The sequence below is a fragment of the Pseudomonas sp. QTF5 genome, from assembly GCF_000512695.2.
In the GTDB taxonomy this organism is placed as follows: domain Bacteria; phylum Pseudomonadota; class Gammaproteobacteria; order Pseudomonadales; family Pseudomonadaceae; genus Aquipseudomonas.
Genome location: NZ_AZRW02000032.1, coordinates 1 through 57671 on the forward strand (window position 1 = coordinate 1; position 57671 = coordinate 57671).

Annotated in this window: 52 protein-coding genes (1 of these 52 running past the window's edge); all 52 read left to right on the top strand. The window is 59.6% G+C overall.

Annotation, left to right across the window (positions count from 1 at the left end; all coding sequences use genetic code 11):
- The first annotated feature begins 274 nt into the window (after positions 1-274).
- A complete protein-coding gene (locus IC37_RS21265) occupies positions 275-1015 on the top strand; it encodes a flagellar basal body rod protein FlgF (protein ID WP_030130508.1) in 741 nt (246 codons plus the stop codon).
- A gap of 45 nt (positions 1016-1060) precedes the next feature.
- Entirely contained in the window at positions 1061-1846 is a 786-nt protein-coding gene (flgG, locus tag IC37_RS21270; protein WP_008011001.1) for a flagellar basal-body rod protein FlgG, read from the top strand.
- A 52-nt stretch (positions 1847-1898) separates the two neighbouring features.
- Complete coding sequence (gene flgH, locus IC37_RS21275; protein ID WP_030130509.1) at positions 1899-2594, top strand: flagellar basal body L-ring protein FlgH; 696 nt, start codon at positions 1899-1901, stop codon at positions 2592-2594.
- An 18-nt stretch (positions 2595-2612) separates the two neighbouring features.
- Complete coding sequence (locus IC37_RS21280) at positions 2613-3722, top strand: flagellar basal body P-ring protein FlgI (protein ID WP_030130510.1); 1110 nt, start codon at positions 2613-2615, stop codon at positions 3720-3722.
- An 11-nt stretch (positions 3723-3733) separates the two neighbouring features.
- Positions 3734-5044, top strand: a complete 1311-nt coding sequence (gene flgJ / locus IC37_RS21285; protein ID WP_030130511.1) for a flagellar assembly peptidoglycan hydrolase FlgJ — start codon at positions 3734-3736, stop codon at positions 5042-5044.
- A 23-nt stretch (positions 5045-5067) separates the two neighbouring features.
- Positions 5068-7128: a flagellar hook-associated protein FlgK gene (gene flgK, locus IC37_RS21290; protein ID WP_030130512.1), complete on the top strand. Its 2061-nt coding sequence runs from the start codon at positions 5068-5070 to the stop codon at positions 7126-7128.
- Between the two features lie 13 nt (positions 7129-7141).
- Positions 7142-8707 carry a flagellar hook-associated protein 3 gene (locus IC37_RS21295; RefSeq protein ID WP_030130513.1) on the top strand — a complete coding sequence of 522 codons (1566 nt, stop codon included), beginning with the start codon at positions 7142-7144 and terminating at the stop codon, positions 8705-8707.
- Positions 8708-8802: 95 nt separating this feature from the next.
- Positions 8803-12363 carry a glycosyltransferase gene (locus IC37_RS21300; protein WP_030130514.1) on the top strand — a complete coding sequence of 1187 codons (3561 nt, stop codon included), beginning with the start codon at positions 8803-8805 and terminating at the stop codon, positions 12361-12363.
- A gap of 1105 nt (positions 12364-13468) precedes the next feature.
- A complete protein-coding gene (gene rfbF, locus IC37_RS21315) occupies positions 13469-14242 on the top strand; it encodes a glucose-1-phosphate cytidylyltransferase (protein ID WP_030130515.1) in 774 nt (257 codons plus the stop codon).
- Positions 14224-15306: a CDP-glucose 4,6-dehydratase gene (gene rfbG, locus IC37_RS21320; RefSeq protein WP_030130516.1), complete on the top strand. Its 1083-nt coding sequence runs from the start codon at positions 14224-14226 to the stop codon at positions 15304-15306. The genes rfbF and rfbG overlap by 19 nt, the downstream gene beginning before the upstream one ends.
- Entirely contained in the window at positions 15303-15863 is a 561-nt protein-coding gene (gene rfbC, locus IC37_RS21325; protein WP_030130517.1) for a dTDP-4-dehydrorhamnose 3,5-epimerase, read from the top strand. The genes rfbG and rfbC overlap by 4 nt, the downstream gene beginning before the upstream one ends.
- An 11-nt stretch (positions 15864-15874) precedes the next feature.
- Positions 15875-16732 carry an NAD(P)-dependent oxidoreductase gene (locus tag IC37_RS21330; protein WP_030130518.1) on the top strand — a complete coding sequence of 286 codons (858 nt, stop codon included), beginning with the start codon at positions 15875-15877 and terminating at the stop codon, positions 16730-16732.
- Entirely contained in the window at positions 16722-17792 is a 1071-nt protein-coding gene (locus IC37_RS21335; protein ID WP_030130519.1) for a class I SAM-dependent methyltransferase, read from the top strand. Before IC37_RS21330 ends, IC37_RS21335 begins: the two co-directional genes overlap by 11 nt.
- Before the next feature lie 16 nt (positions 17793-17808).
- The gene (locus IC37_RS21340; RefSeq protein ID WP_030130520.1) at positions 17809-18546 is read left to right on the top strand and encodes a cephalosporin hydroxylase family protein; all 738 of its coding nucleotides are present in this window, start codon (positions 17809-17811) and stop codon (positions 18544-18546) included.
- A 51-nt stretch (positions 18547-18597) separates the two neighbouring features.
- The gene (locus IC37_RS21345) at positions 18598-21537 is read left to right on the top strand and encodes a TIGR00180 family glycosyltransferase (RefSeq protein WP_030130521.1); all 2940 of its coding nucleotides are present in this window, start codon (positions 18598-18600) and stop codon (positions 21535-21537) included.
- A gap of 30 nt (positions 21538-21567) precedes the next feature.
- On the top strand, positions 21568-22569 hold the full coding sequence (pseB, locus tag IC37_RS21350; RefSeq protein ID WP_030130522.1) for a UDP-N-acetylglucosamine 4,6-dehydratase (inverting): 1002 nt from the start codon (positions 21568-21570) through the stop codon (positions 22567-22569).
- Positions 22566-23729 carry a UDP-4-amino-4,6-dideoxy-N-acetyl-beta-L-altrosamine transaminase gene (gene pseC, locus IC37_RS21355; protein WP_030130523.1) on the top strand — a complete coding sequence of 388 codons (1164 nt, stop codon included), beginning with the start codon at positions 22566-22568 and terminating at the stop codon, positions 23727-23729. The genes pseB and pseC overlap by 4 nt, the downstream gene beginning before the upstream one ends.
- A gap of 6 nt (positions 23730-23735) precedes the next feature.
- On the top strand, positions 23736-24431 hold the full coding sequence (gene pseF, locus IC37_RS21360; RefSeq protein WP_030130524.1) for a pseudaminic acid cytidylyltransferase: 696 nt from the start codon (positions 23736-23738) through the stop codon (positions 24429-24431).
- Positions 24428-25927 (top strand): UDP-2,4-diacetamido-2,4,6-trideoxy-beta-L-altropyranose hydrolase, encoded by a 1500-nt coding sequence (gene pseG, locus IC37_RS21365; protein WP_030130525.1) that lies wholly within the window; start codon positions 24428-24430, stop codon positions 25925-25927. The genes pseF and pseG overlap by 4 nt, the downstream gene beginning before the upstream one ends.
- Positions 25924-26976 (top strand): pseudaminic acid synthase, encoded by a 1053-nt coding sequence (gene pseI, locus IC37_RS21370; RefSeq protein ID WP_030130526.1) that lies wholly within the window; start codon positions 25924-25926, stop codon positions 26974-26976. The genes pseG and pseI overlap by 4 nt, the downstream gene beginning before the upstream one ends.
- A gap of 229 nt (positions 26977-27205) precedes the next feature.
- Positions 27206-28132, top strand: a complete 927-nt coding sequence (locus tag IC37_RS21375; RefSeq protein WP_030130527.1) for a ketoacyl-ACP synthase III — start codon at positions 27206-27208, stop codon at positions 28130-28132.
- A 95-nt stretch (positions 28133-28227) separates the two neighbouring features.
- Positions 28228-29520: a motility associated factor glycosyltransferase family protein gene (locus tag IC37_RS21380; RefSeq protein WP_030130528.1), complete on the top strand. Its 1293-nt coding sequence runs from the start codon at positions 28228-28230 to the stop codon at positions 29518-29520.
- Positions 29517-29786: a hypothetical protein gene (locus IC37_RS21385; RefSeq protein WP_030130529.1), complete on the top strand. Its 270-nt coding sequence runs from the start codon at positions 29517-29519 to the stop codon at positions 29784-29786. Before IC37_RS21380 ends, IC37_RS21385 begins: the two co-directional genes overlap by 4 nt.
- Before the next feature lie 255 nt (positions 29787-30041).
- Positions 30042-30893, top strand: coding sequence for a flagellin domain-containing protein (locus tag IC37_RS21390; protein WP_030130530.1), 852 nt, complete (start codon positions 30042-30044; stop codon positions 30891-30893).
- Positions 30894-30964: 71 nt separating this feature from the next.
- Positions 30965-31330, top strand: a complete 366-nt coding sequence (locus tag IC37_RS21395) for a flagellar protein FlaG (protein ID WP_030130531.1) — start codon at positions 30965-30967, stop codon at positions 31328-31330.
- Positions 31331-31412: 82 nt separating this feature from the next.
- On the top strand, positions 31413-32843 hold the full coding sequence (gene fliD, locus IC37_RS21400) for a flagellar filament capping protein FliD (RefSeq protein ID WP_030130532.1): 1431 nt from the start codon (positions 31413-31415) through the stop codon (positions 32841-32843).
- 132 nt (positions 32844-32975) lie between these two features.
- Positions 32976-33371 carry a flagellar export chaperone FliS gene (fliS, locus tag IC37_RS21405; protein ID WP_030130533.1) on the top strand — a complete coding sequence of 132 codons (396 nt, stop codon included), beginning with the start codon at positions 32976-32978 and terminating at the stop codon, positions 33369-33371.
- A 10-nt stretch (positions 33372-33381) separates the two neighbouring features.
- On the top strand, positions 33382-33678 hold the full coding sequence (locus tag IC37_RS21410) for a hypothetical protein (RefSeq protein WP_030130534.1): 297 nt from the start codon (positions 33382-33384) through the stop codon (positions 33676-33678).
- A 172-nt stretch (positions 33679-33850) separates the two neighbouring features.
- Positions 33851-35326: a sigma-54 dependent transcriptional regulator gene (locus tag IC37_RS21415; RefSeq protein ID WP_030130535.1), complete on the top strand. Its 1476-nt coding sequence runs from the start codon at positions 33851-33853 to the stop codon at positions 35324-35326.
- Between the two features lie 128 nt (positions 35327-35454).
- Positions 35455-36660: a PAS domain-containing sensor histidine kinase gene (locus IC37_RS21420; protein WP_177409422.1), complete on the top strand. Its 1206-nt coding sequence runs from the start codon at positions 35455-35457 to the stop codon at positions 36658-36660.
- A 5-nt stretch (positions 36661-36665) separates the two neighbouring features.
- Positions 36666-38051 carry a sigma-54 dependent transcriptional regulator gene (locus IC37_RS21425; protein ID WP_030130537.1) on the top strand — a complete coding sequence of 462 codons (1386 nt, stop codon included), beginning with the start codon at positions 36666-36668 and terminating at the stop codon, positions 38049-38051.
- Positions 38052-38330: 279 nt separating this feature from the next.
- On the top strand, positions 38331-38660 hold the full coding sequence (gene fliE / locus IC37_RS21430; protein WP_008072611.1) for a flagellar hook-basal body complex protein FliE: 330 nt from the start codon (positions 38331-38333) through the stop codon (positions 38658-38660).
- Between the two features lie 15 nt (positions 38661-38675).
- Complete coding sequence (fliF, locus tag IC37_RS21435; protein ID WP_030130538.1) at positions 38676-40463, top strand: flagellar basal-body MS-ring/collar protein FliF; 1788 nt, start codon at positions 38676-38678, stop codon at positions 40461-40463.
- The gene (gene fliG, locus IC37_RS21440; RefSeq protein WP_007894195.1) at positions 40456-41475 is read left to right on the top strand and encodes a flagellar motor switch protein FliG; all 1020 of its coding nucleotides are present in this window, start codon (positions 40456-40458) and stop codon (positions 41473-41475) included. Before fliF ends, fliG begins: the two co-directional genes overlap by 8 nt.
- Positions 41476-41482: 7 nt before the next feature.
- The gene (gene fliH / locus IC37_RS21445) at positions 41483-42283 is read left to right on the top strand and encodes a flagellar assembly protein FliH (RefSeq protein ID WP_030130539.1); all 801 of its coding nucleotides are present in this window, start codon (positions 41483-41485) and stop codon (positions 42281-42283) included.
- Positions 42273-43631, top strand: a complete 1359-nt coding sequence (gene fliI, locus IC37_RS21450) for a flagellar protein export ATPase FliI (protein WP_030130540.1) — start codon at positions 42273-42275, stop codon at positions 43629-43631. The genes fliH and fliI overlap by 11 nt, the downstream gene beginning before the upstream one ends.
- 6 nt (positions 43632-43637) lie before the next feature.
- Positions 43638-44087 (top strand): flagellar export protein FliJ, encoded by a 450-nt coding sequence (fliJ, locus tag IC37_RS21455; protein WP_030130541.1) that lies wholly within the window; start codon positions 43638-43640, stop codon positions 44085-44087.
- Between the two features lie 117 nt (positions 44088-44204).
- Positions 44205-44510: an STAS domain-containing protein gene (locus tag IC37_RS21460; RefSeq protein WP_030130542.1), complete on the top strand. Its 306-nt coding sequence runs from the start codon at positions 44205-44207 to the stop codon at positions 44508-44510.
- Between the two features lie 5 nt (positions 44511-44515).
- Positions 44516-46222 carry a fused response regulator/phosphatase gene (locus tag IC37_RS21465; RefSeq protein ID WP_030130543.1) on the top strand — a complete coding sequence of 569 codons (1707 nt, stop codon included), beginning with the start codon at positions 44516-44518 and terminating at the stop codon, positions 46220-46222.
- Positions 46223-46258: 36 nt separating this feature from the next.
- Positions 46259-46606: an Hpt domain-containing protein gene (locus tag IC37_RS21470; protein ID WP_030130544.1), complete on the top strand. Its 348-nt coding sequence runs from the start codon at positions 46259-46261 to the stop codon at positions 46604-46606.
- Between the two features lie 105 nt (positions 46607-46711).
- Positions 46712-48067 (top strand): flagellar hook-length control protein FliK, encoded by a 1356-nt coding sequence (locus IC37_RS21475; RefSeq protein WP_030130545.1) that lies wholly within the window; start codon positions 46712-46714, stop codon positions 48065-48067.
- Between the two features lie 171 nt (positions 48068-48238).
- The gene (gene fliL, locus IC37_RS21480; RefSeq protein ID WP_030130546.1) at positions 48239-48739 is read left to right on the top strand and encodes a flagellar basal body-associated protein FliL; all 501 of its coding nucleotides are present in this window, start codon (positions 48239-48241) and stop codon (positions 48737-48739) included.
- A 9-nt stretch (positions 48740-48748) separates the two neighbouring features.
- Positions 48749-49717, top strand: a complete 969-nt coding sequence (gene fliM, locus IC37_RS21485) for a flagellar motor switch protein FliM (protein ID WP_030130547.1) — start codon at positions 48749-48751, stop codon at positions 49715-49717.
- 64 nt (positions 49718-49781) lie between these two features.
- On the top strand, positions 49782-50240 hold the full coding sequence (gene fliN / locus IC37_RS21490; RefSeq protein ID WP_030130548.1) for a flagellar motor switch protein FliN: 459 nt from the start codon (positions 49782-49784) through the stop codon (positions 50238-50240).
- On the top strand, positions 50241-50693 hold the full coding sequence (gene fliO / locus IC37_RS21495) for a flagellar biosynthetic protein FliO (protein ID WP_030130549.1): 453 nt from the start codon (positions 50241-50243) through the stop codon (positions 50691-50693).
- A complete protein-coding gene (gene fliP / locus IC37_RS21500; RefSeq protein ID WP_030130550.1) occupies positions 50693-51451 on the top strand; it encodes a flagellar type III secretion system pore protein FliP in 759 nt (252 codons plus the stop codon). The genes fliO and fliP overlap by 1 nt, the downstream gene beginning before the upstream one ends.
- Entirely contained in the window at positions 51448-51717 is a 270-nt protein-coding gene (gene fliQ / locus IC37_RS21505) for a flagellar biosynthesis protein FliQ (protein WP_030130551.1), read from the top strand. The genes fliP and fliQ overlap by 4 nt, the downstream gene beginning before the upstream one ends.
- A gap of 3 nt (positions 51718-51720) precedes the next feature.
- A complete protein-coding gene (fliR, locus tag IC37_RS21510) occupies positions 51721-52503 on the top strand; it encodes a flagellar biosynthetic protein FliR (protein WP_030130552.1) in 783 nt (260 codons plus the stop codon).
- A gap of 3 nt (positions 52504-52506) precedes the next feature.
- Complete coding sequence (gene flhB, locus IC37_RS21515; RefSeq protein ID WP_030130553.1) at positions 52507-53646, top strand: flagellar biosynthesis protein FlhB; 1140 nt, start codon at positions 52507-52509, stop codon at positions 53644-53646.
- A 232-nt stretch (positions 53647-53878) separates the two neighbouring features.
- Complete coding sequence (gene flhA / locus IC37_RS21520; protein WP_030130554.1) at positions 53879-56008, top strand: flagellar biosynthesis protein FlhA; 2130 nt, start codon at positions 53879-53881, stop codon at positions 56006-56008.
- A gap of 11 nt (positions 56009-56019) precedes the next feature.
- Positions 56020-57345 carry a flagellar biosynthesis protein FlhF gene (gene flhF, locus IC37_RS21525; RefSeq protein ID WP_030130555.1) on the top strand — a complete coding sequence of 442 codons (1326 nt, stop codon included), beginning with the start codon at positions 56020-56022 and terminating at the stop codon, positions 57343-57345.
- 116 nt (positions 57346-57461) lie between these two features.
- Positions 57462-57671, top strand: partial view of a flagellar synthesis regulator FleN gene (gene fleN, locus IC37_RS21530; protein WP_003222917.1) — the 5' portion only. The gene runs 621 nt beyond the window's last position; the window shows 210 of its 831 coding nt (coding positions 1-210); it begins with the start codon at positions 57462-57464; its stop codon lies beyond the right edge, outside the window.

Genomic DNA, 57671 nt, shown 5'->3' on the forward strand with positions numbered 1-57671 from the left:
AAACAGTATTGCAGAAAAGGGGGTAACCATAGATGTGGGAGCGGGCTTGCTCGCGAAGGCGGTAGCTCTGTCAACTCCAGACCAGCCTTTGCCACTTACCGGCATAACACCGCCGGTTTTTCGTCTTCGATACATTCCCCCAATCCCCCTCTGAACCCCTCAAGTCCTTTGTTTGCCGGGCCCGGCGCCGCCAGAAAAAAGTTGGTCTGCAAATTGCTTATGGCTCAGCAGTACAGCGGTGGGCGGCAAACGTCCGGCATGCAGAGGAAAGAGTGTGGACAAGTACCTTTATGTGGCAATGACCGGCGCCAGCCAGAATGCACTGGCGCAGAAGGCTCATGCCAACAACCTGGCGAACATCTCTACCAACGGTTTTCAGAAGGACCTGGAACAGGCCCGTTCGATGCCGGTGTTTGGTGACAGCTTTCCGGCGCGTGCGTTTGCCATGAGTGAGCGTCCTGCCACCGACTTCTCCCCGGGTGCGCTGGTGCAAACCGGTCGCGACCTCGATGTCGCGGTGCAAGGCAACGGCTGGATCGCCGTGCAGAACCCCGATGGCGGCGAAAGCTACGTGCGCACCGGCAGCTTGAACGTTGATGCTCTGGGCGTGCTGCGCGCCGGCAACGGTATGCCGGTGATGGGTAATGGTGGGCCGATTGCCGTGCCGCCCGAGCAGCAAGTCGAAGTCGGCGAAGACGGCACCATCAGTATTCGCGCGATGGGCGAAGGCCCGCGGGTGATGGCCGAAGTCGACCGCATCAAACTGGTCAACCCGGACTTCAAGAACATGACCAAAGGTCTGGATGGTTCGATCCACACCAAGGACGGCAAGCCGGCGCAAGCCGATGCCAACGTCAAACTGGTGTCCGGGTTCCTGGAGTCGAGCAACGTCAATGCCGTGGAAGAAATGACCTCGGTGCTGGCGCTGGCCAAGCAGTTCGAGCTACACATCAAGATGATGAACACCGCCAAAGACGATGACCAGGCCATGGCTCGGGTCTTGCAGATCAGCTAATTATCAGAACGTCGCGCCGTAAAACAGGCGCACGAGGAGAATCGAATGCTTCCGGCTCTATGGGTTGCCAAAACAGGTCTGTCCGCCCAGGACACCAACCTCACCACCATTTCCAACAACCTGGCGAACGTATCGACCACGGGTTTCAAACGTGACCGCGCCGAGTTCCAGGACTTGCTGTATCAGATCAAACGCCAGCCAGGCGCCCAGTCGACCCAGGACAGCGAGTTGCCGTCGGGTCTGCAAGTGGGTACAGGTGTGCGCATTGTCGGCACCCAGAAAAACTTCACCGCCGGTAGCTTGCAAACCACCGAGCAGCCGTTGGACATGGCCATCGACGGTCGCGGTTTCTTCCAGATTCTGCAGCCGGACGGCACCACGTCCTACACCCGTGACGGTACGTTCCACCTGGATTCCAACGGCCAGATCGTGAACGCCAGCGGCTTCGCCCTGGAGCCGGCGATTGTCATTCCGAACGACGCTCAGACCTTCACCGTCGGCCGTGACGGCACCGTGTCCATCACCGTTGCCGGCAACCCGGCCTCCCAGGTGATCGGCAACCTGCAAACCGCCGACTTCATCAACCCGGCCGGTCTGCAAGCGGTGGGCAATAACCTGTTCCTGGAAACCGCTGCCAGTGGCGCGCCGCAAGTCGGCACCCCGGGCCTCGCCGGTTTCGGCACCACGCTGCAGAACACCCTGGAAACGTCCAACGTCAGCACCGTTGAAGAGATGGTCAACATGATCACCACTCAGCGCGCTTACGAGATGAACTCCAAGGTGATCTCCACCGCCGACCAGATGCTCTCGTTCGTAACGCAGAATCTGTAATCAAGTCTATGAGGCGGTCATGAGGCCGCCTGCAACACCGTGAGGTAGGGTCATGAATCGCTTTGTATCTGTTCTGGCACTGAGTGGGGCCGTTGTGCTCGCGGGCTGCGTCGCTCCGCCGCCCAAGCCCAATGACCCTTACTACGCCCCGGTGTTGCCGCGCACGCCGCTGCCGGCTGCCGCCAATAACGGCTCGATTTATCAGGCCGGTTTCGAACAGAACCTGTACAGCGACCGCAAGGCATTCCGGGTCGGTGACATCATCACCATCACCCTGAACGAGCGCACCCAGGCGAGCAAGAACGCCAACTCGCAGATCGACAAGAACAGCAAGACCGACATCGGTCTGAGCTCGTTTTTCGGGGGTGGCCTGAGCACCAGTGATCCAGTGGGCAGCGGTAGTCTGAGTCTGGACGTCGGTTATGAAGGTGACCGCGCCACCAAGGGCGACAGCAAGTCCGGCCAGAGCAACAGCCTGACCGGTTCGATCACCGTGACCGTCGCCGACGTGTTGCCCAACGGCATCATCGCCGTGCGCGGCGAGAAGTGGCTGACCCTCAACACCGGTGATGAGCTGGTGCGGATTGCCGGCCTCGTTCGCGCCGATGACATCGCCACCGACAACACCGTGTCGTCGACCCGCGTCGCCGATGCACGCATCACCTATTCGGGCACCGGTGCGTTTGCCGATGCGAGTCAGCCAGGCTGGTTCGACCGTTTCTTCCTCAGCCCGCTGTTCCCTTTCTAGGTGGCTTCTCTGGTGAGCATGTTGAACTTCAAACACCTGATAGTGGGCGCTCTGTTGCTGTCCGCGACATTCGACGCTCAAGCCGAGCGGCTGAAGGACATCGCCAGTATTTCCGGCGTGCGTTCCAACCAATTGATCGGCTACGGCCTGGTGGTCGGGCTTAACGGCACCGGTGACCAGACGACCCAGACCCCGTTCACCCTGCAGACCTTCAACAACATGCTTTCGCAGTTCGGCATCAAGGTGCCGGCAGGTTCAGGCAATGTGCAGTTGAAGAACGTCGCGGCGGTATCGATCAGTGCCGACTTGCCAGCGTTCGCCAAGCCGGGTCAGCAGGTGGATATCACTGTGGCGTCCATCGGTAACTCCAAGAGCCTGCGTGGCGGCACCTTGCTGCTGACGCCGCTCAAAGGTATCGATGGCAACGTCTACGCCGTCGCTCAGGGCAACCTGGTGGTCGGCGGTTTCGATGCTGAAGGTCGTGACGGTTCGAAGATCACTGTCAACGTTCCGTCAGCCGGTCGCATCCCTGGCGGTGCATCGGTCGAGCGTGCAGTGCCAAGCGGTTTCAATCAGGGCAACAGCCTGACCCTGAACCTCAACCGTTCGGACTTCACCACCGCCAAGCGTATCGTCGACAAGATCAACAACATGCTCGGCCCTGGCGTCGCCCAGGCCATCGACGGTGGTTCGATCCGTGTGACTGCGCCACTCGATCCGAGCCAGAGGGTCGACTATTTGTCGATCCTCGAAAACCTCGAAGTCGACCCGGGTCAGGCGGTGGCGAAAGTCATCATCAACTCGCGCACCGGCACCATCGTGATCGGCCAGAACGTCAAGGTTTCCCCGGCCGCCGTGACCCACGGCAGCCTGACCGTAACCATCACCGAAGACCCGATCGTCAGCCAGCCCGGCCCTCTGTCCAACGGGCAGACGGCGGTCGTGCCGCGTTCGCGGGTCAATGCTCAGCAAGAAGCCAAGCCGATGTTCAAGTTCGGCCCGGGCACTACCCTCGACGAAATCGTCCGAGCGGTGAACCAGGTCGGCGCGGCGCCGGGTGACTTGATGGCGATTCTCGAAGCGCTGAAGCAGGCCGGTGCGTTGCAAGCCGACCTGATCGTGATCTGAGGACGGCGACCATGGATATGCGCAAAAGCGGTCTAGTCAGCAGCAGCGATTCGGGTTCCTACTCGGACTTGAACCGTCTGAACCAGCTCAAGGTCGGCGACAAGAACAGCGATGCGAACATGCGCAAAGTGGCGCAGGAATTCGAATCGCTGTTCCTCGGTGAAATGCTCAAGTCCATGCGCTCGGCCACCGAAGCGTTGGGTCAGGACAACCCGCTCAACACGCCAGCAGCCAAGCAATACCAGGAAATGTACGACCAGCAGTTGGCCGTTTCCATGTCTCGCGAAGGCGGCGGTATTGGCCTGGCTGACGTGCTGATGCGCCAGATGTCGAAGAACAAACCGATGGCACCGGGTGAGGCCGCGGCAGCGTCTGCCGCCAAGCAAGCTGCCGCGAAAGCCGCTGTGGAAACGCCGATTGCCGCTGGCACAGTCGCCACCAACGGGCCGCTGTCGCGTCTCAATGGTGAGCGCCCGTTGTGGGCTTCGCGCTCGGTGAAGACGCCGACAAGCGCGGGCGAGGGCGCTCATCGCAATGACATGGCGCTGATCAATCAGCGGCGTCTGGCGCTGCCGCCGAAACTGGCCGATCGTTTGCTCGCCGGGCTGGTGCCCTCTGCATCTGTATCGACATCGACCACGGCGGCGACCGCCACCGTGGCGTTGAACAATATCCAGGTGCCGCAGAGCACCAAGACCGGTTCCGGTCCCCTGTACAACGGCGATTGGCTGACTGCGCAAACGGATACAGCAGCCAGCGGGCGCCTGCAGATTTATGGTCGTGCCATGGCTCAAATACCCCTGGCACCGCCGAAGAAAGCCTTCAGTTCCGCTGATGAATTCGTCAACACCATGCTTCCGATGGCCAAAGAAGCCGCCGATCGTATCGGTGTCGATCCGCGTTACCTGGTAGCTCAGGCTGCGTTGGAAACCGGTTGGGGCAAATCGGTCATGCGCGCCCAGGATGGCAGTAGCAGCCACAACCTGTTCGGTATCAAGGCCAGCAGTAGCTGGAAGGGCGATTCGGCGAGGGCGATCACCAGCGAATTCAGAAACGGCGAGATGGTCAAGGAGACGGCCGAGTTCCGTTCCTACGCCTCTTACAAAGACAGCTTCCATGACCTTGTTACGCTGCTGCAAAGCAATAATCGCTATCAAGATGTGCTGAAGTCGGCCGATAACCCAGAACAGTTTGTACGCGAGTTGCAAAAAGCCGGGTATGCCACCGACCCGGATTACGCAAGCAAGATTTCGCAGATAGCCAAGCAGATGACGAGTTACCAAAACTACGCTGCGGCGGGCGCTTCCACCACGCCTTTATAGGCACAAGGTATAAGGTTTGAACCATGAGTTTGCTCAATATCGGGATGTCGGGTTTATCCGCTAGCCAAACCTCGTTGATGGTGACCGGCAATAACATTGCCAACGCCGACACCGCCGGCTACTCGCGTCAGCAAACCGTGCAGGGCAGCAAGGCCTCGAATCCGTTCGGCAATCTCTACATTGGCAGCGGTACGACCCTCGCCGATGTGCGTCGGGTGTACAACAGCTACCTCGATGCGCAACTGCAGACGACCACCTCGCTCAACAGCGACTCGGCTGCCTACGCCGGGCAGATCAGCCCGCTCGATGCGTTGCTGTCGGACAGCGGCACAGGCCTCAATGGCGCCTTGACCAAGTTCTTCGCCTCGGTACAGAACGTCAACGCCAAGCCGGGCGACGATGCTTCCCGCCAACTGCTGCTCAGCGATGCGCAAGCCTTGAGCAACCGGTTCAACTCGATCTCCAGCCAGTTGACGACGCAGAACGCCAACATTAACGGCAACCTGGAGGACATGGCTGATCAGGTCAACAAACTGGCCACCACCGTGGCCCAGTTGAACCAGAAGATCTCCGAAATTTCCAACGCCGGCGGCCAGCCCAACGACTTGCTCGATGCGCGCAATGACGCCGTACGTCAATTGTCGACCTTCACCGGCGCGCAAGTGATCGAACGTGGCGGTAACCTCGACATTTACCTGGGCAGCGGTCAGCCGCTGGTCATGGGCAGCACTGCCAGCAAGCTGGAAGTGGTGCCGAGCAAAAATGACCCGTCGCGTTCGGCCGTTCAGCTCAATCGCGGCTCGAGCACCATCGACATTACCTCGGTGATGACCGGTGGCGAGATGGGCGGTTTGCTGCGCTATCGCAGCACCGTACTGGACCCGGCCATGAACGAGCTGGGGCGTGTGGCGCTGGTCGTCGCCGATCAGATGAACACCATTCAGGCCCAAGGCATCGACAAGAACGGTGACTTCGGTTCGAACCTGTTCAGCAGCATCAACAGTGCCACGCAGATGGCCCAGCGCAGCATCGCCACGGTCGGCAACAGCACGGGCTCGGGCAATTTCGACGTGACCATCGAGGACAGCGGCGCGCTGACCCTCAACGATTACAAAGTCACGTTCACCAGCGCCACTGACTACACCTTGCAGCGTCTGCCTGAAGGCACCGCCATGGGCGCGTTCAGTACGCTGACCACGCCGCCGCCGGTGATCGATGGTTTCTCCATGACGCTCTCCGGTGGCACCGCAGCGGCGGGTGACACCTTCAAGATCACGCCGACCCGCAATGCAGCGACCGACATCGAAATTGAGATGACCGACCCCCTGCGTCTGGCCATCGCAGCACCGTTGGGCGCGGCAATCGCTTCTGGCAGCAGCGGCACATTGACGATTCCGGCCAGCGGTCAACCGACCCTGACCACGCAGTTCGATATCTACGATTCCGCCACAACCCTGGCCATTCAGAACGGCCTGAAGACTTCGACTCCGGTCAAAGTGGTGTTCGGTGCCACCGGTGGCACCACCCAGACTTACCAGTTGCTCGACGCCCAGGGTAATGAACTCAGCAACGGCACCATCGTGCCTGGCCAGAACAATACACTGAGCCTGACCATTCCACTGGTCGACGCCAGCGGTGCCGCGATCAATGATCCAGGACCGCCAATCGTGCAGCGTACTGCATCGTTCGATATGACCGTGGCCGGTTCGCCAGGTGACGGCACCGCGATCAACGTGACGCTCAGCCAGCCGGGCACTCTGGACAACCGCAACGGCACCGTACTGGCCGGCTTGCAGACCCGGAAGACCGTGGATACCGGTTCGGTCAGCAGTGGCATTTCCCTGACCGACGCCTACGGCAAGCTGGTCGAGGGCGTCGGCGCCAAAGCCGCGCAAGGCAAGCTCGACAGCGCTGCCACCGAAGCAATCCTGGCCAACGCCAAGACCGCTCGCGATTCGCTGTCGGGTGTCGACCTCGATGAGGAAACCGGCAACCTGGTCAAATATCAGCAGTACTACACCGCGTCTTCGCAGATCATCAAGGCTGCGCAGGAAATCTTCAGCACACTGATCAACAGTCTTTAAGGAGTCGTAGCCCATGCGCATTTCTACCGCCCAGTTTTACGAGTCCTCAGCTGCCAACTATCAGAAGAATTTCGCCAACGTGGTCAAGAGCAGCGAAGAGGCCAGCAGCCTGGTTCGCATCAAAACCGCTGCCGACGATCCGGTCGGTGCTTCGCGTTTGCTGCAATTGGGGCAGCAGGCTTCGATGCTCGATCAGTACGAGGCCAATACCAATACCATCAAAGCGACCCTCGGTACCGCCGAAGCGGTGATGACCAACATCAACAGCGTGCTGCAGCGCGCCAGGGAACTGGCCGTTGGCGCGGGCAACGCCGGTTATACCGACGAAGACCGCCAGGCCAACGCTTCGGAGTTGGGGCAGATCGAAGAGCAATTGCTGAGCCTGATGAACAGCAAGGACGAGAACGGCAAATACATCTTCGCCGGCTCCAAGGGCGACACCGTGCCGTTCACGCGCAACAACGATGGCACCTACAGCTACAACGGTGATCAGGTAACGCTTGACCTGGCGATCGGCGATACCATGTCGATGGCCACCAACAGCACTGGTTGGGACGCGTTCCAGAAGGCAATCAACACCAGCCGCAGCGAGGTCACCATGACCGCGCCGGCCGTGGATGACGGCCGCGTCACCCTGTCCGATGGCCAGGTGTCGTCGAACGTCACCTACAACAGCAAGTTCCGTAGCGGCGAGCCGTACACCGTAGACTTTGTCAGCGGTACGCAGTTGCTGATCACTGATTCGTCCGGTAACGACGTGACCGCCGAAGCCAGTCAGGGCGGCGCGTTCGATCCAGCCAGCAAGTCCGGTCAGGCCGTGACTTTCCGTGGCGTCGAACTGACTCTGAATATCAATCTGAGCGCCGGCGACACGGCGGCTACCGTGTTGCCGGGCCACACCTTTACTCTGGCGGCCAAACCGGACACTTTCACCGCAACCGCCAGCCCAGGCAATACTTCGACGGCGCAGATCACCGACAGCAGTATCACTGATTCAGCGGCTTACCACGCCAGCTTTCCGAGCGGTTCGGCGATCCTGAAGTTCACCAGCGCCACTGACTTTGAACTGTACGCAGCGCCTTTGACGGCCAACAGCAGCCCGGTGTCTTCCGGGACCATGGTTGGCAGCGTCGCCACCGCATCGGGTGTGAGCTTCACCGTGAGTGGTACCCCGGCTGCCGACGATCAGTTCAGCATCGCGGTCAATACTCATGAAACCCAGAACATTCTGGACACTGTGAGTCAGTTGAAAACCGCACTGAATACGCCAACCAACGGTGATGCCATCGCCACTCAGAAATTGCAGGCATCATTGGCTTCCGGCATTGCCAACCTGGCCAGCGGCATCGATCAGTTGTCCAGCGCCTTGAGTTCGGTCGGTGGTCGCGGTGCTGCCCTGGAAACCCAAAGCGATACCAACCAGAGCTTGAAGCTGGCCAATGCTCAGACCCAGTCGTCGATCCGTGATTCTGATCCGGCGGAAGTGATGACCCGTCTGACCTTGCAACAAACCATGTTGCAGGCCTCGCAACTGGCCTTCAGCAAGATTGCTCAGTTGGGCCTGTTCAACAAGGTCTGAGCCTGCGCCTGCCGAGCAGCCAACCGTCTTTTTTTAAGCGGTTCCGGGGCCTCTGCCTGAAAGGGTAGAGGCCCGCCGCTCGAGAGTTTCCCGCCGTGAATCAACGCCCCCTCGTCAGCATCGTTATCCCTGCCTTCAGCCCGCGCTTTTTCAGTCAGGCATTGGAAAGTGCGCTCACCCAGACCTACGAGCATGTCGAAATCGTCATCTGTGACGATTCGCCCGATGATGAAATCCGCACTATCGTGGAGAGTTTCGTCGAGCCGGCTCACCCGGTTCGCTACTTGCGTAACTCGCAGCGGTTGGGATTGCAGAAGAACGTATTGCGTTGCGTCGAAGAAGCCCGGGGCGAGTTCATCAAAGTGCTGTGCGATGACGATCGTCTGTTTGCGCCCAGCGTTGCCTTGCAGGCCCAGGTGTTGATCGATCACTCCGACGTCAATCTGGTTTTTGCCCTGCGCATGCTCAGCGATGCCGGCAATTTTCTGCTGCCGTCGCGGGTGGACAACTGCCGCTTTTGTCCGACCGATGCGTTGCTCAAGGGCGACGATATGCTGGCGATTTTCGAGGGCACGCCAAAGAATTTCCTCGGCAATTTCAGCGCTGCCCTGATGCGTCGCGCTGATGTGCTGGAGCTGTTGCCGACATTGATCCAGGAAGGCTCGGGGTTCGTCGCCATGCTCGATTTCGCCTTGTTCGTATGCCTGATGCGCCGCGGTAACCTGGTGTCGCTCAACACCGTGCTGAGCACCGAGCGTTTGTATACAGAGCGATTGAGCCGGACCCCGGAGATGCTCAAGGCGGCGGCGCTCGAGTGGAGCTGGCTGGCGCAGATGCTCGCGGTACGCAGTGGCGAATCGGCGCCGGCATCAGGCTGGGTTCGCTATATCGAACTGGCCAAAGTCACTGATCAGCCCCACGCCTGGGAAGAGTTGTGTGTAGCGCGCATCCTTGGCAACCGCAGCACGGTGGTCAATGGTCGAGTAGGTGGGAAGAGCGAGAGTTACGCCGACTTCTATCGCGAGTGGCTGGCGATCCGCAGGTTCTCGCAAGTCGAACAGCAGTTCATGCCTCAGCGCATCGACAGCTGGGCGTTTCGCCCGCAGATCGTGCCGATCGTCATCGACAGCGGTGCCGACAGCGCAGCGCTGAAAACTACATTGCACAGCATCAGTGCTCAGCTGTATGCGCCTCAGGCAGTGGTGGTGTTGTCCGATGCGCACTGTGATGCCGATGATCGTATCGTTCAGTTGCCGTTCCAGTCGGACTGGGCGCAACAACTCAATGCCGTGGTCCCGCAACTGGAAGGTGCTCACTGGTTTTACCTGTTGCGGGCCGGCGACACCTTGCGTGAGTCGGCGCTGCTGATTCTGGCGGAGCGCATCGCCGGGTCGCCGGGCATTCTCTGTGCTTATAGCGATGAAGGTGCTTTGATCGACGGCGAGTCGATCGACCCGGTGTTCAAGCCCGATTTCAACCTTGATCTGATGCGTGCCTACCCCTACGTCGGCCGAGCCCTGGCCTTCGAACGTCAGTGCTTCATGGTGCTGGGCGGGTTTGACCCGGCTCACGGCGAGCTGGCACCCCATGACCTGATGTGGCGTCTGGTGGAAGAGGTCGGTCCGCAGACCATCGAGCACATCGCCGAGATTCAGGTGGAGTCGAGCCTGGCCTTTGCCGACTGGCTGTCATTACCCGAAGTCATCGAAAACAACGCTGGCATGGTCGGTGCGCATCTGGACCGTATCAGCGTGGCGCATGCTGTCCGTCACGAAGAATTGCCACTGATCAATCGCATCGATTACCGGCATGAGGCGCGTCCGCTGGTGTCGATCATCATCCAGACCGGCGATTCGCTGTACGCCTTGCAACGTTGTACCGAAGGTTTGATCGAGCGCACGGCTTACACCCAGTACGAAATCCTGATCGTCGACAGCGGCACTGACGACCCGGCGATGCTCGACTGGTTGGCTGCCATGGCGCAGCTGGGTGCCGCGATGTTGCGGGTGTTGCGTTACGCCGGTGACGCCAACGACGCTGCAATCCGCAACTTCGCCGCGAGCCTGGCTCATGGCGAATACTTGCTGCTGCTCAGTCCTCAGGCAGTGATCTGCGACAGCGACTGGCTGGACGAATTGCTCAACCACGCACAGCGTCCCGAAGTGGGGGTGGTCGGTGCCCGGATTCTCAGCCCGCAGGGTTCGATCGTCAGCGCCGGGTTGATCCTCGGGTTGACGGAGTCGGTCGGTTCGCCATTTGCCGGGGAGGCTGCCGACTCTCGGGGCTATATGCAGCGGTTGCATGTGACCCAGAACTGGAGCGCGGTCAGTGACCACTGCCTGATGGTTCGCAAGGAAGTGTTCGACAGTCTGGGGCAGCTCGATGAGATGACGTTTACCCAGGGTCTGGGCGATGTCGATTTGTGCCTGCGGGCGAACCAGGACGGCTATCTGGTGGTCTGGACGCCATACGCCAGTGTGGTGCTGGCCCCGGAAGGCGAGGAGTCGACTCTGGGGGTGTGCGAGCGTGAACAGGACGCCTTCTATCGCAAATGGCTGCCGAAGATCGCCAAAGACCCGGCCTACAGCCCGGCACTGAGTCTTGGGTTTTCCAGTTTCAGCCTGGAGCCAACGCTGCGCAACAACTGGAACCCGTTCTGCACCCGTGCATTGCCGTTGATTCTCGGTCTTCCAGTCAACAGCACTGCCGTCGGTCACTATCGGGTGATCGCGCCGCTGGCGGAGCTCGAAGCCGCCGGACGAGTGATCTCACGGGTGGCCCATGAGTCGCCGTCGATCGTGGAGATCGAGCGTTTGTCCCCGGACACCATCGTCCTGCAGGGACGTTACAGCGAAGGCTCAGCTGGCGATATTCTGCGGATGAAAAAGTATTCCAGCGCCCTGCGGATTTTCGAACTCGACGACTATATCGTTAGCGCGCCGAAGAAGAACGCTCACGCCCGCAACAAACCGATCGACATCGAGCAGATGCTGCGCGCAGGCATCGGCCTGTGCGACCGATTGGTAGTCACCACCCAGCCGTTGGCCGATAGCTTGTCGAGCATGCATAACGACATTCGCGTGGTGCCGAACATGCTGCCGCCGGAACCGTGGGCGACGCTGACCAGTCGTCGTCGCACCTCCAGCAAGCCACGCGTTGGCTGGGGCGGCGGCACCAGTCACACCGGGGACCTGGAGATCATTGCCGAGGTCGTGCGTGAGCTGGCGGACGAAGTCGAGTGGGTATTTTTCGGCATGTGCCCGGACGAATTGCGTCCGTACATCCACGAGTTCCACTCGACCATCAGCTTGCAGAGTTACCCGTTCAAACTGGCGAGCCTGAACCTCGATCTGGCACTGGCTCCGCTGGAATTCCACATCTTCAACGACTGCAAAAGCAACCTGCGATTGCTGGAATACGGCGCCTGCGGATACCCGGTGATCTGTACCGACACCGAGGCCTATCGCGGCCACTTGCCGTGCACCAGGGTCTACAGCAACAGCACGGATGAATGGCTGCAAGCGATCCGTATGCACCTGGCCGACCCGGACGCGAGTTATCGCATGGGCGATGAATTGCGTGAGGCGGTGCATCGGGATTTCATGTTGCGCGGCGACAACCTCAATCATTGGTTGTGGGGTTGGTTGCCGGACTGACCGTTACTCCCTTCCAAACATCAAAAAATCGCCGGCTTCGGCAGCTCCTTGTAGGAGTTGGCTTGCCAGCGAAAACCATGGGTATCTACACAACTTTCCGAGTTTGATGGTGTACATATCCGTTTCTGCGGTAACGGCCACTTAGGGTTCCGCCCTGACGGCGGGTCACTTGGAAAAGCCCCAAGTAACCAAGGGCTCTTGCCCCTTTCGTTCGGTGCCTCGCCCAGGCTCGGCATGCCCTCGCTCCGGTCCTGCTCCGTGGGCCCGCCGCGATCGGCCATCCATGGCCGTGCGCGGCTAACCCGGCATCCATGCCGGGTTGCCCACTACGCAGAACCTCCACTCGGCCTCTCGATGGGGCGGTGCGTCAAGATCAACAGCTGCAGGCGAGCTAACGCTCGGCCTGTTGAGTGGTGAGAAGCGCAGTCGTACGCCGATCCATTGTGTGCGAGCCGTGTGGGAGCGGGCTTGCTCGCGAAGCTGTTGATCTTGCCGTTGCCGTTGCCGTTGCTTTGGCTTTTGATCCTGATCTGCTTGCCCCTTTCCCAGAGGCCGAACGCAGGTATTGCGCAGGGGGCACCGCGGCAAGGATGCCGCGGTAGCCGCCCCCGGCCATGGATGGCCGATGGCGGCGGGCCCCCGGAGCAATGCCGGAGTGAGGGCATGCCGAGCCTGGGCGAGGCACCGAATGGCGGGGCAAGAGCCCTTGGTTACTTGGGGCTTTTCCAAGTGACTCGCTGTAAAAGCGAAACCGCCAGCGGCCGTGACCGCAAAAACGGATATGTACTCCAAAAACACCAAGGCACGGCAGTAAATCTCTATAGCCCAAGAGATGTGTAGATACCCATGCAGCGATAACAGCCTCACGTCATGCAGCTCCGATGAAAACGCCTTCGCAGGCAAGCCGGGCTCCTACGAGGTCGGTGTCGCGCGATTTTTTGTCCTGCGCAATTGGCTCACTTCCTGCAAGCCCTCCCTATATCGCCATAAAACCCTCACCCCAATGGGCGTGAGTGGCTCAGTGGCTGCGGGTAAATGATGTGCATCTGACGGTTCGCCGACCCTTGAGGGGGCTGCCCGCCGTGCAAAGAGCAAGAGGACAGTGATGAAGGCAGTAATTCTGGCGGGTGGCCTGGGCACGCGCATCAGCGAAGAGTCGCACCTCAAGCCCAAGCCGATGATCGAGATCGGTGGCAAGCCAATTCTTTGGCACATCATGAAACAGTACTCCGCCCACGGAATTCATGACTTCGTGATCTGCCTTGGCTACAAGGGCTATGCGATCAAGGACTTCTTCGCCAACTACTTCCTGCACACCTCTGACGTCACCTTCGACATGCGCAATAACCGCATGGAGGTTCACCAGAACTACAGCGAGCCGTGGAGCGTCACCCTCATCGACACCGGCGAGGAAACCATGACCGGTGGCCGTCTGTTGCGGGCGGCGCCCTATCTGAAAGACGAAAAAGCCTTTTGCTTCACCTATGGCGATGGCGTCTCCGACGTCGACATCAGTGCGCTGCTTGATTTCCATGAGGCCCACGGCAAGTTGGCCACCGTCACCGCCGTGCAACCGCCAGGTCGTTATGGCGCCCTGCAACGCATTGGCGACCAGGTAATGGGGTTCACGGAAAAGCCACGTGGCGATGGCGGCTGGATCAATGGTGGGTTTTTTGTTCTATCACCGGAGGTACTGCCCTACATCGCGGGTGATACGACCAGTTGGGAGGCGGAGCCGCTGATGCGTCTGGCCGGAATTGAGCAATTGCGTGCCTTCGAGCACTCGGGCTTCTGGCAGCCGATGGATACCCTGCGCGACAAAAACCACCTCGAAGCACTGTGGCAGAGTGGGGAGGCCCCATGGAAGCAATGGGACTGAGCCCGGAGTTCTGGCACGGCAAGCGCGTTCTGCTGACCGGCCACACCGGTTTCAAGGGCAGCTGGTTGACGCTGTGGCTGCAAAGCCTCGGCGCCGAGGTCTGCGGTTTTGCCCTCGAACCGTCCACCGAGCCAAGCCTGTTCGAGCTGGCGCGGGTGCACGAAGGCATCAATGACCAACGTGGCGACCTGCGTGATCTCGGCGCCCTGCTGGAACTGATCGCCGAGACGCAGCCGCAAATCGTCCTGCACCTGGCGGCCCAGCCGCTGGTGCGCGAAGGCTATCGCGACCCGCTTGGGACTTACTCCAGCAACGTCATGGGCACCCTCAATCTGCTTGAAGCGATCCGCCAGGTCGGTGGCGTGCGTGCCTGCGTGCTGGTGACCACCGACAAGGTCTACGCCAACAAGGAATGGCTGTGGCCCTACCGCGAGGACGAAGCGCTCGGTGGGCACGATCCGTACAGCAGCAGCAAGGCTTGCTGCGAGTTGCTGGCCCAGTCTTATGCCGCGTCGTTTTTCCCCGCCGAAAAGTATGCCGAGCACGGCCTGGCCCTGGCCACTGCGCGGGCCGGCAATGTGCTGGGCGGTGGCGACTTCGCGCCTGAACGGCTGATTCCCGATGTACTCAAGGCCTGGTCGGCGGATGAGCCGGTGACCTTGCGCTACCCGCAAGCCGTGCGCCCCTGGCAACACGCCCTGGAGCCGCTGGCCGGTTACCTGCAACTCGCCGCAGGCCTCTATGAAAAAGGTCCGGAGTTTGCCGGTGCGTGGAATTTTGGCCCGAGCGAAGCGGACATGTGCAGCGTCGGCGAAGTGGTCGAATTGCTCGCCAACCGCTGGCCGCAAGCGCGTGGATTGCGCATCGAACCGAGTGATTTGCACGAAGCCGGCCTGTTGCGCCTGGACAGCAGCCGCGCCCGTCAACTGTTGGCCTGGCAACCGCGCTGGTCGTTGCAGCAGTGCCTGTCCCAAACCCTCGATTGGCACCTGGCGTGGCAGAACGGTGACGACATGCGCACGATGACCTTGAATCAATTGAATCTCTACAGGGAACGGTCATGACTGATTTCACGCTCCAGGCCCTGGAGCTGGAGGGGTTGTATCTGATCCGGCAAAAACTGTTCTGTGATGATCGTGGTCGGTTTGCCCGGCTGTTTTGCCAGACCCGTCTGACGTCGCAGGGCCGCCCGTTTGCCATCCGTCAGATCAACCATTCGCGTACGGTCGAAAAGGGCAGTGTGCGTGGCCTGCATTATCAGAAAGCCGGCTATGCAGAGTCCAAGCTGATTACCTGCGTACGTGGTGCGGTATGGGATGTGGTGGTCGATCTACGGCCGCAGTCCCCTACCTATTTGCAGTGGCACGCTGAAGAGCTGCGGGCCGACGATGGGCGCAGTTTGCTGATCCCGGCGGGTTTTGCTCATGGGTTTCAATCCCTGTCCGACGACTCTGAAGTGCTTTATCTGACGGATGCGGACTACGCTCCGAATCATGAAGCGGGTCTGTCGGTCATGGACCCTGCGTTGTCGATACCCTGGCCGTTGCCCGTCAAGAACTTGTCGGCCAAAGATGCATGCCATCCTCTGCTGGACAAAGACTTCAGCGGAGTCGAGCTGTGACAGGGCACGCCATGACAGTGCTGGTCACTGGTGCCACCGGTTTTGTCGGCAGGCATCTGATCAGCGCCTTGCTCGCTAAAGGCTTCAAGGTTCGTGCGGTTGCTCGAAATATCGAAGCCGCGCACGCCATGCCGTGGTTCGATGAAGTGGAGTTTGTCGCCGCTGATATCCACGCACCGGATCTGGACGTGGAAAGCCTGGCCGATGGCATGGATGCCATTGCGCATCTGGCATGGACCGGCCTGCCGAACTACCAGGCGCTGTTCCATTTCGAGCGGAACCTGCCACTGGATTATGCCTTTCTCAAGCGGGTGATCGAGGCCGGTGTCAGCCAGGTGCTAGTCACTGGAACCTGTTTTGAGTATGGGCTGCAAAGTGGCCCGTTAAGTGAGACGGTGGTCGCACAGCCCTGCACCCCTTATGGCTTGGCCAAGCACACGTTGCGCCTGTTCCTCGAAGCCTTGCAGCGTGAGCGTGCGTTCACATTGCAGTGGGCACGGCTGTTCTATCTGTATGGCGAGGGACAGAATCCCAGCAGCCTGTTAGCCAGTCTCGACCGGGCCATCGACGCCGGTGATACGCAGTTCAATATGTCGACGGGCGACCAGTTGCGCGACTACCTGGAAATCAGGCAGGCCGCTTCCCGGATCGCATCACTCATTGCCCGGCGCGATGTCGATGGTGTGATCAACTGTTGCAGCGGCCAACCGGTGTCCGTGCGGGCGCTGGTTGAGCAGCGTGTGCGCCAGCGTCAATCCTCCATCATCCTGAATCTTGGGCACTACGGTTACTCCGCCCATGAGCCCATGGCGTTTTGGGGCGTTGCCCAGCGGATTTCGCAACTGACGGGAGAAGAGCATGCAGCATGAACTCTATCGAGCGATCGGGCTGCCGGTTCTGCAGAACCGCACTTTCGCCAATGCCGAACAAGCGCAAGCTTCGGGCAGCGCGGATATTGTGCTGGTGCAGGACAGCCAGAACGGGCTGATCTTCAACCAGGCATTTGACGCCAGTAAACTCAGCTACGACGTCGACTATCAAAGCGAACAGGCCCATTCGGTGCAATTTCAACAGCACTTGAATGATGTCGAAGCGATCCTGGCGCATCATTTCAAGGGTAAAAGCTTGATAGAAGTCGGCTGTGGCAAAGGCTACTTCCTGGAGATGCTTCGGGGACTCGGCTATGCCATCACCGGGATCGACCCTTCCTATGAAGGGGACAATACCGAAGTGATCAAGGCCCCCTTCACTCGGGAACTGGGGCTGGCCGCCGAAGCGATCGTCCTGCGGCACGTGCTGGAACATATCAGCGATCCGGTCAGTTTCCTGGCTGAAATTGCCAGTGCGAACCATGGCGGGCAGATTTACATCGAAGTGCCATGCTTCGACTGGATTGTCGAGCACAACGCCTGGTTCGATGTTTTCTACGAACATGTGAATTACTTCCGCCTTGCGGATTTGCGCGCAATGTTCGGAACGGTGCACGAGGCGGGGCACCTTTTCGGTGGTCAGTACCTGTACATCGTTGCGGATCTGTCGACGTTGCGCCGTACGCCGGCCGAGGCACCGTCGTTGCTGACGCTGTCGGAACATTTCACCGCCAGCCTGGACCGTGCGGCGCAGATTATTCAGACGGCACCCGAGCAGGGTTCAGCGATCTGGGGCGCCTCGTCCAAAGGCGTGATTTATTCGCTGTTCCTGCAACGAGCCGGGGTGGCGGTGGATCGTGTGGTGGATATCAATCCGGTCAAACAGGGCCGCTATCTACCCCTGAGCGGTGTGCGGGTGTCCTCTCCGCAAGAGGCCATGGACGCCTTGCCCGAAGGCGCCAATCTGTTTGTGATGAACTCCAACTACCTCGAAGAAATCGAGCGGATGACCGGTGGGCGCTACGTCTATCACGCCGTCGACAGTGCTTCGTTCCAGTGACTTTTGAGATTCTAAAATGACCGACAACAGCATCAATAAAGCCTTCGAAGCCGAATGCCAGGAACAGATCGCCCAGCAGGGTGACAACCAGAAGCTCACCGGTCTGGCCCGGGATTTCTTCAACGAATCGGCCAAACACAAATACAGCTACCACTTCTCGTGGATGGGCCGTCCGATCATCCAGTTACCGCAAGACATGATGGCGATGCAGGAAATCATCTGGCAGGTCAAACCGGATCTGGTGATCGAATGCGGCATCGCCCACGGCGGCTCGATCATTTACTACGCCTCGTTGCTGGAGCTGCAAGGCCACGGAGAAGTGCTGGGCATCGACCTCGACATTCGTGCGCACAACCGCGCAGCCATCGAAAGCCACCCGATGATCAAGCGCATTTCGATGATCGAAGGTTCGAGCATCGATCCGGCGATTGCCGCGCAAGTGCGTGCCATTGCCGAAGGCAAGAAAGTCATTCTGGTGCTGGATTCCAACCACACCCACGATCACGTGTTGGAAGAGCTGCGCCTCTACGCTCCACTGGTTTCGGTGGACAGTTACTGCGTGGTCATGGACACCGTGGTCGAAGACATGCCGGCCGATTTCTTCCCGGATCGTCCATGGGGCCCGGGCGACAACCCGAAGACCGCGGTGTGGAAGTATCTGGAAGAAAACAAGAACTTCGAAATCGATCGGCAACTGCAAAACAAGTTGCTGATCACCGTAGCGCCGGATGGTTACCTGCGTCGCGTTCGTTAATCAAAAGTGGTTTCAGGTTCTTGGCGATTGGCCGATTGTGGGGATAGGAAGATGCAGGTTCAAAACAGTGCTCAAAACAACGTTGCGCCGCTGAACGAGCGGTTCACGGTTGTGGTGATTTCCCACAACCGGAACGCGTTCCTGCGGCGCACTTTGCAGTACTACAGCAGCTATCCCTGCACGGTTCTGGTTCTGGACTCGTCCGCGCAGGGCGATGAACACATGGCCCGGGATTTCCCGTCGGTCGACTATCGCCACTTGCCGCAGTACACCTACAAGGGGCTCCAGGAAAAACTCACTTACGGCGTCAATCAGGTCACCACGCCGTACATGGTGTTTGCCGCCGATGACGACTTTCTGTTGCATCGCGCACTGACCGAGTCGGTGGAGTTTCTTGAAGCCAACCCTGACTACGGCCTGTGTCATGGCTACGGGATGATGTACCTGGCCCGTGCCACTGAAGTGAACTACTACCGCCGCGACCAAAGGGTGCAAGAGGATTACAACTCGCAACAGCCTGAAGGTCGGGTCATGGATTACATGGGCCAGTTCCTGCCGCCGTTCTATGCGGTGACCCGCACCGACCTGCTGCAGCAGTGGTACAGCCTGTTGCCAGCCGGCACCAGTTTCGAGTGGCAGGAAATCGGCCATACGTTCTACCTGCTGGCGTGTGCCAAGGCGCGGATCCTGCCGATTCCCTACGCTGTGCGTGAGGCGAACTATGGCGGTTCGGACCACAACACCAACGTGTTGACCGTGTTGACGTACAAGGATGCGAAAACCGTCGCCGACCGTGAGCAGTTTGCGCAATTCCTGGCCTCGATTCCGACGCAGTTCAGCGACAGTGACAGCTACCCGGCGCAGATCAAACAGATTGCTCTGGACAGTTTTACCGCCATGGCCGACTGCCTGCTCGAAGGTCGCTCGCTCAAAGCCACCCTGATCTTCCGTTCGGCCTGGGTCGAGGCTGGGCGCGAGCCGGTTCGCTCGTTCGGCCCCCAGCAGTTCGTCGAAATGCCGTTCTACAACAAACCGATGTTCGACCTGCTGACCGAATTCGAATTTCTGTTGCACGCCATGCCGGCCGGCCGCCTGCAATTGCAGGAACTGGAAGGCATCCTGCTCAAGCAACACGAGCTGATGCGAGTTCAGCCTAACGACAACGAGCGCACCCTCCGCGCCCGTTTGTGGGAGGCATTGAGTCTTAACCGGTTCAACCGGTCGGTGGTCAAGCGTCTGGTTGAATCGCTCGAAGGCACCGAGGAGCAGGACGAGAAGCTCAAGCTTCAAGCATGGGCCGAGCGTCTGGATTCGGTCCCGGGACAAGATGACCGCACATTGCTTCAGAACATGCCGTCCGGGCGTTTGCTCGATTGGGTCGAGGCGCGCAATCCCGATACCGCTCAACTTTCAGCGATCTCCCAACATCTGGCCAGTCACAATGGCGGCCCGCAGTTCGGCATTCTGCTGCTGGACCTGGATGCGGATATGTACAAGTTGCAGGCGACCTTCGACAGTCTGGTCAACGGCCACTGCAAGGCCTTCAAAGTGGTGGTGTTCACCACTGGCGACTTACCGGCGACCACGTCCGTGCGCGACACCGTGCACTTCGTCAAAGTCACAACCGCCAACTACGTGGATCGCATCAATCAAATCGTCGCCCAGTCCACGGCCGACTGGCAGCTGCTGGTCGAGGCCGGTGACCAGTTCACCCCAAGCGGTTTGCTGCGCGCCAGCCTTGAGCTGATCGGCGCCGAGGGTGTGCGTGCGGTGGCGATGGACGAAATTCAGCGTCAGGCCAGCGGTGCTCTGGTGGATGTATTCCGTCCCGGGGTTAACCTCGATCTGCTGCAAACGGTGCCGTCGCTAATGGCGCGTCACTGGCTGATCCATCGCGATGTATTGGCTCAAGCCAAAGGTTTCTCGACCGAGTACAGCCAGGCTCTGGAGTTCGATCTGTTGCTGCGTCTGATCGAAGATGGGGGCCTCGCTGGCCTGGCGCACCTGGCCGAACCCTTGTTGATCTGCAACGCGCCAGCTGCTGAAGAAAATGCTCAGGAACGTCAAGTCTTGACCCGTCACTTGGCTAATCGTGGGTATCGCGGTCAGGTCAGCTCGACACTGCCGCAGACCTGGCAGATCGACTATCAGCACGCTCAGCGACCGATGGTGTCGATCATCCTCCAGAGTCAGGACAACCTGGAACACTTGCAAGGTGCATTGGTCAGCGTATTGCAACGCACCCGCTATCAGCGCCACGAAGTGCTGATTGTCGACAACCACAGCCAATCGCCAGAACTGGCCGAATGGCTGAGCAGTCTGGAAGGCAAAGGCGAGCGCATTCGTGTGCTGCGCACCGGCCAGCGCCTGAGCGATTCAGCGTTGTACAACGTTGCAAGCGCGCAGGCCAAGGGCGAGTACCTGGTGCTGCTGTCGGCCGAAGCCCAGGTGTTCAATGCCAATTGGCTCGACGCCATGCTCAACCAGGCTCAACGTCCGGAAGTCGGCATCGTTGGTGCCAAATTGGTGAACACTCAAGGCGTCACCACCCAGGCCGGGTTGGTCCTCGGTTTGAATGGCGATATCGGCTCGGTCTTTGTCGACGAGCGCAAGGACGCCAAGGGCTACCTGAATGGCCATCAAGTGGAACAGAACTACTCGGCGGTGTCCGGTGCGTGCCTGATGATTCGCAAGGAATTGTATGAAGCGGTCGGCGGCCTGGACGAAGAGCATTTTGACGAGGCCTTCGCCGATGTCGACCTGTGCCTGAAAGTCGCCGACGCCGGTTACCTCGTTGTCTGGACGCCACAAGCGCAATTGCTGCACCCGGGCGTACTGCCTGAAGCAACTCAGGCTCGTGCCGCCCTGCGTGACAAATGGCAGGCCCGCTTCGAACAGGACCCGGCCTATAACCAGAACCTGGCCTTGACCGGCAAGGGCTTTACTCTCAGCGAACCGACCGGTGTGAACTGGGCGCAGTTGCTCGCATAAGCCTGGCTGACAGGTAAAAGGACTCAAGGCATGTTCAACGGTAAATCGATTTTCATCTCCGGCGGCACCGGCTCGTTCGGGCGCAATTTCATCCGCCGGTTGCTGGAGCAGTACCAGCCCAAGCGCGTGGTGGTGTTTTCCCGCGATGAGCTCAAGCAGTACGAAATGCAGCAGACGTTCAATGCACCGTGCATGCGTTACTTCATTGGTGATGTGCGCGACGCCGAGCGTTTGCGTCAGGCCATGCGCGGTATCGATTACGTGGTGCATGCCGCAGCCTTGAAACAAGTGCCGGCGGCGGAGTACAACCCGACCGAATGCATCCGCACCAACGTCAACGGCGCGGAAAATATCATTGCCGCGGCCATCGACAACGGCGTGAAAAAAGTCGTCGCGCTGTCCACCGACAAGGCGGCCAGCCCGATCAACCTGTACGGCGCGACCAAACTGCTGTCGGACAAACTGTTCGTGGCCGCCAACAATATCGCCGGTGAACAGCAGACTCGCTTTGCCGTGGTGCGCTATGGCAACGTCGCGGGCTCGCGGGGGTCGGTGGTGCCGTTCTTCAGCAAACTGATTGCCGAGGGCGCCAAAGAGCTGCCGATCACCGACGAGCGCATGACGCGTTTCTGGATCACCCTCGATCACGGTGTGAAGTTTGTGCTCGACAGCTTCGCCCGCATGCACGGCGGTGAAGTGTTTGTGCCGAAGATCCCGTCGATTCGCATCGTCGATCTGGCGCGGGGCATGGCTGAGCATTTGCCGCACAAGAACGTCGGCATTCGGCCGGGGGAAAAACTCCATGAACTGATGGTGCCGCTGGACGATGCGCGCATGACCCTGGAGTTCGATGATCACTACACCATTCAGCCGTCGATTCGTTTCACCAGCGTCGATGTGGATTTTGCCGTCGACAAACTGGGCGAGCAGGGCCGGCCGGTGAGCGAAGATTTCGAGTACCGCTCCGACACTAACCCGCATTTTCTTTCGGTCGGTCAGATCGCTGATCTGCACGCGGAGCTGTCGGCATGATTCCCTACGGTCGGCAAAGCCTCGATCAGGCGGACATCGATGCGGTGGTTGCCGTGTTGCAGTCCGACTGGCTGACGCAAGGGCCGACCATCGAGCGTTTCGAACAGGCCATGGCCGAGCGTTGCCAGGCCGATTTCGCGGTGGCGGTATGCAATGCCACCGCGGCGTTGCACATTGCCTGTCTCGCTGCCGGCCTCGGGCCGGGTGATCGGTTATGGACCACGCCGAACACCTTTCTGGCCTCGGCCAACTGCGGTCGCTACTGCGGTGCCGAGGTCGATTTTGTCGATCTCGATCCGCTGACCTGGAACCTCGACGCCCACACCTTGGCGTCGAAACTTGAAATCGCCGAGCGCAACGGCACACTGCCGAAAGTGCTGGTGGCGGTGGCGTTCTCCGGGCAGAGCTGCGATATGCGCAGGATCGCCGAACTCGCCGAGCGCTATGGCTTCACGGTGATCGAGGATGCCTCCCACGCGGTCGGCGCGTCCTATGCCGGGCGCCCGGTGGGTTGCGGTGAATTCGCGGCGATGACGGTGTTCAGTTTCCATCCGGTGAAGATCATCACCAGCGCCGAAGGCGGCATGGTGCTGACCAATCGCCCGGAACTGGCCGAGCGCTTGCAGCGTCTGCGCAGCCACGGCATGACCCGTGACCCTGAGCAGATGACCGAACCCAGCCACGGCCCCTGGTACTACCAGCAAGTGGAGCTGGGCTTCAATTACCGAATCACCGACTTGCAAGCAGCCCTCGGTCTGTCGCAGCTGAACAAGCTCGATGGTTTCATCGAACGTCGGCGTGAACTGGCGGCGCGTTATGACCGGTTGCTGGCGTACTTGCCGCTGACCTTGCCCAGCGCGCAGCCCGAGGCCGAGTCGGCGTGGCATCTGTACGTGGTGCGCTTGCAGACGGAGCGGATCAACCTCAGCCATCGACAAGTATTCGAAGGCTTGCGAATGGCCGGGGTGGGTGTGAACCTGCACTATATTCCGCTGCACTTGCAGCCGTACTATCGCGACCTGGGTTTTGCCGAGGGGGATTTCCCCCAGGCCGAACGTTATTACGCCGAGGCCATCAGCCTGCCGCTGTTTCCTCTGCTGAGCGATGAACAACAGGATTATGTGGTCGAGCAATTGCGACGGCTAGTCCTTGAGGAGTAGTGACTCTTGAGCTGCATTGCGATCATTCCGGCCCGCGGGGGCAGCAAGCGAATCCCGCGCAAGAACCTCAAACCGTTCGACGGCGTGCCGATGATCGTCCGTTCGATTCGCTCGGCGCTGGAGTCGAATCTGTTCGACCAGGTGATCGTCAGCACCGACGATGAAGAGATCGCCGAGGTCGCGCGGGCCAATGGGGCTCAGGTGCCGTTCATGCGGCCCGCGGCGCTTGCCGACGATTTCACCGGGACCGCAGCGGTGATCGTGCATGCCTTGAATCAGTTGCCGCCGTTCGACTATGCCTGCTGCGTCTACGCGACGGCGCCGTTGTTGCAGGCGCGTTATCTGCGTCAGGGGCATGAGTTGTTGGTGCAGCACCCGGACAAGTCTTTCGCGTTTTCAGTCGCCGGTTTTGGCTTCCCGGTACAACGGGCCTTGACCCTCGACGAGCAGGGCGCCTTGACCTCGCTCTACCCGGAATTTCGCGAGACCCGTTCCCAGGACTTGCCCGAAGCTTTTCAAGATGCCGGCCAGTTCTACTGGGGGCGTAGCGAGGCCTGGTTGCGCGGCGATGTGCTGTTCTCGCCGGCGAGCCTGCCGGTGATCCTGCCGCGGCATCTGGTGCAGGACATCGACACGCTCGAGGACTGGACGCGTGTCGAATACCTTTATGCCGCGTTGAAGGCCGGTGGTGAGCTGCAATGAGAGTGCTGATCCGCGCTGATGCATCGCCGACCATTGGCAGTGGCCATATCGCCCGCTGCCTGACCCTGGCCAGGGTATTGCGCAAGCAGGGCGCGCACGTTGCTTTCGCGTGTCGTGTGTTGCCGGGGCATCGGCTGGACAGTCTGCAGGCCGAGGATTTCGAGACTTTCGCGCTCCCGGAGCGCTATCCCGATGAAGACCCGGAGCAGGCCATCGAGTCGATGCTGCCGTGGCAAGCGGACATCGCTGCGCTGGGGCAAGCACTGGAAAGTCATCCGGCTTTCGACTGGATCATCGTCGATCACTATGGCCTCGATCATCACTGGCAGACCGCTGCGCGTCGCTGGGCTGCGCGAATCGCGGCGGTGGACGATTTGGCCACTCGGCAATACAGCGTCGATCTGCTGCTCAATCAAAATCTGTCGGGCGTGCCGCAGGCTTACGTTTCACTGCTGACGCCCGATTGCCAGACCCTGCTCGGCCCACGATTTGCCCTGCTGCGCGATGAGTTCTGCTGCCCGGCGATCGAGATCAAACCTCGGGCCAGGCGAGTGCTGGTGAATTTCGGCGGTTTCGACGCGGCCATGCAGACCCATCACGCGATGTTGGCGCTGGCGGACTTTCATGAGTTGGAAGTCGATTTCGTGGCGGGTGCCGACAATCCGGCCTTGGAGCAGATGCAGGGTCTGGTGGACTACCGCCCGAACTGGCGCCTGCACAGTTTTGTCAGCGACTTCTACCGGCTGATGACCGAGGTCGATCTGTTCATTGGTGCCGGTGGCGGTACCAGTTGGGAGCGGGCGGCCATGGGGCTGCCGACGATCTGCATTGCGGTTTCGAATAATCAGCAGGCCAACGGCGAGGTAATGGCGACCTCGGGTGCTCATGTGTTCCTGGGCAACCGCGAGCAGGTCAGCGTCGAGCAGTTGCGCCAGGCCATCGGTTTTGTCGTGGGCAATCAGGGGATTCGTCAGAGTCTGGCCGAACGTTCGCGGCAGTTGGTCGATGGCCGTGGGGCGCTGCGGGTGGCGGCGGCGCTCGCTGGTGCAGTGCTGCAAGTTCGCCAGGCCTCTCAGGACGATGCGCAACTGTTGTTCGACGGGCGCAATGCCGAGGCGGTTCGGCGTTGGTCGCTGGACACGCACGTTATCGACTGGCAACGGCATCAGGCCTGGGTGGCCGCGAGCCTGAGCAATCCGCGGCGGCTGCTGTTGATCGCCGAGGCGGATGACGGCCCGGTCGGTGTGCTGCGTTATGACCTCGACGAGGCTCGGGCCGAAGTCTCGATTTATCTATTCGAAGGCCGATTTGGCCTGGGCTGGGGCAGGGCGCTGCTGGCGCGGGGCGAAGCCTTCGTCACCGCTCATTGGCCGCGACTGGAAGCCATCACCGCTCAGGTGCTGCCGGCCAACCAAGCGTCGCTGAAAGTTTTCCGCGAGGCAGGTTTCACTCAGAGTGCTTGTGCGTTCACACGCGTTTTAAAGGATCACCCATGACCAGTTTCAAGATCGGCAATCGCTCGATCGGTGCCGATGCGCCGCCGTTCATCATTGCCGAGATGAGTGGCAACCATAACCAGTCGCTGGACGTGGCGCTGCACATCGTCGAAGCCGCGGCCAAGGCCGGTGCGCATGCCTTGAAGCTGCAAACCTATACCGCCGACACCATGACCCTGGACCTGTCCGAAGGCGAGTTCTTCATCAAGGACCCCAACAGCCTGTGGGCCGGTTCTTCGCTGTATGCGCTGTACGAGAAGGCTCATACACCGTGGGAATGGCACGCGCCGATTTTCGCCCGGGCCAAAGAACTGGGCATGTTGGCGTTCTCCACACCGTTCGATGACACCGCGGTGGACTTCCTCGAAAGCCTGGACGTGCCGGCCTACAAGATCGCCAGTTTCGAGAACACCGATCTGCCGTTGATCCGGCGAGTCGCTGCCACCGGCAAGCCGCTGATCATCTCCACCGGCATGGCCAGCATCGCCGAGCTCGACGAAACCGTGCGTGCCGCCCGTGAGGCCGGTTGCAAGGATCTGGTGTTGCTGAAATGCACCAGCACTTACCCGGCGACGCCAGCCAACAGTAATGTGCGCACAATCCCTCATCTGCGTGAGTTGTTTGGCTGTGAAGTCGGTTTGTCCGATCATTCGATGGGCGTTGGAGTATCCGTCGCCGCGGTGGCGTTGGGGGCGACGGTGGTGGAAAAACATTTCACCCTCGACCGTGCCGCGGGTGGGGTGGACGCCAGTTTCTCCCTGGAACCGGCCGAACTCGCCAGCCTGGTGATCGAAACGGAACGCGCCTGGCAGGCCATGGGCCAGGTGCATTACGGCGTGACCGACGCCGAGCGTAAGTCTCTGGTGTACCGCCGGTCGTTATATGTCACCCAGGACATGGCCGCCGGTGAACCCTTTAGCACCGCCAATCTGCGGGCCATCCGTCCTGGCCTGGGGCTCGCCCCCAAACACGCTGAAACCCTTCTGGGCCGCCGCACCCGACAGGCCATCAAGCGCGGAACACCGCTGGATTGGTCGCTGGTCGAATAGCCGCTTGTGGGGCTGATTCGGCAAAATAGCGTGACCTGCGAGTCATAACGCGCATCTTCACTGTATTGTATAAAAAGGGGAGATGGCGCCTGGACTGTGTTTAGCCCAGTGATGGCCTTTTATTCTTCCCGCTGTCACCCCCTTGAGGGCGACGTTATTCGTTGTTTGTCGGCGCCCCTCGAATCCTTGCGAGCGGTGGTATTGGGCTGTTTATTATTGGGAAGCCGTAATGATTGGCATAAAGAGCATTGCGAGCTACGTTCCTGTAGCCGGCGTGGACAATTACGCACAAGGTGCAAAATTCGAAAAGGATGAAGAATTCATCCTGGGCAAGATCGGTTCGGCTTTCCTGCCGCGTAAAGATGCCGGGCAAGAAACTTCGGATCTGTGTGTCGAAGCAGTCAACGCGCTGTTCGCCAACAATCCCGAATTGAAGCGTGAAGCCATTGATGTGCTGATCGTCGTCACCCAGAACGGTGACGAAGAAGGCCTGCCGCACACCGCCGCGATTGTTCAGGACAAACTGGGCCTGCCGACGACCGTGGCCGCGTTCGATATCTCCCTGGGCTGCTCCGGCTACGTCTACGGCATCTACGCCATCAAGGGTTTCATGGAAGCCGCGGGCCTGAAGAATGGCTTGCTGGTGACCGCCGATCCGTACTCCAAGATCGTCGACCCGGAAGACCGCAACACCACCATGCTTTTCGGCGATGCCGCCACAGCCACCTGGATGGGCGAAGATGCGCCATGGCAGTTGGGCAAAGCCAAGTTCGGTACCGACGGTTCCGGCGCGCCACACCTGAAGGTTTCCGACGGGGTGTTCTTCATGAATGGCCGTCAGGTGTTCAACTTCGCGCTGCTGAAAGTCCCGGCGCATTTGCATGAGCTGCTCGCAGACTCGAGCCTGACGGCTGACGATATCGACGCCTTCTGCATTCACCAGGGCAGCGCAGCGATTGTCGACGCCGTGGCGCGGCGCTTCGAGGGCGAGCCCGAGAAGTTCATCAAGGACATGGTCGAGACCGGCAATACCGTGTCGTCGAGCATTCCATTGCTGCTGGAAAAACACGTGCTGGACTCGAAGTGGAAGCGCGTGGCGCTGAGTGGTTTCGGGGTAGGGTTGTCCTGGGGCTCGGCGATCATTTATCGCCCCTGAATCTCGGCTCTTTTAGTCGAAAGCCAGGCACAAAAAAAGCGTTCAAGGTGTAACCTTGAGCGCTATTTTTTTGCCCGAATGAAAAGCGAGGCTTCATGAGCGAGTTCTTTGAGCGCAACGCCGAGGTCATACAGCGCCGCTGGCCGTTGCTGTCGGCGCGCTTGCCGGTTGAAGAAGCGGGTCTTTTGCAGGCCGATCTGGTCGAGGGCCTTGGTTCGACGTTGAGCATCAATGGCATCCAGCTGACCAGTCGCCATGACCGCACCCGTGAAGCGAAACTTCAGGCCGACAGTCTGCCCATCGACAGTCCGGTGGCGCATGTCTACGGCACCGGTCTTGGCGATCTGCAGATGGAGTTGCTGCAGTGCGACGGGCTTGAACGTTTGTATGTGCACATTCTCAACGGCGCGGTATTTGCGCTGGTGCTGCAACTGCTCGATCAGCAGCAGTGGCTCAACGATCCGCGAGTCGAGCTGCTGTATGCCGGTGATCTGGAAGAAATACAGCTGCCGTTCTTCGCGTTGCCGTCAGAGCTGGTGCTGGCCGATGACTTCAATGCCAAGATTCGCGATCGTCTGATCAGCGAAACCCACCTGACTTTCAATAACCGTGAATTCGACCCTCAGGCCCCGGACATCGTCGAGCGTTTGCAGGCGAGTCTGGAGCTGGTGCAAGCCGATCGCGATGTAGCGCAGTTGTTCGATTCGCACAAAGGGCAGGAGGTATTCGTCATTGCCACGGGGCCGAGTCTTGAGCAGCACTTCGAGGCCTTGAACGCGATTCGCAATCAGGTCGAGCGACCGCTGTTTATCTGCGTCGATACGGCCTACCGACCGTTGCTCGATCACGGCATTCGCCCCGACATCGTGGTCAGCATCGACCAGCGCATCTCGGCCCGGCACCTGCCACCTGAAGGCACGGCCGACATCATCCTGGCGTACATGCCCATGGTCGATCCCCGGGTGCTTGAAGACTGGCAGGGGCCGCGTTATACCGCTTACTCCGCCAGCCCGATCTACCAACAGCTGCGTCGACAATTGCCCAAGGGCGAGCTGTACGTCGGCGGCAGCGTGATTCATCCGGCGGTGGACCTGGCGGTGAAGATGGGCGCGGCGCAGATCACCCTGTTCGGTGCCGACTTCGCCTTCCCCAACGACAAGACCCATGCCGGCTGGAACGATGGCGACCTGGGGCCACAACTGGGAGCCGCCAAACACTGGGTGCTCGATGGTCACAGGCAGCGCATTAAGACCCAGCTCAATTTCCGCAGTTATCTGTGTGAACTGGAGCGTTTTATCGCCGGGCATCCTCAGGTGCGCTTCTATAACAGCAGTCGGGCAGGGGCGATGATCGCCGGTACGGTTTTTCATCCGGAGTTGGCGTCATGAGCGGGCTTGAATCCTTTGTCATCGACTCACAGCAATGTGCCGCCTTGTTCCGTTTGGGGCGAGATGTAGAAGCGGGGCTGGCGATGATCGAGTTGATCGGTGCCGTACAACCGTCCTTCGATCAGCTGCCGCAGGCTATTCAGCAGCAATGGCTGCTGTTGCTCGGCCAGATGCTGGAGTGCCAGGAGGCGCAGAACTGGCTGGCGCTGGCGGACTATCTGGAATACGAATTGGTCCAGTTGCTGCGCGACAGTCTGTCCATTTAAACAATTTCTCTTCTGCCGGTGCAGGCGAATTCTCGCCAACCCCGTCACCGGCATTTCCCTGACGTCATTTTTTTCGCTGCTCTCACGTTGCCAAACCCTTGAATTGCGGGGGATGGCAACGTGATGGCAATTTTTTTTGAAAATCTCCTCAAGCAAGTTGCAAACCCGACGATAACTATTACGAAGGTTCTCTAGGCCATACCCGGCGGTTGCCAGGGCCGGAAGCCGCAGTACCCAACCAACGAGGAATTCGTCATGGCTTTAACAGTAAACACTAACGTTACATCGTTGAACGTACAGAAAAACCTGAACAAGGCTTCTGATGCTCTGTCGACTTCGATGACTCGCCTGTCTTCCGGCCTGAAAATCAACAGCGCCAAAGACGACGCCGCCGGCCTGCAGATCGCTACCCGTATGACTTCGCAGATCCGTGGTCAGACCATGGCGATCAAAAACGCCAACGACGGTATCTCGATCGCTCAGACCGCTGAAGGCGCGATGCAGGAACAGACCAACATTCTGCAGCGTATGCGTGAACTGGCTGTTCAAGCACGAAACGACTCCAACGGTACTGCTGACCGTGTCGCTCTGAACAAAGAATTCGCTTCGATGTCGGACGAGCTGACTCGTATCGCGCAATCGACCAACCTGAACGGCAAGAACCTGATCGACGGCACTGCCGGCACCATGACTTTCCAGGTCGGTTCCAACACTGGCGCGACCAACCAGATCACCATCTCTCTGGCTGCCGGCACCGACGCCGTAACACTGGCCGTTGATAGTGACGCTATTGCCATCACCGGTACCGATGGCGCCACCGCAGAAGCCAGCACCGCTGCTGCGTTGGATGCGATCGATGCTGCTCTGTCGACCATCAACTCCACTCGTGCCGACCTCGGTGCTGCACAAAACCGTCTGACCAGCACCATCTCCAACTTGCAGAACATCAACGAAAACGCTGCTGCTGCACTGGGTCGCGTACAAGATACCGACTTCGCTTCTGAAACTGCACAGCTGACCAAGCAACAAACTCTGCAACAAGCGTCCACCGCAGTTCTGGCCCAAGCCAACCAACTGCCATCCGCTGTACTGAAACTGCTTCAGTAATAGCTGATGAGTTTTGGCGGGGGAGTGCGCTTGTCGCGCTCTCTCGCTTTTTACTTTAAGAGGTGATGGACATGGATATGAGCGTCAAGCTGAACTTGTCTTATCCTGCGGCCAAGCAGGCGACGACTGTTGCCGATCAGTCTGCAGAAAAGCCTCTAGCGGAAACTGCGCCAGTGGTTGCCGTCAAGGAAGAAGGTAAAAGCGACAAGACCGAGCAGGAAAAACTGAAAGTGGCTGTTCAGGAAATCGAAAAGTTCGTTCAGTCGGTCAAGCGTAACCTGGAGTTCTCGATTGATGAGCCTTCAGGAAAAGTAGTGGTCAAAGTGATTGCCAGTGACTCCGGTGAGGTGATTCGTCAAATCCCCAACGAGGAAGTCCTCAAACTGGCCAATAGTTTAAATGATGCAAGCAGCCTGTTGTTCAGCGCTAAAGTCTGACAGCTGGCACGAATTTTGTTGTTATGTTCTTTTGGGCGTTGTAGTGGTCAAAAGGCCGGCGACACACTGAAGGGAGTTCCACATGGCAAGTATAATCCTACCGGGCACCGGCTTAGGTTCTGGTCTTGATACCACTGCTATCGTCAAAGCCTTGGTCGAGGCTGACAAAGCCGCCAAGCAAGGCCAGATCGACCGTGCGACCACGAAGAACACGGCGGGCATCTCCGGCATCGGCACCATGAAATCGGTACTGGCGGCTTTTCAGACTGCGATGGATGGCTTGGGCAGTACGACCAGCCCACAGTTCACTGGGTTTGCCGCTACGTCCTCCGCCACAGGCGTTCTGACCGCCACATCCAGTAACACGGCTGTCGCCGGTAACTACGTTGTCGACGTCACAAAACTGGCCACCTCCTCGAAAGTGGCCTCTGCTGCGTTTGCCGGTGGCACAACCAGCGCGATCCCGGCAGGCACGCTGACCATCACCCAAAATGGCAAGAGTTACCCGGTCACTGTGGATGCGGGTGCCACGCTGCAATCGGTGCGGGACTCGATCAACAGCCAATACCAGTCCAGCGGCCTGAGCGCCAACATCGTGACCGACAGTTTCGGCTCGCGTCTGGTGCTGGGTTCCACCACCACGGGAGCGGGTTCCGACATCTCTGCCAGTGGTATCGCCGGTCTGGAAATCGATGGGTCCGTAGCAATGGACGCCACGCCGACCGCCACCTCTTCGGGTGCCATCGGCGGTCTGGCCCAGGATGCGGTGTTCACTGTCGATGGTTTGGCGATGACTAGCAAGACCAACACCCTCGACAGTACGATCTCCGGGCTGAGCTTGAGCTTGCTCACCACCGGCAAGTCGACCGTGACCGTAGCATCCAACAACGATGGTCTGAAGGCGTCGATCCAGAAATTCGTCGATGCCTACAATGCTGTTGCCAAGGCTGTCACCTCGCTGACCAAGCCTACGGCTGATGCTGACGGCAATCTTACTGTGGCGGCGGCGCTGACCGGCGACGCCCTGCCACGTTCGGTGCTGGCGGCCATACGGGGTCCGTTGTCTGAGGTCGGTGCTGGCGACAAGCTCACCGTGCTCTCTCAGTTGGGTATCACCACGGATCAGACGACAGGCACTTTGAATTTCGATAGCACGAAGTTCACGGCGGCCATGAATGACAAGAACCTGGGCGGTGAGGTTCAGACGCTGTTTACCGGCGACAACGGTTTGCTTGAGCGCATGGATAATGCGATCAAGCCTTATACCGAAGGTACCGGGACCGGTGCTGCTGCCGTTGAGGCTATCCTCACGACGCGCTCCAAAAACCTCAGCCTCACAGCGAAAAAACTGTCGGATGACCAGGCTGCGCTTGATCGCCGGATCGAAACCCTGACCGCTGTACTGACCAAAAAGTACAACGCCATGGATGCCTTGGTGGGTCAGTTGAAGGCGACTGCCAGCAACATCACGTCCATGTTCGAGTCCATTACCGCGCAGCAAAACAACTCATAGGTCATAGCCCAGAGTGCCAAAAGCCCGGCAGCGTTTTCACGCTCCGGGCTTTTTCGTTTTTGAATCTAAAGTTTTTTGACGCGTCGTCGATACACTGGTTATACGAACCACAGATTTCTGATGAGGTACAACATGAATCCAATGTTAGCCCTTCGCCAATACCAGAAGATTGGCGCTCAGGCGCAAACTTCCGAAGCCAGTCCCCATCGTCTGGTGCAGATGCTGATGGAAGGCGGCCTGGATCGTATCGCCCAGGCCAAAGGCGCAATGGAGCGTAAGGATATACCGAACAAAGGGGTTCTGATCGGCAAGGCCATTGGCATCATTGGTGGTCTGCGTGAAGGTCTGGACCTGGAAAACCAGGCCGAATCTGTAGGCGAGCTGGATAATCTCTATACCTACATGATGAAGCGTCTGGCTGAAGCCAACGTCAGGACCGATCCAAAGATTCTCGACGAAGTCGCCGACCTGCTTCGCACCGTCAAAGACGGTTGGGATGCTATTGCCGCGCCGGGTCCGCAGTTTTAAGGAGTTCACCATGAGTCTTGTCTTGCAGCGAATCGAACAAACCCGGGATGCCCTGGTCGGTGCATTGGCCGAGCGCAACTGGGAAGCCATTGGTGAATTGGACCTGGCTTGCCGTTCCTGCATGGAAGACGTCTTGAGTGAAGCTTCGGTGGACGAGGCCGCGTTGCGCGACAACCTTGAGGAGTTGCTGGGGGTGTATAAACAGCTTCTGGAGGCGGCGACGGGTGAGCGGCAAGCGATAGTCGACGAGATGACGCAGATCCACCAAGCACAGAGCGCGGCAAAGGTTTACCATCTGTTTGGTTAATTAATCCTCAGTTAATCCAAACATAGTGCGCCATAAATTTGACTGTGCACGGTTTTTTGACTTAACTAGTGGCTGGTTCCAGATTTCAGGCGTCTACAGGCACGACGTGTCTGCAAACGTCTAACTTGCCCCTTATTTTGGGCATTGAGTTGACTAGGGAAGTTGCTATTGCATGTGGCGTGAAACCAAAATTCTGCTGATTGATGACGATAGCGTCCGCCGCCGCGATTTGGCGGTGATTTTAAATTTTCTCGGCGAAGAAAATTTACCCTGTGGCAGCCATGATTGGCAGCAGGCTGTCGGCTCTTTGTCATCAAGTCGCGAAGTAATCTGTGTCCTCATCGGGACGGTAAATGCTCCTGGTGCACTTTTGGGCCTGTTAAAGACACTCTCTACCTGGGATGAGTTCCTTCCCGTTTTGTTAATGGGCGATAATTCTTCCATTGACTTGCCGGAAGACCAGCGTCGTCGAGTGCTTTCGACTCTCGAAATGCCACCCAGCTACAGCAAATTGCTCGACTCGTTGCACCGTGCCCAGGTCTATCGCGAGATGTATGACCAGGCCCGCGAGCGCGGTCGTCACCGTGAACCCAATCTTTTCCGTAGCCTTGTCGGCACCAGCCGGGCGATTCAACACGTCCGTCAGATGATGCAGCAAGTCGCCGATACCGACGCCAGCGTGCTGATCCTCGGCGAGTCCGGGACCGGCAAGGAAGTGGTCGCGCGTAACCTGCACTACCACTCCAAGCGCCGTGAAGCGCCGTTCGTTCCGGTCAACTGCGGGGCAATTCCCGCCGAGTTGCTGGAAAGCGAATTGTTCGGCCACGAGAAAGGCGCCTTCACCGGCGCGATCACTAGCCGTGCCGGGCGATTCGAGCTGGCCAACGGCGGTACCTTGTTCCTCGACGAAATCGGCGACATGCCGCTGCCGATGCAGGTCAAGCTACTGCGTGTCTTGCAGGAGCGCACCTTCGAGCGCGTGGGTAGCAACAAGACCCAAAGCGTCGATGTGCGGATCATTGCAGCGACCCACAAGAATCTCGAAAGCATGATCGAGATCGGCACCTTCCGCGAAGACCTCTACTATCGCTTGAACGTGTTCCCGATCGAGATGGCGCCATTGCGCGAACGTGTCGAAGACATTCCGCTGCTGATGAACGAGTTGATCTCGCGCATGGAGCACGAGAAGCGTGGTTCGATCCGTTTCAACTCGGCGGCGATCATGTCGCTGTGCCGTCATGGCTGGCCGGGTAACGTTCGCGAGCTCGCCAACCTGGTGGAGCGTATGGCGATCATGCATCCGTACGGGGTGATCGGCGTGGTCGAGTTGCCGAAGAAATTCCGCTACGTCGATGACGAAGACGAGCAACTGGTCGACAGCCTGCGCAGCGATCTTGAAGAGCGGGTGGCCATCAACGGTCATACCCCGGACTTCACCGCCAGTGCCCTGTTGCCGCCGGAAGGCCTGGACCTGAAGGACTATCTCGGTGGTCTGGAACAAGGGCTGATTCAGCAGGCGCTGGATGATGCCAATGGCATCGTGGCGCGGGCGGCCGAACGGCTGCGTATTCGTCGTACCACGCTGGTGGAGAAGATGCGCAAGTACGGCATGAGTCGTCGCGAGGGTGATGAACAGGCGGATGATTGACGCCTGTTTTTCAACTCCTTCATTTATAGGCGGTTTTTTTTAGGCACGGGTATTGCTACATCCCTCGCAACGTTCCGTTTAACTGACGGTCAACCACGCGAGAGAGCACGATGCCCCAAGCCGCCCAGATGTCTCCTGTCCCTGATGCTTTGGGGCAACCGTCGTCCGTAGAGCAGGCAAGCCGGCTTGGCCTTGAGCAGGCGTTTGCACTGTTCAACCAGATGTCGAGCCAACTGACCGATTCCTACAGCATGCTCGAAGCCCGGGTCACCGAGCTCAAGGGCGAGCTGGCGGTGGTCAGTGCTCAGCGCATGCAGGAGCTGGCGGAAAAAGAACGCCTGGCTAATCGCCTGCAAAATCTCCTGGATCTGTTACCTGGCGGCGTCATCGTTATCGACGCCCAAGGCATCGTGCGCGAAGCCAATCCCGCCGCGAGTGAACTGCTCGGCCTGCCCCTCGAAGGCGAGCTGTGGCGTCATGTGATTGCTCGATGCTTTGCCCCGCGTGAAGACGACGGTCATGAAATCTCTCTCAAGGACGGTCGGCGTCTATCGATCGCCACGCGCTCACTGGATGCCGAACCCGGTCAATTGGTGCTGCTCAACGACCTGACTGAAACCCGTCATCTGCAAGATCAACTGGCTCGTCATGAGCGCCTGTCGTCTCTCGGCCGTATGGTCGCTTCGTTGGCTCATCAGATTCGTACGCCATTGTCCGCTGCGTTGCTCTACGCCAGTCATTTGACTGAGCAGGAGTTGCCGGTCGCCACGCAACAGCGTTTTGCCGGCCGCCTGAAAGAGCGTTTGCATGAACTGGAACACCAGGTTCGCGACATGCTGGTGTTCGCTCGCGGCGAGCTGCCGTTGACTGACCGCGTGAGCCCCAAGATGCTGATGCAGTCGCTGCAAGCGGCCGCACTGACTCAGGTTCAGGACCTGCCGATTCGCTGGCAGTGCGACAGTCATGCCGGTGAGTTGTTGTGCAATCGCGACACGCTGGTCGGGGCGATCCTCAATCTGATCGAGAACGCCATTCAGGCGAGTGCCGGCGATGTCCGCTTGAAAGTTCACCTGTATACCCGTGGCAACGACCTGCGCTTGTGTGTCAGTGACAGCGGCAGTGGCATCGACACGAAGGTACTGGCGCGTTTGGGCGAGCCATTTTTCACCACCAAAACTACCGGCACCGGTCTGGGCCTGACTGTGGTCAAGGCGGTGGCCCGTGCTCATCAGGGAGAATTGCAGTTGCGCTCGCGGCCGGGTCGCGGCACTTGCGCGCAGGTGATCTTGCCGCTTTTTTCCGGTGAGCAACCCAGCGCTCCGGGAGTGAAGTGAAGGACATGGCCATCAAGGTTTTACTGGTCGAGGATGACCGCGCGCTACGGGAGGCACTGGCCGATACGCTGTTGCTTGCCGGGCACGATTACACAGCGGTCGGTTCGGCGGAAGAGGCGTTGGCTGCGGTCGGTGGCGAAGCATTTAATTTAGTGGTCAGTGACGTCAATATGCCGGGCATGGATGGTCATCGGTTGCTGGGATTGCTGCGGGCTCGTCAGCCGCAGCTGCCGGTGCTGCTGATGACTGCTCACGGTGCTGTCGAGCGAGCGGTCGATGCCATGCGTCAAGGTGCAGCGGATTATCTGGTCAAGCCATTCGAGCCCAAAGCCCTGCTCGATCTGGTGACGCGTCACGCACTGGGTAATCTTGGCGCGACCGAGAATGAGGGGCCTGTGGCGTTCGAGCCGGCCAGTGCGCAATTGCTGGAATTGGCCGCACGGGTGGCGCGCAGTGACTCCACGGTATTGATTTCCGGTGAGTCCGGGACCGGCAAGGAAGTGCTGGCGCGTTACATCCATCAGCACTCCCATCGCGCCAGTCAGCCGTTCATTGCGATCAACTGTGCAGCGATCCCGGACAACATGCTCGAAGCCACCTTGTTCGGTCACGAAAAAGGTTCGTTCACCGGCGCCATCGCGGCGCAGGCCGGCAAGTTCGAGCAGGCCGATGGCGGGACGATCCTGCTCGATGAAATCTCCGAAATGCCCCTAGGCCTACAGGCCAAGTTACTGCGGGTTTTGCAGGAGCGCGAAGTCGAGCGAGTCGGCGCGCGCAAGCCGATCACGCTGGACATCCGAGTGGTCGCCACCACCAACCGTGACCTGGCCGCTGAAGTGGCGGCGGGGCGTTTTCGTGAAGACCTATATTATCGCCTTTCGGTGTTTCCGCTGGCCTGGCGTCCACTGCGCGAACGCACCGCCGACATCCTGCCGCTGGCCGAGCGGCTGCTGGCCAAACACGTCAATAAAATGAAGCACACCGCGGCGCGACTGTCGTCTGAGGCGCAGGCATGCCTGATCGGTTATCCGTGGCCGGGTAATGTGCGTGAGCTGGATAACGCGATCCAGCGTGCCTTGATTCTGCAGCAGGGCGGTTTGATCCAGCCGCAGGATTTCTGCCTGGCCGGGCCTGTGGCGTGTGCGCCGTTGCCGACTTTGGTAGCGATGCCCGCGCGCGCAGTGGAAGTCGAAGCCGAATCGGCAGGCGCCCTCGGCGATGACCTGCGGCGCCGTGAATTCCAGATGATCATCGACACCTTGCGCTCCGAGCGCGGCCGTCGCAAAGAAGCCGCCGAGCGACTGGGCATCAGCCCGCGCACCTTGCGCTACAAGCTGGCGCAGATGCGCGACGCCGGAATGGACGTGGAAGCGTACTTGTTCGCCACCTGAAAGTTGACGCAAACAACACCGATCCAAATGTGGGAGCGGGCTTGCTCGCGAAAGCGGTAGACCAGCCAGCATCTCTATTGAATGGAAAACCGTATTCGCGAGCAAGCCCGCTCCCACATTTGTTTTGCGGTGGTTCACGGTTGAGCAAAGCCCGGAATTGGCTTTTGTTTAGAGCGGCCACGGAGCTGGCACCCTTGTTGCTAACACCTCGCTACCCGCCGAGTGAGTGTCAAAAAATTGCGGGTCGCCAAAGACGTAGCTTCGTCAAAGAGAGAAACCATGAGCCAAGGTATTGAATTCAATCGGTTGATGCTGGACATGCGCTCCATGCAAATGGATGCGATGTCTGCGCCGAAATCGACGGCCGCAGTCCCTGAGTTGGGTGGCAGCAGTTTTTCCGACATGCTCGGTCAAGCCGTCAATAAAGTGAACGACACCCAGCAGGCGTCCAATCAGTTGGCCAGTGCCTTCGAGATCGGTAAAAGCGGCGTCGACCTGACGGATGTGATGATTTCCTCACAGAAGGCCAGCGTGTCTTTTCAGGCGTTGACCCAAGTGCGTAACAAGCTGGTTCAGGCATACCAAGACATCATGCAGATGCCGGTTTAAGGACGAGATTGAGTCATGGCAGAAGCAATCGCCGATAATGTTCCGGCCAAGGCCACTCCAATAGACGGCAAACCGCCGCTGTTCGGGTTGTCCTTCCTGGAAAACCTCTCCGAGATGACCATGTTGCGTCAGGTGGGCCTGTTGGTGGGCCTGGCTGCGAGCGTGGCGATTGGTTTTGCCGTGGTGTTGTGGTCCCAGCAGCCGGACTACCGGCCTCTGTATGGCAGCCTTGCCGGTATGGATGCCAAGCAGGTCATGGAAACCCTGGCCGCAGCCGACATTCCCTATACCGTTGAGCCGAACTCCGGTGCCTTGCTGGTCAAGGCCGATGATCTGTCCCGTGCGCGGCTCAAGCTCGCGGGCGCTGGTGTCACTCCCAGCGACGGCAACATCGGTTTTGAGATCCTCGACAAGGAACAGGGGCTGGGCACTAGCCAGTTCATGGAAGCGACCCGCTATCGTCGTGGCCTCGAAGGCGAACTGGCCCGGACCATTTCCAGCCTGAACAACGTCAAGGGTGCCCGCGTGCATCTGGCGATTCCGAAAAGCTCGGTGTTCGTGCGTGACGAACGCAAGCCAAGCGCTTCGGTTCTGGTTGAACTCTATTCCGGTCGCTCGCTGGAGCCGGGCCAAGTCGTCGCCATCATCAATCTGGTGGCGACCAGTGTTCCTGAACTGAGCAAGTCGCAGATCACCGTGGTCGACCAGAAGGGCAACCTGCTGTCGGATCAGGCGGAAAATTCAGAACTGACCATGGCTGGCAAGCAATTCGATTACAGCCGTCGCATGGAAAGCATGCTCACCCAGCGTGTGCACAACATCCTGCAACCGGTGTTGGGCAATGATCGCTATAAAGCCGAAGTCTCGGCGGACGTGGATTTCAGCGCTGTCGAGTCGACTTCCGAGCAGTTCAACCCGGACCAGCCGGCGTTGCGCAGTGAGCAGTCGGTCAACGAGCAACGTACCGCCAGCAATGGCCCGCAAGGTGTGCCGGGTGCCCTGAGCAACCAGCCGCCATCGCCAGCCTCGGCGCCGCAAACCACCGGTGGCGCCACCGCGTCGGCCGGCATGGTGCAGCCAGGTCAGCCATTGCTCGATGCCAACGGCCAACAAATCATGGACCCGGCCACCGGCCAGCCGATGCTGGCGCCGTACCCGGCGGACAAGCGTCAACAATCCACCAAGAACTTCGAACTCGACCGTTCCATCAGCCACACCAAACAACAGCAGGGTCGTTTGAATCGCCTGTCGGTGTCGGTGGTGGTGGATGATCAGGTCAAGGTCAACGCGGCCAACGGCGAAACGACTCGTGCGCCATGGAGCGCCGATGAATTGGCGCGCTTCACTCGTCTGGTACAGGACGCGGTCGGTTTCGACGCCAGCCGTGGCGACAGCGTCAGCGTGATCAACATGCCGTTCTCCGCCGAGCGCGGTGAAGTGATTGCCGAGATTCCGTTCTATTCCCAGCCGTGGTTCTGGGACATCGTCAAGCAAGTGCTGGGTGTGTTGTTCATCCTGGTGCTGGTGTTCGGCGTGCTGCGTCCGGTGCTCAACAACATCACCGGTGGCGGCAAAGACAAGCAACTCGCAGGTCTGGGCAGCGACGTGGAACTCGGTGGCATGGGCGGCCTGGACGGCGAACTGGCCAACGATCGCGTCAGCCTCGGTGGCCCGACCAGCATCCTGCTGCCGAGCCCGAGCGAAGGCTATGACGCACAGTTGAACGCAATCAAGAGTCTGGTGGCAGAAGATCCGGGTCGCGTGGCCCAGGTCGTGAAAGAGTGGATTAACGCAGATGAGTGATAACCGAGCCGTTGCCGCCAAACTGACCAAGGTTGACAAAGCCGCGATTCTGCTGCTGTCCCTCGGTTCCACCGATGCTGCGCAAGTGCTGCGCCACATGGGGCCCAAAGAGGTCCAGCGTGTGGGTGTGGCGATGGCCCAGATGGGCAACGTGCACCGCGAGCAGGTCGAACAGGTGATGAGCGAGTTCGTCGACATTGTCGGCGACCAGACCAGCCTGGGCGTCGGCTCCGATGACTACGTGCGCAAAATGCTCACCCAGGCCCTGGGCGAAGACAAGGCCAATGGCCTGATCGACCGGATCCTGCTGGGCGGCAACACCAGTGGCCTCGACAGCCTGAAGTGGATGGAGCCGCGCGCTGTTGCCGACGTGATCCGATACGAGCACCCGCAGATCCAGGCAATCGTGGTCGCGTACCTCGACCCGGATCAGGCCGGTGAAGTGCTGGGTAACTTCGACCACAAGGTCCGGCTGGACATCATCCTGCGGGTGTCCTCGTTGAATACTGTGCAGCCGGCAGCCCTGAAAGAACTCAACCAGATTCTCGAGAAGCAGTTCTCCGGCAACTCGAATGCCTCGCGCACCACCCTGGGTGGCATCAAGCGCGCGGCCGACATCATGAACTTCCTCGACAGCTCGATCGAAGGTCAGCTGATGGATTCGATCCGCGAAGTCGACGAAGACCTGTCCGGTCAGATCGAAGACCTCATGTTCGTGTTCAACAACCTGTCCGATGTCGACGACCGCGGCATTCAGGCGCTGTTGCGCGAAGTGTCCTCGGACGTACTGGTGCTGGCCCTCAAAGGCTCAGACGAAGGCGTCAAGGAAAAGATCTTCAAGAACATGTCCAAACGAGCGGCCGAACTGTTGCGCGACGACCTCGAGGCCAAAGGCCCGGTGCGCGTCAGCGACGTGGAAACGGCGCAGAAAGAAATCCTCACCATTGCCCGCCGTATGGCCGAAGCCGGAGAAATCGTTCTCGGCGGAAAGGGCGGCGAAGAGATGATCTAAGGTCACTATGTCGTCTAAACATGATGAGTCCAACACCGACCTGATCCGGGCCAAGGATGTCAGTGGTTTCGACATCTGGTCGCTGCCCAGTTTCGACCCGTTTGTGCCAGAACCCGAGCCGGAGCCGGAGCCCGAACCGCCGGAAATGGAAGAAGTGCCGCTGGAAGAAGTCCAGCCACTGACCCTCGAAGAGCTCGAGAGCATTCGCCAGGAGGCCTACAACGAAGGCTTCGCCGTTGGCGAAAAAGAAGGTTTCCACAGCACCACGCTCAAGGTCCGTCAGGAAGCCGAGGTGGCTCTGACGGCCAAGATCGCTGGTCTGGAACAACTGATGGTCAACCTGTTCGAGCCCATTGCCGAGCAGGACACCCAGATCGAAAAGTCGCTGGTCGACCTTGTGCAGCACATCACCAAACAAGTGATTCAGCGTGAACTGGCCATCGACTCGACGCAGATCGAACACGTCATGCGTGAAGCGCTCAAGCTCTTGCCGCTGGGTGTGGGCAATGTGCGGCTGTACATCAACCCGCAAGATTTCGAACAGGTCAAAGCCCTGCGCGAGCGCCATGAAGAAACCTGGCGCATCGTCGAGGACGAGTCCTTGTTGCCGGGCGGTTGCCGGGTCGAGACCGAACACAGCCGTATCGATGCGACCATCGAAACCCGTGTTACTCAGGTCATGGTCAAGCTGTTCGACCAACTGCACGATCAGGCGCTGCACCCGGCCGCGCCGGACCTGAGCCTGGAATTGCCGAGCGACGAAAAGCCAGCGCTCGCCCCGGAATTGGACGCCCCTGATGCGCCTTGATCGCACCAGCTTCGCCAAGCGCCTCGGGAGCTACGCCGAGGCCATTACACTTGCCGGCGCACCGATCCTCGAAGGTCGCCTGCTGCGCATGGTCGGCCTGACCCTCGAAGCCGAAGGCTTGCGCGCCGCCATGGGCAGCCGCTGCATGGTCATCAACGACGACAGCTATCACCCGGTGCAGGTCGAAGCCGAAGTCATGGGCTTCTCTGGCAGCAAAGTTTTTCTGATGCCGGTCGGCAGCGTCGCCGGCATCGCGCCCGGTGCCCGTGTTGTTCCCCTGGCCGATAACGGTCGCCTGCCGATGGGCATGAGCATGCTCGGGCGGGTGCTCGATGGCGCCGGTCGTGCGCTGGATGGCAAGGGCGGGATGAAGGCTGAAGACTGGGTGCCGATGGACGGCCCGACCATTAACCCGCTCAAACGTGACCCGATCAGCCAGCCGCTGGATGTCGGTATTCGCTGCATCAACGGTTTGTTGACGGTCGGTCGCGGTCAGCGGCTCGGGTTGTTTGCCGGTACGGGCGTGGGCAAGAGTGTGCTGCTGGGCATGATGACCCGCTTCACCGAGGCCGACATTATCGTCGTCGGGCTGATCGGTGAGCGGGGTCGTGAAGTTAAAGAATTCATCGAACACATCCTCGGTGAAGAAGGGCTAAAGCGTTCGGTGGTAGTGGCGTCGCCAGCGGACGATGCGCCGCTGATGCGTCTGCGCGCGGCCATGTACTGCACGCGGATCGCCGAGTATTTTCGCGACAAGGGCAAGAATGTCCTGTTGCTCATGGATTCCCTGACCCGTTTCGCCCAGGCCCAGCGGGAAATCGCCTTGGCCATCGGCGAGCCGCCGGCGACCAAGGGTTATCCGCCGTCGGTGTTCGCCAAGTTGCCGAAACTGGTGGAGCGCGCCGGTAATGCTGAAAAGGGCGGCGGTTCGATCACCGCGTTCTACACGGTATTGTCCGAAGGCGACGATCAGCAAGACCCGATCGCCGACTCGGCGCGGGGCGTGCTCGACGGGCACATCGTGCTGTCCCGGCGTCTGGCCGAGGAAGGGCATTACCCGGCCATCGATATCGAAGCGTCCATCAGTCGGGTGATGCCGTCTGTGGTTGGCATCAAGCACATGAATCACGCGCAGATGTTCAAGCAATACTGGTCGCGTTATCAGCAGAGCCGTGACCTGATCAGCGTCGGCGCCTATGTGCCCGGCGGTGACCGGGAAACCGACACTGCGATCCATCTGCAACCGGCCATGACCATGTACCTGCGCCAGGGCTTGAACGACAACATCAACATGGGCGCCAGCGAAGGTCATCTCGCTTCGATCTTCGCGCCAGCGCCGGGCGGTTAACCGGTCATGGCCTCGAGCCGCGCAGCACGCCTGGCGCCTGTGGTGGAAATGGCTGAAAAGGCCGAGAAAACCACCGTCCAGCGCCTGGGGCATTTCCAGGGTCAGGTTCGTCTGGCGGAAAGCAAACTCGCGGACCTCGAAGCCTTTCGTCTCGATTATCAAGAGCAATGGATCGTGCGCGGCAGCAGTGGCGTTTCGGGTCAGTGGCTGCTGGGTTATCAGGGATTTCTCGCGCAACTGGGCACGGCCATCGACCAGCAGCGTCAGAGTCTGAACTGGCATCAGAACAACTTGAACAAGTCCCGGGAGGCCTGGCAGCAGGCGTTTGCCCGGGTCGAAGGTTTGCGCAAACTGGTTCAGCGCTACAGGGATGAGGCGCAGCAACTGGAGGACAAGCGCGAGCAGAAGCTGCTGGATGAGTTGTCCCAGCGGTTGCAGCGTCAGGATCCGTATTGAGTCAGGTAGCCCGCGAAGGCGATTTCACAAACCCTACAATTGTTCAGCCTTGCTCCAGCCCCCATCAGGTGCTAAACCTTCTACACGTATGTTCGCCAATGACAAGGAAGCCGTGAAATGTCAGTCGTTACAGAAGTATCTCAGGATGGGAAGAAGCTGACGATTTCGATCGAAGGACGATTCGATTTCGGTCGGCATCAGGAGTTTCGCGAGTCCTACGAGCGACTCAACAAAAAGCCCGAGTCCATTGTGGTGGACCTGAAGAAAGCCACTTATCTCGATAGCTCGGCGCTGGGCATGCTGCTTCTGCTGCGTGATCACGCCGGTGGCGACAGTTCCGATATTCGCGTCGTCAACAGCAGCACCGACGTGAAGAAAATCCTCGCCATCTCCAACTTCGACAAGTTGTTCGACATCAGTTGAGCGTCATGCAATCGCTCGAACCGCTGACGATCCTGATCGCCGAAGACAGCGCGGCCGATCGCATGCTGCTGTCGACTATCGTCCGTCGCCAGGGCCATGAAGTGCTGACGGCTGGCGACGGCGCCGAGGCGGTCGAAGTGTTCCGTTCGCAGCGACCGCACTTGGTGCTAATGGACGCCATGATGCCGGTGATGGACGGTTTCGAGGCCGCGCAGCAGATCAAGGCGCTGGCCGGCGAAACGCTGGTGCCGATCATCTTTTTGACGTCGCTGACCGAAAGCGAAGCCCTGGCCCGTTGTCTGGAGGCCGGGGGCGATGATTTTCTGGCAAAGCCTTACAACCAGGTGATCCTCGCCGCGAAGATCAAGGCCATGGACCGCTTGCGGCGTTTGCAGGCCACGGTGCTGGAGCAGCGCGACCTGATCGCCAGGCACCACGACTACCTGCTCAACGAACAACGGGTGGCCAAAGCCGTGTTCGACAAGGTCGCCCATTCCGGTTGTTTGAATGCACCGAACATCCGTTATCTGCAATCGCCCTATGCACTGTTCAATGGCGATCTGTTGCTGGCTGCGTTCAACCCGGCCGGCGACATGCATGTGCTGCTTGGCGATTTCACTGGCCATGGTTTGCCGGCCGCTGTGGGTGCCATGCCGTTGGCCGAAGTTTTCTACGGCATGACGGCCAAGGGCTACGGCTTGTCCGAAACCCTGCGCGAGATGAACGCCAAGCTCAAACGTATCCTGCCGGTGGACATGTTCTGCTGTGCGACCCTGCTGTGCCTGAGCTTTCAGCGAGGATCGGTGGAGGTCTGGAACGGCGGGATGCCGGACGGTTACCTGCACAGCATGGCTAGCGGCGAACGTACAGTACTGACGGCACGGCACTTGCCGCTGGGCGTGCTGAGTCCGCAAACCTTCGATGACCGCACCGAGGTGTTCCCGATGGCCGTCGGGGATCGGGTCTTTCTGTTGTCCGACGGGGTGATCGATACCTGCGATGCCAATGAACAATTGTTTGGCGTAGAGCGATTGGAGCAGGTGTTTGCAGCCAATCGACAACCTGATGCGCTGTTCGAAGAGATCGAACAGGCCCTGCGGGATTTTCGCGGCGAGGCCCGCGATGACGTGAGCATGGTCGAGGTCAGCCTGCTGGAGGCTGCGCAACTGAGTCCGCCAGCGCCGGTGTACTCCGACAGCGGCCAGTCCAGCCCGCTGGACTGGTCGGTGAGTTTCGAGTTTCGCGCCGCCACTCTCAAACGCTTCAATCCGCTGCCGTACTTGTTGCAATTGCTGCTTGAGGTGCATGGCCTGCGGACTCAGAGTGGCGCACTCTACAGTGTGCTGGCAGAGCTTTATTCCAACGCCCTGGAGCATGGCGTGCTGGGCCTGGATTCGAGTCTCAAACGCGATGCTTCGGGTTTTGCGCGTTATTATCAGCAGCGCAATGCACGCCTGGACGAATTGCGGGACGGTTTTGTGCGGGTGCATTTTCAAGTGACGCCAAAAGGCGCGGGCGGTTGCCTGACGGTCCGGGTCGAAGACAGTGGCAAGGGTTTCGATGTGGCGCGGGTGATGGAGCGTCCTGTCGATGATGATGTCCGTCTGTCGGGACGTGGCGTCAGCTTGATCCGCCAGTTGAGCGATCATGCGAGCTGGTCCGATAATGGTCGCAGTGCTCGCGTGGAGTTCTTCTGGGAGGCTCTGGCCTAATCCCAGGCATTTTCTTCTTGATCAAGGAGCGAACAAGTGGCTGACACACATCTGGATCGCGACGTGCTGAGCGCGTTGCAGGAAGTTATGGAAGACGGGTATCCAGAATTGCTCGATACCTTTCTCGCCGATTCCGAAGAGCGTTTGAGTCTGCTGCAAAAGGCTGATAATGCCGATCAGTTGGGCGCGGCTGCGCACAGCTTAAAAGGCAGTTGCAGCAATATGGGCGCTACCCGGCTGGCCGAGTTGTGTCATGAGTTGGAGCAGCGAGCCAAGCAGAAAAGCCTTGAAGGCATTGAAGCGCTGGTCGGAGAAATTGACGGCGAATTCGCCATTGTCCGACCACTCTACGAAGCGGAACGCCAGCGCTCCCTTGCTGAATAAAGCAACCATCCGACGCTTTTAGCGGCCAGCGAATAAAGCTGGCTCGACCCTTGCAGTCAACTTGCTCAACTGTACCTACGATCCCAGTGCAGCGGAGACCGTTTTATGCCCGTTACCCCCAATATCCTTCTTCAGGCCTCCGCTACGGCCAGGAAACAAGCCGCGACCGCCAATGCACCGGCGCTGACGGATGAGTCCGGGGACAAAGCCTCCAGCTTCGCTCAGGTTTACGCCAATCAAGCCCGAAACAAGCCCTCGGCTGTGGTGGACGGATCGGTTAAACCTGCGCGCGACAAAGCGCCGGACAGTGCCGGCAAAAAAGACGTGAGCAACGACAAGTCTGCCGCCCCGGAACCGACGGTTGCCGATAGCGGCAAATCCTTGCCCGCCGATAAACCGGCGCAGGCTGACGACAAGACGGCCAGCGATGACGCGCCGGATACGGCTGAGACGTCGACGCCGGTGGCCGATACCGCACCTGTCGATCCGACTCTCGATCCTGCGTTGGTGATGCAGCCGGTGGTGCCAGCCCCGGTGCCGGAAACCCCAACAGTTGTGACCACTGTGCAACCACACGTTGAGGCGCCTGGCGCCGCCGTCGTTACCGCAGCTACGGCGCAGACTGTTGCGACCATCGACCCGGATTTCGATCCCGAAGCCGATCCTCTCGATGCGTTGCCTGCCGTGCGCATGGCCATGGAGCAGGGCGGGCACGTTTCGGCTGCAAGCCAGGCCCAGCCCAAAGCTGCACCGACCGCGGCTCAAGTCGATGGCGAGCCAACTTCGGCACAAAACTTTGCCGCGGGCATGGCGACCATGCTAGATGTGCAAGCCGATCAGGACAGCACCCGTCAGGGTGGCGAAAAGGCTTTCAGTGGCCTGATCGATGACGGCCTCAAGGATCTCAAATCCGCCAGCAGCGATACCCGTGTCGATGATTTCGCCAACCGTCTGGCGGCACTGACACAGGCGGCAACGCCGAAGACTGCCAATGCATTGCCGGTGAACCAGCCAATCGCCATGCATCAGAGCGGTTGGACCGAAGAGGTGGTCAACCGGGTCATGTACCTGTCCAGTGCCAACCTCAAAGCGGCCGACATTCAGTTGCAACCGGCCGAGTTGGGGCGCCTCGATATTCGGGTGAACATGGTTCCGGATCAACAAACCCAGGTGACCTTCATGAGCGCCCACCCAAGCGTTCGCGAAGCGCTCGACGGGCAAATGCATCGCCTGCGTGACATGTTCGCGCAGCAAGGCATGGGCCAGGTTGATGTCAACGTTTCCGATCAGTCCCGTGGCTGGCAGGGTCAGGAACAGGCTCAACAGGGGCAGGGTGGGCGTGCCAATGCCAATAGCGGTCGCCTCGATTCTGTCGATGAAGAGCTTCCAGCGACGGTCGCTGAAGTAACCGCGAACACCACCAGCGTGATCGGCACCAGCGCCGTCGACTACTACGCCTGATCAAACGCAGAACCCTGTAGGAGCTGGCTTGCCAGCGAAAACGGTGTGTCAGCCAATACACCTATCGACTGGCACACCGCCTTCGCAGGCAAGCCAGCTCCTACATGGCATAACACTTGCTCTTGCCTTGCCGTGCGACTGTGAAAACCCGAATAGTGACGGATTATTGGCATGGCGAAGAGCGAAGCAGTAGTAAAAGACCCCGCAACCAAAGGCAAAATCAAGCTGATCATTGTGATCGTCGTGGCCCTGCTGCTGGCGATCGGCTTGTCCGTGGGGGCGACCTGGTTCTTCATGCACGGCGCCCAGAGCAAACCTGCCGCTGCGGCTGAAACCGCTGTGGTCGGCAAGCAGCCGGCGATCTTCGAGGCCATGGCGCCGGCCTTCGTGGCCAACTACACCCAGAACGGCCGTCAGCGCTACATGCAGGTGAGCATCACCCTGCAGGGCCGCAATCAGGCCGATCTGGAAGCGCTCAAAGTCCACATGCCGGTGATCCGCAATAACCTGGTGATGCTGTTTTCCGGTCAGGATTTCGCCACGCTGGCCACGCCTGTCGGCCAGGAAATGTTGCGCCAGAAAGCCACGGCCAGCGTCCAGGAAGTGGCGCAGAAAGAGCTGGGCAAAGTGGTGATCGAACAGTTGCTTTTCACTAATTTCGTACTGCAGTAGGAACACGACATGGCCGTGCAGGACCTGCTGTCCCAGGATGAGATCGATGCGCTGTTGCATGGCGTCGACGATGGTCTGGTACAGACCGATACCGCCGCCGAACCCGGCAGCGTCAAAAGCTATGACCTGACCAGCCAGGATCGCATCGTCCGTGGACGCATGCCGACCCTGGAAATGATCAACGAGCGTTTCGCCCGCTACACCCGCATCAGCATGTTCAACATGCTGCGCCGCTCGGCGGACGTTGCCGTCGGTGGTGTGCAGGTGATGAAGTTCGGCGAATACGTGCACTCGCTGTATGTGCCGACCAGCCTCAACCTGGTCAAGATCAAACCGTTGCGCGGCACTGCGCTGTTCATCCTTGACGCCAAACTGGTGTTCAAACTGGTGGACAACTTCTTCGGCGGCGACGGCCGTCACGCGAAGATCGAAGGGCGTGAATTCACCCCGACCGAACTGCGTGTGGTGCGCATGGTGCTGGAGCAGGCCTTCGTCGATTTGAAAGAAGCCTGGCAGGCAATCATGGAAGTGAACTTCGAGTACATCAACTCGGAAGTGAACCCGGCCATGGCCAACATCGTCGGCCCGAGCGAAGCCATTGTGGTGTCGACGTTCCACATCGAACTCGATGGCGGTGGCGGCGACCTGCACGTGACCATGCCGTACTCGATGATCGAGCCGGTGCGCGAAATGCTCGACGCCGGCTTTCAGTCCGATCTCGACGACCAGGACGAGCGCTGGGTCAACGCCTTGCGCCAGGACGTGCTGGACGTCGATGTGCCGATCGGTGCCACGGTTGCCCGCCGCCAGTTGAAGCTGCGCGACATCCTGCACATGCAACCGGGGGACATTATCCCGGTGGAAATGCCGGAAGACATGATCATGCGCGCCAACGGCGTGCCGGCCTTCAAGGTCAAGATGGGTTCGCACAAAGGCAACCTCGCATTGCAAGTGATCGAGCCGATCGAGCGCCGCTGACCGGCGCTCCCCTCCCTTTTAATTGACTGCTCTTGATTGAGCAGGTGCCCGCCGAGGACAAATGATGAATGACGATATGAACGCCCAGGACGACCAGGCACTGGCCGATGAATGGGCTGCGGCACTGCAAGAAACCGGTGACGCCGGTCAGGACGATATCGATGCCTTGCTGGCCGCCGACGCCGCCGGTTCGCCGTCCAACCGTCTGCCGATGGAAGAGTTCGGCAGCGTGCCGAAGAACAACGATCCGGTGACGCTGGATGGTCCGAATCTGGAAGTGATCCTCGACATTCCGGTGTCGATTTCCATGGAAGTCGGCAGCACCGACATCAACATCCGCAACTTGCTGCAACTCAACCAGGGTTCGGTGATCGAGCTCGATCGTCTGGCCGGCGAGCCGCTGGACGTGCTGGTCAACGGCACGCTCATCGCCCACGGTGAAGTGGTGGTGGTCAACGAAAAGTTCGGCATCCGCCTGACCGACGTGATCAGCCCAAGCGAACGCATCAAGAAGCTGCGCTGAGTGAAAAAGGTTCTGGGAGGGGGGCTTGGGTTAGCGCTGGCCTTGTCGTTCAGCGTACTGGCGGCCGAACCGGCTGCGACAGCGGCTGCTGCACCGGCCGTCAGCAGCGGTGTGGCCGGGCAATTGACGCAATTGGTATTCGGCTTGCTGCTGGTGCTGGGGCTGATCTTCTTCCTCGCCTGGCTGTTGCGCCGGGTCCAGCAGGCCGGGCCGGCTGGCAAGGGGCAGGTGATCGAGCTGATCGGTTCGCGCGCCCTGGGTCCTCGCGATCGTTTGATGTTGGTGCAGGTCGGCAACGAGCAGATCCTGCTCGGTCTCAGCCCCGGTACCATCACCGCGCTGCATGTGCTCAAGGAGCCGGTGCCGGTGCCCGCCACTACCGAGAAAGCGACCCCGGAGTTTGCTCAGCATCTGTTGAAGATGCTCGGCAAGGATCAGAAGGATAAGAAGTAATGGGTGCGCTACGCATCGTCTTGACGCTGGCCCTGATGCTGGCCGCCCCGCTGGCGTTCGCCGCCGATCCGTTGTCGATCCCGGCGATTACCCTGGGCACCAACGCCGAAGGCGCTCAGGAATACTCGGTCAGCCTGCAAATCCTGCTGATCATGACCGCGCTGAGTTTCATCCCGGCGTTCGTCATGCTGATGACCAGTTTCACCCGGATCATCATCGTTTTCTCGATCCTGCGTCAGGCCCTGGGCTTGCAACAGACACCGTCGAACCAGATCCTTACCGGCATGGCGCTGTTCCTGACCATGTTCATCATGGCGCCGGTGTTCGATCGGGTGAATCAGGATGCCTTGCAGCCGTATCTGGCGGAGAAACTCACCGCGCAGGATGCCGTGACCAAGGCGCAGGTGCCGATCAAGGACTTCATGCTGGCCCAGACTCGCAGCAGCGATCTGGAGCTGTTCATGCGCTTGTCCAAGCGCACTGACATTGCTTCGCCCGATCAGGCGCCGCTGACGATTCTGGTGCCGGCGTTCGTGACCTCCGAGCTGAAAACCGCGTTCCAGATCGGCTTCATGATCTTCATCCCGTTCCTGATCATCGACCTGGTTGTGGCCAGTGTGCTGATGGCCATGGGTATGATGATGCTCTCGCCACTGATCATTTCCCTGCCGTTCAAGATCATGCTGTTCGTGCTGGTGGATGGCTGGGCGTTGATCATTGGCACCCTGGCGAGCAGCTTCGGCGGTGTTTCACCATGACGCCGGAAGTTGCCGTGGACATCTTTCGCGAAGCGCTATGGCTGACCACCGTGATGGTCGCCGTGCTGGTGATTCCGAGCTTGCTGGTGGGGTTGTTGGTGGCAATGTTTCAGGCGGCTACCCAGATCAACGAACAGACCCTGAGCTTCTTGCCGCGCCTGCTGGTGATGCTGGTGACCCTGATCGTTGCCGGTCCGTGGCTGGTGCAGACTTTCATGGAATACATCCTCCAGCTGTACCACAGCATTCCTCAGGTCATCGGCTAAACCATGTCGCTGCTTCAGCTGACCGATACCCAGATCAGCACCTGGGTGGCGACGTTCATGTTGCCGCTGTTTCGCATCGGCTCGTTGCTGATGGTCATGCCGATTTTCGGCACGACGCTGGTGCCCACGCGCGTCCGTCTGTACTTCGCCCTGGCGATCACCTTCGTGATCGCTCCCGGCCTGCCGCCGATGCCGCCGGTCAACGCACTCGACCTGAGCGCGCTGCTGCTGATCGCTGAGCAAGTCATCATTGGCGCGGTATTGGGCTTTTCCTTGCAGCTGTTTTTCCAGGCTTTCGTGGTCGCCGGACAAATTGTCGCGATCCAGATGGGCATGGGCTTCGCCTCGATGATCGATCCTACGAACGGTGTATCGGTGGCGGTGATCGGGCAGTTTTTCACCATGCTGGTGACCCTGCTGTTCCTGTCGATGAACGGCCATCTGGTGGTATTCGAAGTCCTCACCGAAAGCTTCACCACGCTGCCGGTCGGTGGCGGGTTGATGGTCCATCATTTCTGGGAACTCGCCGGCAAACTCGGCTGGGTGCTCGGTGCGGCGCTGCTGCTGGTGTTGCCGGCAATCACCGCGTTGTTGGTGGTCAACATTGCGTTTGGCGTGATGACCCGGGCAGCGCCGCAGTTGAACATCTTCTCCATCGGCTTCCCGCTGACTCTGGTACTCGGCTTGTTCATCGTCTGGGTCGGCCTGGCGGACATTCTCAATCAGTATCAACCACTGGCCGCCGAAGCCTTGCAGTTGTTACGCGAACTGGCACGGGCGCGCTGAGTCATGGCCGAGAGCGAAAGCGGTCAGGACAAAACAGAAGACCCCACGGAGAAACGTAAAAAGGACTCCCGCGAGAAGGGCGAAATTGCGCGCTCCAAGGAACTCAACACCCTGGCGGTCATGCTCGCCGGCGCTGGTGGGTTGCTGATTTTTGGCGGCGCGCTGGCTCAGGACTTGATGGAACTGATGCGCATGAACTTCTCGCTCTCGCGAGAGGTGATTCTGGATCAGCGCTCCATGGGCACTTATCTGCTGCACTCAGGGCAGATTGCCCTCGTTGCGATTCAGCCGGTGATGATCACCATGCTGCTGGCTGCGCTGATCGGTCCGATCTCCCTGGGTGGCTGGCTGTTCGCGGCCGGCTCCATGGCCCCCAAGTTCAGTCGCATGAACCCCGGCGCGGGCCTGAAACGGATGTTCTCGGCCAAGGCGCTGGTGGAGTTGCTCAAGGCGCTGGCGAAGTTCTTCATCGTGTTGTTCGTGGCATTGGCGGTCTTGTCATCGGACATAGACGATCTGCTGCGCATCGCCCACGAACCCCTCGACATGGCGATCATCCACAGCCTGCAAGTGGTCGGGTGGAGTACCTTGTGGATGGCCTGCGGGCTGATCATCATCGCCGCGGTGGATGTGCCGGTGCAGCTGTGGGAAAGCCACAAGAAACTGCTGATGACCAAGCAGGAAGTGCGCGACGAGCACAAGGATCAGGAAGGTAAACCAGAGGTCAAACAGCGCATTCGCCAGTTGCAACGCGAAATGTCGCAGCGGCGGATGATGGCCGCAATCCCCGAGGCCGACGTGGTCATTACCAACCCGACCCACTACGCCGTGGCCCTCAAGTACGACCCGGACAAGGGCAATGCGCCGGTGCTGTTGGCCAAGGGCAGCGACTTCCTCGCCCTGAAGATTCGTGAAATCGCCGTGGCCAACAATGTGCTGCTGCTCGAATCGCCGGCGCTGGCGCGTTCAATCTACTACTCCACCGAGCTGGAGCAGGAAATTCCCGGCGGGCTTTATTTGGCGGTTGCCCAGGTGCTGGCCTACGTCTACCAGATCCGCCAGTACCGCGCCGGCAAGGGCAAACGCCCGGATCCGCTCCAGGATGATTTGCCGATTCCACCGGATTTGCGTCGCGATTCCTGATTGTTGTGTTGGCCTCTTCGCGGGCAAGCCTCGCTCCTACAGGTTTGAGTCATGCGAACGACACGGGCCTGTAGGAGAGAGGCTTGCCCGCGAAGGCGTCGATTCAGGCAATACAAATCCCCGAAACAGACCTCTATCCCCCACTCTGCAAAAGTTGGAAGGCTTCTTGCAATAGCCGCCCTGCGCCTGCTTCAGGCGTCAAAAGTTTGCTTTAAAGGAACGGGGAAAACCGGTGGATCGCTCTCAGTTAATCAACAGTGCCCGCACTAACATGGCAGACCTCAGTCGAGGCAATCTGGGCGTGCCGCTGTTGCTGCTGGTCATGTTGGCGATGATGATGTTGCCGATACCGCCGTTCCTGCTGGACGTGTTCTTCACGTTCAACATCGCGCTGTCGATCGTTGTGCTGCTGGTTTGCGTCTACGCCTTGCGGCCACTGGATTTCGCGGTGTTCCCGACCATCCTGCTGGTGGCGACGCTCATGCGGCTGGCGCTGAACGTGGCGTCGACGCGAGTGGTGATGCTGCACGGTCAGGATGGCCACGAGGCGGCCGGTAAGGTGATCCAGGCCTTCGGTGAAGTGGTGATCGGCGGTAACTACGTGGTCGGTATCGTGGTTTTCGCGATTTTGATGATCATCAACTTCGTCGTGGTAACCAAGGGTGCCGGGCGGATTTCCGAGGTGAGCGCGCGGTTCACCCTCGACGCGATGCCGGGCAAACAGATGGCGATCGATGCCGATTTGAACGCCGGTCTGATCGACCAGAACCAGGCGAAATTGCGCCGTCAGGAAGTCGCTCAGGAAGCCGAGTTCTACGGCTCCATGGACGGTGCCAGCAAGTTCGTACGCGGTGACGCCATCGCCGGGCTGTTGATTCTGTTCATCAACCTGATCGGCGGCATGGCGGTCGGTATCTTCCAGCACGGAATGACTTTCGGCGATGCCGGTCGGGTATACGCCTTGTTGACCATCGGTGACGGTTTGGTGGCGCAATTGCCATCACTGCTGTTGTCGACCGCCGCCGCGATCATGGTGACCCGCGCTTCCGGCTCGGAAGACATGGGCAAGCAGATCAATCGTCAGATGTTCGCCTCGCCCAAAGCCTTGGCGGTGGCCGCTGGTTTGATGACGGTGATGGGCCTGGTGCCGGGCATGCCGCACTTCTCTTTCTTGAGCATGGCAGCCCTGGCAGCCGGTGGCGCGTACCTGTTCTGGAAGAAGCAGAACGCGGTCAAGGTTCATGCTCTGCAAGAGGTCAAGCGTCAGCAGGAGCTGCTGCCATCGCCGGCCCGGGCTCAGGAAACCAAGGAGCTTGGCTGGGATGACGTGACGCCGATCGACATGATCGGCCTGGAAGTCGGCTATCGTCTGATTCCGCTGGTGGATCGCAACCAAGGTGGTCAGTTACTGGCACGGATCAAGGGGGTGCGTAAAAAGCTCTCCCAGGACCTGGGCTTCTTGATGCCGACTGTGCATATCCGGGACAACCTCGACCTGGCGCCAAGCGCCTACCGTCTGACTCTGATGGGCGTGATTCTGGCCGAAGCCGAGATTTACCCGGACCGCGAGTTGGCGATTAACCCGGGGCAGGTCTACGGCACGCTCAACGGCATCACCGCCAAAGATCCGGCTTTCGGTCTGGAGGCGGTCTGGATTGAAATCAGCCAGCGCGCCCAGGCGCAATCCCTGGGTTACACCGTGGTCGATGCGAGTACGGTAGTGGCGACCCACTTGAACCAGATTCTGTACAAGCACTCCAGCGAGCTGATTGGCCACGAAGAAGTCCAGCAACTCATGCAATTGCTGGCCAAAAGCTCACCAAAACTGGCTGAAGAGTTGGTGCCGGGGGTGGTTTCGCTGTCGCAACTGCTCAAAGTCTTGCAGGCATTGCTGGCCGAACAGGTGCCGGTACGCGACATCCGCAGCATCGCCGAAGCCATCGCGAACAACGCCGCCAAGAGTCAAGATACTGCCGCTTTGGTGGCCGCGGTGCGCGTCGGCGTATCCCGTGCAATTGTGCAAAGCATTGTAGGCACTGAGTCGGAGCTGCCTGTGATCACCTTGGAACCAAGGTTGGAACAAATATTGCTCAATAGTCTTCAAAAGGCAGGACAAGGCTCGGAAGAGGGCGTTCTGCTGGAGCCAAGCATGGCGGAGAAACTGCAACGTTCGTTGATCGAAGCGGCGCAGCGTCAGGAAATGCAAGGTCAACCGGTGATTCTGCTGGTGGCCGGTCCGGTTCGCGCGATGCTCTCGCGATTCGGCCGACTGGCAGTCCCGGGTTTGCATGTGTTGGCCTATCAGGAAATTCCTGACAACAAGCAAGTGACCATCGTTGCGACAGTAGGGCCCAACGGCTGAGGTAGTGGTTTATGCAAGTTAAGCGTTTTTTCGCCGCCGATATGCGTCAGGCCATGAAACTGGTTCGTGATGAGCTGGGCGCCGATGCCGCCATCATCGGCAATCGCCGGATCGCCGGTGGTGTCGAGCTGACGGCTGCCCTGGATTACAAATTGTCGGCGCTGGCTCCACGTGTTCCGAACATGGAACTCGAGGACGAGCTGCGCAAGACCCAGTCGCGGATCGCTACCGCCCAGGCCGAACTGAGCCTGCGTGGTGATGGCGAGAGCGACAAAACCACCAACCGCCAATTGTTCGCCGGCCTGCCGTTGACCGCCGCCGAGCCGCTGATCGAACCGACGCTGGCCGAGCCCCGGCGCCCGACACCCGCGCCTGCCGCAGCCACCGGCGTCGACCCTCGGGCATTCGACTCGATGCGCTTCGAGCTCAACAGCCTGCGTGAACTGATGGAAGTTCAACTCGGCTCGCTGGCCTGGAATCAGCTGCAAGGCAGTCGTCCGGCCCAGGCCAACCTCTGGCGCCGCTTGCAACGCATCGGCCTGTCCGGCCCGTTGTCGCGCGATCTGCTGGCACTGATTACCGATATTGAAGAACCCCGTCAGGCCTGGCGCATGTTGCTCGCGCACCTGGCGCGGATGATCGCCACCCCGGAAGTCGAGCCATTGGAAGAGGGTGGTGTGATTGCCATGGTCGGCCCGGCCGGCATGGGCAAGACCACCACGCTGGCCAAGCTCGCGGCCCGTTACGTGCTCAAGTACGGCGCGCAGAACATTGCGCTGGTGAGCATGGACAGTTATCGCATCGGTGCTCAGGAACAGCTCAAGACCCTGGGCCGCATTCTCAACGTGTCGGTCACCCACATCGACCCGGGCCAATCGCTGGTGCAGGCAATGGAGCCTTTGCTGCGCAAACGCGTGGTGCTGATCGATACCGCCGGCTTGCAGGCCAGCGATCCGGCACTGCGCATGCAGCTCGAAAGCCTGGCCGGACGCGGCATCAAATCAAAAAATTATCTGGTCCTGGCAACCACCAGCCAGAAACAGGTTCTAACCGCTGCTTATCACAGTTACAAACGTTGCGGCCTTGCCGGCTGCATCCTGACTAAACTGGATGAAACGGCAAGCTTGGGCGAGGTGTTGAGCCTGGCCATCAGTCATGAGTTGCCGGTGGCGTATCTGACCGATGGCCCGCGGATCCCGGATGATTTGCATCTGCCGCGTCGTCACCAGTTGGTCAGTCGCGCCGTTAGCGTGCAAATGCAGGAAGAACCCAGCGAAGAAGCCATGGCTGACATGTTCGCTGATATTTATCACAGCCCGACCAAGCAGGTTGGCTGAGGTATTAATGAACAGTTTTTGTACCTACATCGATGGTCTGCCATGCATTGTTCCGTTTGTGAACGCGCAGCCAGTAATGTGGCCTCCGTCTATGCAAGACAAGGTAAAGAAATAACATGGGCAGCATGCATCCCGTACAGGTGATCGCGGTGACCGGCGGCAAAGGTGGCGTCGGGAAGACTAACGTGTCAGTGAACTTGTCCCTGGCTCTAGCTGAGCTCGGCCGGCGCGTCATGCTGCTGGATGCCGATCTGGGGCTGGCGAACGTCGACGTCCTGTTGGGGCTGACACCCAAACGTACCCTGGCCGACGTGATCGAAGGCCGC

Bases quoted from the DNA above. Each gene is read 5' to 3' on its own strand.
- flgG (WP_008011001.1), top strand. From the start codon at position 1,061: ATGCTTCCGGCTCTATGGGTTGCCAAAACAGGTCTGTCCGCCCAGGAC.
- flgH (WP_030130509.1), top strand. From the start codon at position 1,899: ATGAATCGCTTTGTATCTGTTCTGGCACTGAGTGGGGCCGTTGTGCTC.
- IC37_RS21280 (WP_030130510.1), top strand. From the start codon at position 2,613: ATGTTGAACTTCAAACACCTGATAGTGGGCGCTCTGTTGCTGTCCGCG.
- flgJ (WP_030130511.1), top strand. From the start codon at position 3,734: ATGGATATGCGCAAAAGCGGTCTAGTCAGCAGCAGCGATTCGGGTTCC.
- flgK (WP_030130512.1), top strand. From the start codon at position 5,068: ATGAGTTTGCTCAATATCGGGATGTCGGGTTTATCCGCTAGCCAAACC.
- IC37_RS21295 (WP_030130513.1), top strand. From the start codon at position 7,142: ATGCGCATTTCTACCGCCCAGTTTTACGAGTCCTCAGCTGCCAACTAT.
- rfbF (WP_030130515.1), top strand. From the start codon at position 13,469: ATGAAGGCAGTAATTCTGGCGGGTGGCCTGGGCACGCGCATCAGCGAA.
- rfbG (WP_030130516.1), top strand. From the start codon at position 14,224: ATGGAAGCAATGGGACTGAGCCCGGAGTTCTGGCACGGCAAGCGCGTT.
- rfbC (WP_030130517.1), top strand. From the start codon at position 15,303: ATGACTGATTTCACGCTCCAGGCCCTGGAGCTGGAGGGGTTGTATCTG.
- IC37_RS21330 (WP_030130518.1), top strand. From the start codon at position 15,875: ATGACAGTGCTGGTCACTGGTGCCACCGGTTTTGTCGGCAGGCATCTG.
- IC37_RS21335 (WP_030130519.1), top strand. From the start codon at position 16,722: ATGCAGCATGAACTCTATCGAGCGATCGGGCTGCCGGTTCTGCAGAAC.
- IC37_RS21340 (WP_030130520.1), top strand. From the start codon at position 17,809: ATGACCGACAACAGCATCAATAAAGCCTTCGAAGCCGAATGCCAGGAA.
- IC37_RS21345 (WP_030130521.1), top strand. From the start codon at position 18,598: ATGCAGGTTCAAAACAGTGCTCAAAACAACGTTGCGCCGCTGAACGAG.
- pseB (WP_030130522.1), top strand. From the start codon at position 21,568: ATGTTCAACGGTAAATCGATTTTCATCTCCGGCGGCACCGGCTCGTTC.
- pseC (WP_030130523.1), top strand. From the start codon at position 22,566: ATGATTCCCTACGGTCGGCAAAGCCTCGATCAGGCGGACATCGATGCG.
- pseG (WP_030130525.1), top strand. From the start codon at position 24,428: ATGAGAGTGCTGATCCGCGCTGATGCATCGCCGACCATTGGCAGTGGC.
- pseI (WP_030130526.1), top strand. From the start codon at position 25,924: ATGACCAGTTTCAAGATCGGCAATCGCTCGATCGGTGCCGATGCGCCG.
- IC37_RS21375 (WP_030130527.1), top strand. From the start codon at position 27,206: ATGATTGGCATAAAGAGCATTGCGAGCTACGTTCCTGTAGCCGGCGTG.
- IC37_RS21380 (WP_030130528.1), top strand. From the start codon at position 28,228: ATGAGCGAGTTCTTTGAGCGCAACGCCGAGGTCATACAGCGCCGCTGG.
- IC37_RS21385 (WP_030130529.1), top strand. From the start codon at position 29,517: ATGAGCGGGCTTGAATCCTTTGTCATCGACTCACAGCAATGTGCCGCC.
- IC37_RS21390 (WP_030130530.1), top strand. From the start codon at position 30,042: ATGGCTTTAACAGTAAACACTAACGTTACATCGTTGAACGTACAGAAA.
- IC37_RS21395 (WP_030130531.1), top strand. From the start codon at position 30,965: ATGGATATGAGCGTCAAGCTGAACTTGTCTTATCCTGCGGCCAAGCAG.
- fliD (WP_030130532.1), top strand. From the start codon at position 31,413: ATGGCAAGTATAATCCTACCGGGCACCGGCTTAGGTTCTGGTCTTGAT.
- fliS (WP_030130533.1), top strand. From the start codon at position 32,976: ATGAATCCAATGTTAGCCCTTCGCCAATACCAGAAGATTGGCGCTCAG.
- IC37_RS21410 (WP_030130534.1), top strand. From the start codon at position 33,382: ATGAGTCTTGTCTTGCAGCGAATCGAACAAACCCGGGATGCCCTGGTC.
- IC37_RS21415 (WP_030130535.1), top strand. From the start codon at position 33,851: ATGTGGCGTGAAACCAAAATTCTGCTGATTGATGACGATAGCGTCCGC.
- IC37_RS21420 (WP_177409422.1), top strand. From the start codon at position 35,455: ATGTCTCCTGTCCCTGATGCTTTGGGGCAACCGTCGTCCGTAGAGCAG.
- IC37_RS21425 (WP_030130537.1), top strand. From the start codon at position 36,666: ATGGCCATCAAGGTTTTACTGGTCGAGGATGACCGCGCGCTACGGGAG.
- fliE (WP_008072611.1), top strand. From the start codon at position 38,331: ATGAGCCAAGGTATTGAATTCAATCGGTTGATGCTGGACATGCGCTCC.
- fliF (WP_030130538.1), top strand. From the start codon at position 38,676: ATGGCAGAAGCAATCGCCGATAATGTTCCGGCCAAGGCCACTCCAATA.
- fliG (WP_007894195.1), top strand. From the start codon at position 40,456: ATGAGTGATAACCGAGCCGTTGCCGCCAAACTGACCAAGGTTGACAAA.
- fliH (WP_030130539.1), top strand. From the start codon at position 41,483: ATGTCGTCTAAACATGATGAGTCCAACACCGACCTGATCCGGGCCAAG.
- fliI (WP_030130540.1), top strand. From the start codon at position 42,273: ATGCGCCTTGATCGCACCAGCTTCGCCAAGCGCCTCGGGAGCTACGCC.
- fliJ (WP_030130541.1), top strand. From the start codon at position 43,638: ATGGCCTCGAGCCGCGCAGCACGCCTGGCGCCTGTGGTGGAAATGGCT.
- IC37_RS21460 (WP_030130542.1), top strand. From the start codon at position 44,205: ATGTCAGTCGTTACAGAAGTATCTCAGGATGGGAAGAAGCTGACGATT.
- IC37_RS21465 (WP_030130543.1), top strand. From the start codon at position 44,516: ATGCAATCGCTCGAACCGCTGACGATCCTGATCGCCGAAGACAGCGCG.
- IC37_RS21475 (WP_030130545.1), top strand. From the start codon at position 46,712: ATGCCCGTTACCCCCAATATCCTTCTTCAGGCCTCCGCTACGGCCAGG.
- fliL (WP_030130546.1), top strand. From the start codon at position 48,239: ATGGCGAAGAGCGAAGCAGTAGTAAAAGACCCCGCAACCAAAGGCAAA.
- fliM (WP_030130547.1), top strand. From the start codon at position 48,749: ATGGCCGTGCAGGACCTGCTGTCCCAGGATGAGATCGATGCGCTGTTG.
- fliN (WP_030130548.1), top strand. From the start codon at position 49,782: ATGAATGACGATATGAACGCCCAGGACGACCAGGCACTGGCCGATGAA.
- fliP (WP_030130550.1), top strand. From the start codon at position 50,693: ATGGGTGCGCTACGCATCGTCTTGACGCTGGCCCTGATGCTGGCCGCC.
- fliQ (WP_030130551.1), top strand. From the start codon at position 51,448: ATGACGCCGGAAGTTGCCGTGGACATCTTTCGCGAAGCGCTATGGCTG.
- fliR (WP_030130552.1), top strand. From the start codon at position 51,721: ATGTCGCTGCTTCAGCTGACCGATACCCAGATCAGCACCTGGGTGGCG.
- flhB (WP_030130553.1), top strand. From the start codon at position 52,507: ATGGCCGAGAGCGAAAGCGGTCAGGACAAAACAGAAGACCCCACGGAG.
- flhF (WP_030130555.1), top strand. From the start codon at position 56,020: ATGCAAGTTAAGCGTTTTTTCGCCGCCGATATGCGTCAGGCCATGAAA.